This window comes from Dactylosporangium sp. NPDC005555 (genome assembly GCF_040605635.1).
Classification (GTDB): domain Bacteria; phylum Actinomycetota; class Actinomycetes; order Mycobacteriales; family Micromonosporaceae; genus Dactylosporangium.
This window is the reverse complement of record NZ_JBEXDG010000041.1, coordinates 56,260-97,109: the sequence shown is the minus strand read 5'-3', so window position 1 is coordinate 97,109 and position 40,850 is coordinate 56,260. Positions and strand designations below refer to the sequence as shown.

Annotated in this window: 43 protein-coding genes and 4 tRNA genes (1 of these 47 running past the window's edge); 30 read left to right on the top strand and 17 right to left on the bottom strand. The window is 71.6% G+C overall.

Annotation, left to right across the window (positions count from 1 at the left end; translation table 11 throughout):
- Positions 1 to 142: 142 nt before the first annotated feature.
- Positions 143 to 751, bottom strand: a complete 609-nt coding sequence (locus ABZS58_RS34995; protein WP_354787539.1) for a (2Fe-2S)-binding protein — start codon at positions 749 to 751, stop codon at positions 143 to 145.
- Positions 752 to 821: 70 nt separating this feature from the next.
- On the opposite strand from ABZS58_RS34995, the gene ABZS58_RS34990 reads away from it, so the two are divergent.
- Positions 822 to 1,418 (top strand): TetR/AcrR family transcriptional regulator, encoded by a 597-nt coding sequence (locus ABZS58_RS34990; RefSeq protein ID WP_354787538.1) that lies wholly within the window; start codon positions 822 to 824, stop codon positions 1,416 to 1,418.
- A gap of 40 nt (positions 1,419 to 1,458) precedes the next feature.
- Positions 1,459 to 1,872: a GntR family transcriptional regulator gene (locus ABZS58_RS34985; protein ID WP_354787537.1), complete on the top strand. Its 414-nt coding sequence runs from the start codon at positions 1,459 to 1,461 to the stop codon at positions 1,870 to 1,872.
- A gap of 7 nt (positions 1,873 to 1,879) precedes the next feature.
- Here the strand turns inward: ABZS58_RS34985 and ABZS58_RS34980 are convergent, their stop codons facing one another.
- Genes ABZS58_RS34980 through ABZS58_RS34970 form a run of 3 tightly spaced genes read right to left on the bottom strand, consistent with a single transcriptional unit; the run spans position 1,880 to position 5,245 of the window.
- Positions 1,880 to 3,787, bottom strand: a complete 1,908-nt coding sequence (locus ABZS58_RS34980) for an Hsp70 family protein (RefSeq protein ID WP_354787536.1) — start codon at positions 3,785 to 3,787, stop codon at positions 1,880 to 1,882.
- Between the two features lie 52 nt (positions 3,788 to 3,839).
- The gene (locus ABZS58_RS34975) at positions 3,840 to 4,637 is read right to left on the bottom strand and encodes a protein phosphatase 2C domain-containing protein (RefSeq protein WP_354787545.1); all 798 of its coding nucleotides are present in this window, start codon (positions 4,635 to 4,637) and stop codon (positions 3,840 to 3,842) included.
- On the bottom strand, positions 4,637 to 5,245 hold the full coding sequence (locus tag ABZS58_RS34970) for a hypothetical protein (RefSeq protein WP_354787535.1): 609 nt from the start codon (positions 5,243 to 5,245) through the stop codon (positions 4,637 to 4,639). The genes ABZS58_RS34975 and ABZS58_RS34970 overlap by 1 nt, the downstream gene beginning before the upstream one ends.
- 288 nt (positions 5,246 to 5,533) lie before the next feature.
- Between ABZS58_RS34970 and ABZS58_RS34965 the strand changes: the two genes are divergently transcribed.
- Both ABZS58_RS34965 and ABZS58_RS34960 read left to right on the top strand, forming a co-directional pair.
- Positions 5,534 to 7,126: a sensor domain-containing diguanylate cyclase gene (locus tag ABZS58_RS34965; RefSeq protein ID WP_354787534.1), complete on the top strand. Its 1,593-nt coding sequence runs from the start codon at positions 5,534 to 5,536 to the stop codon at positions 7,124 to 7,126.
- A 54-nt stretch (positions 7,127 to 7,180) separates the two neighbouring features.
- On the top strand, positions 7,181 to 8,878 hold the full coding sequence (locus ABZS58_RS34960) for a hypothetical protein (RefSeq protein WP_354787533.1): 1,698 nt from the start codon (positions 7,181 to 7,183) through the stop codon (positions 8,876 to 8,878).
- A 16-nt stretch (positions 8,879 to 8,894) separates the two neighbouring features.
- On the opposite strand, the gene ABZS58_RS34955 is transcribed toward ABZS58_RS34960, so the two are convergent.
- Complete coding sequence (locus ABZS58_RS34955) at positions 8,895 to 9,245, bottom strand: hypothetical protein (RefSeq protein ID WP_354787532.1); 351 nt, start codon at positions 9,243 to 9,245, stop codon at positions 8,895 to 8,897.
- 196 nt (positions 9,246 to 9,441) lie between these two features.
- Here ABZS58_RS34955 and ABZS58_RS34950 point away from each other — a divergent pair, with 196 nt between their 5' ends.
- From ABZS58_RS34950 to ABZS58_RS34940, 3 genes are all read left to right on the top strand, one after another.
- Positions 9,442 to 9,612: a hypothetical protein gene (locus ABZS58_RS34950; RefSeq protein WP_354787531.1), complete on the top strand. Its 171-nt coding sequence runs from the start codon at positions 9,442 to 9,444 to the stop codon at positions 9,610 to 9,612.
- A gap of 1,403 nt (positions 9,613 to 11,015) precedes the next feature.
- On the top strand, positions 11,016 to 11,324 hold the full coding sequence (locus ABZS58_RS34945) for a hypothetical protein (RefSeq protein ID WP_354787530.1): 309 nt from the start codon (positions 11,016 to 11,018) through the stop codon (positions 11,322 to 11,324).
- Between the two features lie 489 nt (positions 11,325 to 11,813).
- Entirely contained in the window at positions 11,814 to 13,073 is a 1,260-nt protein-coding gene (locus tag ABZS58_RS34940; protein ID WP_354787529.1) for a hypothetical protein, read from the top strand.
- 332 nt (positions 13,074 to 13,405) lie between these two features.
- Here the strand turns inward: ABZS58_RS34940 and ABZS58_RS34935 are convergent, their stop codons facing one another.
- Entirely contained in the window at positions 13,406 to 13,930 is a 525-nt protein-coding gene (locus tag ABZS58_RS34935) for an NUDIX hydrolase (RefSeq protein ID WP_354787528.1), read from the bottom strand.
- Complete coding sequence (locus tag ABZS58_RS34930; RefSeq protein ID WP_354787527.1) at positions 13,930 to 15,267, bottom strand: hypothetical protein; 1,338 nt, start codon at positions 15,265 to 15,267, stop codon at positions 13,930 to 13,932. Before ABZS58_RS34930 ends, ABZS58_RS34935 begins: the two co-directional genes overlap by 1 nt.
- Before the next feature lie 293 nt (positions 15,268 to 15,560).
- Between ABZS58_RS34930 and ABZS58_RS34925 the strand changes: the two genes are divergently transcribed.
- From ABZS58_RS34925 to ABZS58_RS34875, 11 genes are all read left to right on the top strand, one after another.
- Positions 15,561 to 15,995 carry a hypothetical protein gene (locus ABZS58_RS34925; RefSeq protein ID WP_354787526.1) on the top strand — a complete coding sequence of 145 codons (435 nt, stop codon included), beginning with the start codon at positions 15,561 to 15,563 and terminating at the stop codon, positions 15,993 to 15,995.
- Positions 15,992 to 16,720: a hypothetical protein gene (locus ABZS58_RS34920; protein ID WP_354787525.1), complete on the top strand. Its 729-nt coding sequence runs from the start codon at positions 15,992 to 15,994 to the stop codon at positions 16,718 to 16,720. Before ABZS58_RS34925 ends, ABZS58_RS34920 begins: the two co-directional genes overlap by 4 nt.
- Before the next feature lie 13 nt (positions 16,721 to 16,733).
- The gene (locus ABZS58_RS34915) at positions 16,734 to 17,540 is read left to right on the top strand and encodes an ABC transporter permease (protein ID WP_354787524.1); all 807 of its coding nucleotides are present in this window, start codon (positions 16,734 to 16,736) and stop codon (positions 17,538 to 17,540) included.
- Positions 17,541 to 17,629: 89 nt separating this feature from the next.
- Positions 17,630 to 18,052: a DUF3307 domain-containing protein gene (locus ABZS58_RS34910; RefSeq protein ID WP_354787523.1), complete on the top strand. Its 423-nt coding sequence runs from the start codon at positions 17,630 to 17,632 to the stop codon at positions 18,050 to 18,052.
- A gap of 99 nt (positions 18,053 to 18,151) precedes the next feature.
- Positions 18,152 to 20,314, top strand: a complete 2,163-nt coding sequence (locus ABZS58_RS34905; protein WP_354787522.1) for a cell division protein FtsK — start codon at positions 18,152 to 18,154, stop codon at positions 20,312 to 20,314.
- 137 nt (positions 20,315 to 20,451) lie between these two features.
- Positions 20,452 to 20,745: a hypothetical protein gene (locus ABZS58_RS34900; RefSeq protein ID WP_354787521.1), complete on the top strand. Its 294-nt coding sequence runs from the start codon at positions 20,452 to 20,454 to the stop codon at positions 20,743 to 20,745.
- The gene (locus tag ABZS58_RS34895) at positions 20,742 to 21,077 is read left to right on the top strand and encodes a hypothetical protein (protein ID WP_354787520.1); all 336 of its coding nucleotides are present in this window, start codon (positions 20,742 to 20,744) and stop codon (positions 21,075 to 21,077) included. The genes ABZS58_RS34900 and ABZS58_RS34895 overlap by 4 nt, the downstream gene beginning before the upstream one ends.
- On the top strand, positions 21,061 to 21,936 hold the full coding sequence (locus tag ABZS58_RS34890; protein ID WP_354787519.1) for a bifunctional DNA primase/polymerase: 876 nt from the start codon (positions 21,061 to 21,063) through the stop codon (positions 21,934 to 21,936). Before ABZS58_RS34895 ends, ABZS58_RS34890 begins: the two co-directional genes overlap by 17 nt.
- Positions 21,933 to 23,186, top strand: coding sequence for a DUF3631 domain-containing protein (locus ABZS58_RS34885; protein ID WP_354787518.1), 1,254 nt, complete (start codon positions 21,933 to 21,935; stop codon positions 23,184 to 23,186). Before ABZS58_RS34890 ends, ABZS58_RS34885 begins: the two co-directional genes overlap by 4 nt.
- A gap of 44 nt (positions 23,187 to 23,230) precedes the next feature.
- Positions 23,231 to 23,377, top strand: coding sequence for a DNA-binding protein (locus ABZS58_RS34880; protein WP_354787544.1), 147 nt, complete (start codon positions 23,231 to 23,233; stop codon positions 23,375 to 23,377).
- On the top strand, positions 23,374 to 24,525 hold the full coding sequence (locus tag ABZS58_RS34875; protein ID WP_354787517.1) for a site-specific integrase: 1,152 nt from the start codon (positions 23,374 to 23,376) through the stop codon (positions 24,523 to 24,525). The genes ABZS58_RS34880 and ABZS58_RS34875 overlap by 4 nt, the downstream gene beginning before the upstream one ends.
- 69 nt (positions 24,526 to 24,594) lie before the next feature.
- Here ABZS58_RS34875 and ABZS58_RS34870 read toward each other — a convergent pair.
- The 4 genes from ABZS58_RS34870 to ABZS58_RS34855 all read right to left on the bottom strand — a co-directional run bounded on the left by ABZS58_RS34870 (position 24,595) and on the right by ABZS58_RS34855 (position 25,997).
- A tRNA-Val gene (locus ABZS58_RS34870) sits at positions 24,595 to 24,666 on the bottom strand.
- Between the two features lie 34 nt (positions 24,667 to 24,700).
- Positions 24,701 to 24,771, bottom strand: a tRNA-Cys gene (locus ABZS58_RS34865).
- 17 nt (positions 24,772 to 24,788) lie between these two features.
- A tRNA-Gly gene (locus ABZS58_RS34860) sits at positions 24,789 to 24,861 on the bottom strand.
- Between the two features lie 89 nt (positions 24,862 to 24,950).
- Positions 24,951 to 25,997 (bottom strand): CapA family protein, encoded by a 1,047-nt coding sequence (locus tag ABZS58_RS34855; protein WP_354787516.1) that lies wholly within the window; start codon positions 25,995 to 25,997, stop codon positions 24,951 to 24,953.
- A 73-nt stretch (positions 25,998 to 26,070) separates the two neighbouring features.
- On the opposite strand from ABZS58_RS34855, the gene ABZS58_RS34850 reads away from it, so the two are divergent.
- The 4 genes from ABZS58_RS34850 to ABZS58_RS34835 all read left to right on the top strand — a co-directional run bounded on the left by ABZS58_RS34850 (position 26,071) and on the right by ABZS58_RS34835 (position 30,563).
- Positions 26,071 to 26,146, top strand: a tRNA-Gly gene (locus ABZS58_RS34850).
- 303 nt (positions 26,147 to 26,449) lie between these two features.
- A complete protein-coding gene (locus ABZS58_RS34845; protein ID WP_354787515.1) occupies positions 26,450 to 28,468 on the top strand; it encodes a DUF1996 domain-containing protein in 2,019 nt (672 codons plus the stop codon).
- A gap of 119 nt (positions 28,469 to 28,587) precedes the next feature.
- A complete protein-coding gene (locus tag ABZS58_RS34840; protein ID WP_354787514.1) occupies positions 28,588 to 29,796 on the top strand; it encodes an ATP-binding protein in 1,209 nt (402 codons plus the stop codon).
- Positions 29,793 to 30,563, top strand: coding sequence for a response regulator transcription factor (locus tag ABZS58_RS34835; RefSeq protein ID WP_354787513.1), 771 nt, complete (start codon positions 29,793 to 29,795; stop codon positions 30,561 to 30,563). The genes ABZS58_RS34840 and ABZS58_RS34835 overlap by 4 nt, the downstream gene beginning before the upstream one ends.
- 4 nt (positions 30,564 to 30,567) lie before the next feature.
- Here the strand turns inward: ABZS58_RS34835 and ABZS58_RS34830 are convergent, their stop codons facing one another.
- A complete protein-coding gene (locus tag ABZS58_RS34830; protein WP_354787512.1) occupies positions 30,568 to 31,020 on the bottom strand; it encodes a DUF1707 and DUF4190 domain-containing protein in 453 nt (150 codons plus the stop codon).
- 53 nt (positions 31,021 to 31,073) lie between these two features.
- Between ABZS58_RS34830 and ABZS58_RS34825 the strand changes: the two genes are divergently transcribed.
- Entirely contained in the window at positions 31,074 to 31,625 is a 552-nt protein-coding gene (locus ABZS58_RS34825; protein ID WP_354787511.1) for an HD domain-containing protein, read from the top strand.
- On the opposite strand, the gene ABZS58_RS34820 is transcribed toward ABZS58_RS34825, so the two are convergent.
- Positions 31,606 to 32,334, bottom strand: a complete 729-nt coding sequence (locus tag ABZS58_RS34820; protein WP_354787510.1) for a peroxide stress protein YaaA — start codon at positions 32,332 to 32,334, stop codon at positions 31,606 to 31,608. The genes ABZS58_RS34825 and ABZS58_RS34820 overlap by 20 nt on opposite strands.
- Before the next feature lie 21 nt (positions 32,335 to 32,355).
- On the bottom strand, positions 32,356 to 33,243 hold the full coding sequence (locus tag ABZS58_RS34815; RefSeq protein ID WP_354787509.1) for a sigma-70 family RNA polymerase sigma factor: 888 nt from the start codon (positions 33,241 to 33,243) through the stop codon (positions 32,356 to 32,358).
- Positions 33,244 to 33,443: 200 nt separating this feature from the next.
- Between ABZS58_RS34815 and ABZS58_RS34810 the strand changes: the two genes are divergently transcribed.
- Positions 33,444 to 35,171, top strand: a complete 1,728-nt coding sequence (locus tag ABZS58_RS34810; protein ID WP_354787508.1) for a RecQ family ATP-dependent DNA helicase — start codon at positions 33,444 to 33,446, stop codon at positions 35,169 to 35,171.
- A 39-nt stretch (positions 35,172 to 35,210) separates the two neighbouring features.
- Positions 35,211 to 35,624 carry a nitroreductase family deazaflavin-dependent oxidoreductase gene (locus ABZS58_RS34805; protein WP_354787507.1) on the top strand — a complete coding sequence of 138 codons (414 nt, stop codon included), beginning with the start codon at positions 35,211 to 35,213 and terminating at the stop codon, positions 35,622 to 35,624.
- Positions 35,625 to 35,633: 9 nt separating this feature from the next.
- Here ABZS58_RS34805 and ABZS58_RS34800 read toward each other — a convergent pair whose 3' ends face one another.
- Positions 35,634 to 35,969: a hypothetical protein gene (locus tag ABZS58_RS34800; RefSeq protein WP_354787506.1), complete on the bottom strand. Its 336-nt coding sequence runs from the start codon at positions 35,967 to 35,969 to the stop codon at positions 35,634 to 35,636.
- A gap of 234 nt (positions 35,970 to 36,203) precedes the next feature.
- Between ABZS58_RS34800 and ABZS58_RS34795 the strand changes: the two genes are divergently transcribed.
- Positions 36,204 to 36,614, top strand: coding sequence for a hypothetical protein (locus ABZS58_RS34795; RefSeq protein WP_354787505.1), 411 nt, complete (start codon positions 36,204 to 36,206; stop codon positions 36,612 to 36,614).
- Between the two features lie 46 nt (positions 36,615 to 36,660).
- On the opposite strand, the gene ABZS58_RS34790 is transcribed toward ABZS58_RS34795, so the two are convergent.
- Entirely contained in the window at positions 36,661 to 37,590 is a 930-nt protein-coding gene (locus tag ABZS58_RS34790) for a winged helix-turn-helix domain-containing protein (protein WP_354787504.1), read from the bottom strand.
- A 55-nt stretch (positions 37,591 to 37,645) separates the two neighbouring features.
- Here ABZS58_RS34790 and ABZS58_RS34785 point away from each other — a divergent pair, with 55 nt between their 5' ends.
- The gene (locus ABZS58_RS34785) at positions 37,646 to 38,434 is read left to right on the top strand and encodes an isocitrate lyase/phosphoenolpyruvate mutase family protein (protein ID WP_354787503.1); all 789 of its coding nucleotides are present in this window, start codon (positions 37,646 to 37,648) and stop codon (positions 38,432 to 38,434) included.
- 100 nt (positions 38,435 to 38,534) lie between these two features.
- Here the strand turns inward: ABZS58_RS34785 and ABZS58_RS34780 are convergent, their stop codons facing one another.
- Positions 38,535 to 39,683, bottom strand: a complete 1,149-nt coding sequence (locus tag ABZS58_RS34780; RefSeq protein ID WP_354787502.1) for a geranylgeranyl reductase family protein — start codon at positions 39,681 to 39,683, stop codon at positions 38,535 to 38,537.
- 94 nt (positions 39,684 to 39,777) lie between these two features.
- On the opposite strand from ABZS58_RS34780, the gene ABZS58_RS34775 reads away from it, so the two are divergent.
- The 3 genes from ABZS58_RS34775 to ABZS58_RS34765 form a co-directional block, all read left to right on the top strand.
- Positions 39,778 to 40,266 carry a carbonic anhydrase gene (locus ABZS58_RS34775; RefSeq protein ID WP_354787501.1) on the top strand — a complete coding sequence of 163 codons (489 nt, stop codon included), beginning with the start codon at positions 39,778 to 39,780 and terminating at the stop codon, positions 40,264 to 40,266.
- A gap of 5 nt (positions 40,267 to 40,271) precedes the next feature.
- Positions 40,272 to 40,712 carry an SDR family oxidoreductase gene (locus ABZS58_RS34770; RefSeq protein WP_354787500.1) on the top strand — a complete coding sequence of 147 codons (441 nt, stop codon included), beginning with the start codon at positions 40,272 to 40,274 and terminating at the stop codon, positions 40,710 to 40,712.
- Positions 40,713 to 40,780: 68 nt separating this feature from the next.
- A protein-coding gene (locus ABZS58_RS34765; protein WP_354787499.1) for a hypothetical protein crosses the window boundary here: on the top strand, positions 40,781 to 40,850 show its start. The gene runs 530 nt beyond the window's last position; only the first 70 of its 600 coding nucleotides appear in the window; the start codon lies at positions 40,781 to 40,783; its stop codon lies off the right edge, out of view.

Genomic DNA, 40,850 nt, shown 5'->3' with positions numbered 1-40,850 from the left:
CAGCAACCTTCACAGTCACCATCCAGCCCCATCCATCACCCTGAACGCTTAACTCACCGGCATTGTGCTATGACGACACAAAGTCTTCCGGATCACGAGAAAGAGGCGGCGCTCCGCGACGGGCCGCGCCCGGCTTCCGGGGCTAGGTCGTCCTGAGGACGCAGTCGCCGCAGGTGCCGCCGCCGGGGATCCGGTAGTACAGGCAGCAGTTGCGGCGGCGCAGCACCCTGCCGGTCAGGTCGGCGGTGCCGGCGAGCGGCGCGACGTCGAGCAGCCCGGCGACCGTCGCCCAGGCCGCCGGGTCGCCGAGCTGGCCGGCCGCGCCGGCCAGGGCCGAGCTGACGTTGCCCCACAGCACCTTCGGCGACAGCCGGAACTCGGCCCGGAACACCGCCAGGAGCGGCGCGACCAGCCCCAGCAGGATGTCGTCGCGGAGCGATCCCTCGCCCCGCGGCGCGTCGCAGGCCATCGGCCAGGGGCCGCCGGGGACCGGCTTCCAGTACAGCTGCGAAGGCCGCGGGAAGCGGGGAGTGACCAGCGGCGGGGCCACCAGCCGGGACACGACGCCGAGGAACGTCACCGATGCCACAACCCGCACCGGCACCACCGCCGGGTCGAGCCCGAACATCGTCACGAGCGTCTCCCGCGCCACCCCGACCCGCTCCGCGGCGACGGCCGGGTCGAGCAGATCGGTGAACGGCCGCCAGCCGTCCCCGGGCGTGAAGTCCTCCCAGACGAAGTACGGGTTCACCCGCGCAGCCTAGTTCACCGTGCCGCGTCGTCGAGCGCGTCGGCGGTGGGGCCCGCGATAGCATGGGCTGATGTCCGTGACCGCAGACACCGGCGAGCGTTCGCGGATCATCGAGGCCGCCTACCGTTGCCTGGTCGACGCCGGCGGCGGCGGCCTATCCGTCACGGGGGTCCTCACCGCCGCGGGCCTGTCCACGCGGGCGTTCTACCGGCACTTCGGCTCCAAGGACGCGCTGCTGCTGGCGATGTTCCGCCGCGACAGCGACCGGGTGCACGCCGAGCTGACCGCTGCCGCGGACGCCGCCGCGACCCCGCCCGAGGCGCTGCGGGCCTGGATCTCCGGGATGCTGTCGCTGACCGCCGACAGCCGGCGCAGGCGCCGGGTCCTGGTGATGTCGTGCGGCGAGCTGATGGGCACCGCCGGCTATGCCGCGGAGCGGGCCCGGATGACGGCCGCGCACCGCACGGCGGTCGCGGCGATCCTGGAGCGGGGACGCGCCGACGGTTCGCTGCCGTGGGCCGATCCCGACGCGGACGCGCGGACGATCACCGCGGCGCTGTATGCGGCGTTCCAGGAGCGCATGGCCGCCGACCCCGCACCGGAGGGCGCGGAGGCGGCGTCCCGTCAGGTCACCGACTTCGCGTTGCGGGCACTCGGCGCCGCCTGAGGGCTTTTGCCACCTGTGGCCTATTGGCTACAGTCACCCCATGCCGCCACGGTACGAGCGGGTCGCCGACGCCCTCAGGGACCAGATCATGGCCGGGACGTTGCGTCCTGGAGCCCTGATCCCGAGCGCCGCGATGCTCGCCCATGAGCACGACGTCGGCCGCGACACCGCGCTCAAGGGCATCGCCGTGCTCAGGCGGGAAGGCCTGCTGTTCCTCGCCCCCGACAAGTCGATCCGGGTCGGCCCGGCGGCGGCCAGACCGACCCGCGGCCCGCTGAGCGCCCCCGACGAGGTCCTCTTCGTCCCCGCCGACGCTGTCGTCCGGGCCAGGATGCCGACCCGCAAGGAGCGGGAACGCTTCAACCTGTCCGAGGGCATCCCGGTCCTCGTCGTGCGCACTCCGACCGGCGAGGAGCTCCACCCCGCCGACCGGGTCGGCCTGCGCCTGAAGTGACCGCCGGTCAGTCCGCCCAGGCGGCGATGCTGTCGAGGCGGGCGACGATCGTGTGCCAGGTCCAGCGGACCGGGCCGGGGTCGAGGGCGTCGAGGCCGCGGCGGGCGGACCGGCCGGCGAGGGTCCGGTCGGCGTGCCGCAGCAGTTCGTCGACGACGTCGAGCAGGCCGCCCGGGGCGAGGTGGGCGGCGAGGTCGGTGAGCTCGTACGCGTCAGCGAGCTCGACGACCAGGTCTCGGGCGGCGACCAGCAGGTCCGGCTTCCACTGCCGCGGCCGGAACTCCAGGTTGTACAGGACCAGGTCCAGGTCGACCTCCTCCTCGTCGTCGAGAGGGTCGTCGAGAGGGCCGCCGAGCGGGTCGCCGAGCGGGTCGCCGAGACAGCTGACGAGGCCGACGAACTGCGCACGGACCCTCGGCCACCCGTCGAGGCCGGCGAGCTCGTGGCCGCCGTCGTCCATGAGGTACTCGCACAGCCCCTCCACGCTGCGGAACAGCAGCGGGCCGCCACCGCGGCTGAGGAAGACGGTTTCGTCGGGCTCGACGAACCGGGCGCGGACCGTCCATCCGCTGCCGGACGGCAGGCCGATGAGCACGGGCTGGAACGGCGCGTCCCGCCACACGCTGCCCGGCACCAGCGTGCCCGGCGCCGGCATCCAGTCCCACAGGTGCGCGCCGTCCCCGCCGGCCGGCTCCTGCACCATCACCGGCACCGCGGCCACCTGACCGGCGTGGACCGCGACGGGCCGCGCCGCCACCGCCTGCGGGTGCGGCGCCGCGGCACCGTCCTGCGGTCCGGCGGCGAGCTGCGCACCGAGATCGGCGGCGGAGTCCGGCCCGGGCCCGGATCCGGCGGGATCCGGACCGGGGCCGGCAGCGGCGGCAACTCCCGGGCCGGCGTGGGTGGCGGTCAGGATCGTGAGGGCGCCCTCGGCGGCCGCGAGCTTCGGGTGGGCGGCGGCGACCGGCACGATCCCCGCGACCCGGTGCAGCAGCGTCCCGACGAGCGGCATCAGCGAAGCGCCGCCCGCGAGGTACACCCCGGCGACCTCCACATCGGCGGCCCGGATCATCCGCAGCGCCAGCTCGGCCGTGGGACGCAGCACCGGCGTCGCGATCCGCTCCAGGTCAGCGGGGGTCAGGTGCACGTCGCCCCGGCCCGCGACGCGGATGACGGCGGGCGTACCGGCGGACAGGATCTCCTTGGCGTGCCTGGCCTGGTCGAGGACCCGCCGCCGGTCGGCGACGGAGAGGTGCTCGCCGCCGGGGGTCGCCGCGATGAGATGCCCGGCGATCGCCGTGTCGACGGCGAGCCCGCCGGCCCCGGCCAGGCCCGCGGCGGCGACGATCCGCGGCACGCCCGTCCCGGGCAGGACGACGGCGACCTCGCAGGTGGCGGCGCCCAGCTCGTACACGACGAGACACCGCTCGGAAGAGGTCCGCACCTGACCGGTCAGCGCCGCCGCGACCGCGACCGGTGACGGCACGAGCCGGGCCGCCGGCAGGCCCGCCATCGACGCCGCGGTCAGCAGGGCGCCACGCTGGTGGGTGCCCCAGGACGCGGGGTGGGTGAGGGCGACCTCGAGCAGCGGCGTGCCGCCCGTGAGCTTCAGGGCCTCCGCGTGCACCGCCCACAGCACCGCGGCGAGCAGGTGCTCGACCGGGACGTCGGTGCCGCCGAGGACGACGGACTTCTCGGCGGCGCGCAGCTTCGGGTGGGGTTCGAGCCGGTCGGGGTCGGTCGTCCCGCCGCGGACCGCGTCGCCGCCGACGGCGAGGACCCCCGCGGCGACGTCGAGGTGCACCGCCGACGGCAGCAGCGGCGAGCCGTCGAACAGCAGCGGCACGGTCCGCCCGCCGGCGTCGCCGAGGACCGCGACGGTGCAGGCCGTGCCGAGGTCGATCGCGAGATGCATCGCACGATGGTGTCAGCCGGGCCGCTCCGGCGACACCCCGGACCCGCGAAACTCAGTGGCCGGTGTGGATGCCGAGCGGGTCGGTGAGCACGACGCCGGGGTCGGTGTCCTCGTCCTCGGGGGCCGCGTGCGCGCCGCGGGTGAACGACCCGGTGTCCTCGCCCGCGGTGGTGAGGTGGTCGACGACGACGGCGGTGACGTTGTCCCGGCCGCCGGCGAGGACGGCCCGGTGCACGAGGAGTTCCGCGGCGGCCTGCGCGACCGGCTCGGCCCGCAGGACGGCGGCGATCTCGTCGTCGGTGAGCTCCAGGGACAGCCCGTCGGAGCAGACGACGAAGCGCTCCCCCGGCACCGGCGGCAGCACCCACAGGTCGGCGGGCGGGGAGGGCCTGGTGCCGAGCGCCCTGGTGATCACGCCGCGCCGCCGGGTGACGCTCTCCGGGGCGGTGTGGTCGACGGTGAGCTGGGTGAGGACGTCGCCGGCGAAGCGGTACACCCGGGAGTCGCCGACGTTGAAGACCGCCCACCGCTCCACGTCGCCGTCGAGGACGAGGCCGATGCCGGTGAGCGTGGTGCCCATGCCGGTGCGGACCGGATGCTCGACCGCGGACGCGAGGATGTCGGCGTTGGCGCGGGCGACCGCGTCGTGGACGTCCTGCGGGGTCCGCTCGGCGCGGTCGGCGAGCCGGCGCAGCGCCTCGACGGCGAGCGCGCTGGCGATGTCGCCGGCGGCGTGGCCGCCCATGCCGTCGGCGACGGCGAACACACCGTCGGCGACGAGCGCGCTGTCCTCGTTGCGCCGGCGGACCCGGCCGACGTCGCTGGCGGCGCCCGCCCGCACCGTCGCCATCACGTGCTCACCGTGGCATCGGCGCCGAAGCGCTCGACCAGGGCGGCGACGACGTCCTCGCGGCTGACCGGGACGACCGGCGAGCCCTCGGCGGCGAGCAGCCACGTGCCGTCGGCGGCGCGGGCGACGGAGAATCCGGGCCTGATCACGACCGCGGCCTCGCCGTCGCCGGCGGTGCACCGGTCGACGAACCGGGCCAGCGGCGAGGCGAGGGGCTCGGCCGGGTCGAGGGCCTCGATGCCGAAGAGCCCGAACGGGCCGGGATAGACGGCGAGCCGCGCGGCGGTGCCGCTGAACAGGTGCAGCTGGAGGGTGCGGTCGCCGGCGGAGCCGGCCGCCTCGGTCGTGGTGTGCAGCGTCGACAGGGCGGCGACGGCGCCGAGCACGAGCGGGCCGGGCACGACGTTGCCGCCCTCGTCGGTGCACAGGCCGCGGGCGAGCAGCGACGCGACCCCGGCGGCGGTGACGATGTCGGTGGCCGCCTCCGGCTGCAGGGCGAGCCCGCGCCGGACGTCGTCCATGTCGGCGGCGCGCTCGCCGCCGGGCCCGGCCGCGGAGCGGAGCAGGAACTCGAGCTCCGCGAACGTGCACAAGGTGGTGTCGGCCATGCTCCTCCTTCAGGTGCTCGTGTCCCGTGCACTTGCATGATCGCCCGGCCCGGACGCGAAAGTCATGCGCTTCGCGAGACGTCGGCACCTTTGGATGCGTCGGCCCGGTCTGCCAGGTGCGCCGGATGGCGGCTCGATCCCGTCGAGGATGCGGGCGGCGCCGGCCGGCACCGGAACGCACCGGAAGAACGGCCCGATGAGACTACCACCGCCGGCCCTTCCCGCTCGTAGACTGCCGGACCCGCCGAAAGCCCGCAGGTTCGCACCCGCCCGGTCGATCTTGCGGGTGTGACGCCGGAACCTGGTCGTGACGCCCGCCGGCGGCGCTGGGCAGGGTTCGCGCTGGTCGCCGCCGTCTTCGTGGCAGGCCTCGCGATCGCCGCCGGCGGCGCGCTCACGGTCTCCCGGGTGGAGCAGCGGCACGCCGCCCGGCTGATGGACCGCTACACCGACGACATCGGCGGCGCGGTCACCGACCAGGTCGAGAACTACCGGGACCTGGCCACGGACCTCGCCGTGTCCCTCGGCGCCCAGTCCGACCTGACCGCCGACGACTTCGCCGCGATCACCTCCGGGCTGACCCGGGACCGCCTGCCGGGGCTGAGCGGTCTCGGTTTCGCGGTCCCGGCGGCGGACGCCGAGGTGCCGGTGGTCCAGGCGTACTGGCGGGGACAGGGCGCGACCGGTCTCACCCTGGTGCCCGTCGGCTCCGGCACCGAGCACGTCCTCGTGGTGCTCAACCGCAGCCTCGACGGGCAGTCGGCCGCCGGCCGGGACCTCAGCCAGGCGCCGGCCCTCAACGAGGTCCTCGGCATCGCCCGCCGGACCGGCGGCTTCGCGCTCAGCGAGCCGTACGTGCTGATCAAGGACCAGAACCTGCCGGTGGAGCGCCGGCAGACGTCGTTCTCGCTCGCGGTGCCGGTCTTCGCGCAGCACGGCACCCCCGACGCCGGCGGGTTCCGCGGCTGGCTCGTCCTCGGTGTCCGCGGCGGCGACTTCCTGGAGGAGACCCTGCGGACCCATGCGCGGGGTGCCGTCGGTGTACAACTGAGCGAAGGCAAGGTGATCGCGGTCCTTCCGGCCGCCGGCAACGGTGACGGTTCGCTGCGCCGGGACCGGGTCCTGCGCGTCGGGCAGCGTTCCTGGCGGCTGCTGGTGACACCGGCGTACGAGCTGCTGACCCCCACCGACCGGCGGATGCCGGAGCTGACCTTCGCGGCCGGCGCGGTGATCACGCTGCTCCTCGCCGGGCTCGTCGGCATCCTCGCCAACGCCCGCAACCGCGCGATGGGCCAGGTCGACGCGGCCACGGCGGCGCTGCGGCTGGACATCGAGCGCCGCCGGGAGACCGAGGCCCGCCTCCGGGAACGTGAGAGCGAGCTGCGGCACCTCGCCTTCCACGACCCGCTGACCGGCCTGGCGAACAGGGTCCTGTTCTACGAGCGGGTCGACCACGCGCTACGGACCCACGCCCGGTCCGGCCGCCCCCTGGCGGTGCTGTTCATCGACCTCGACGGCTTCAAGGAGGTCAACGACACCCTCGGTCACACCGCCGGCGACGCCGTCCTCCAGGAGGTCGCCCGCCGCCTGACGGCCTGCCTGCGGACCGGCGACACGGTCGCCCGCTTCGGCGGCGACGAGTTCGCGGTCGTCGCCGAGGACCTCGCCACCCGCGCCGACGTGCAGGTCGCCGCCGACCGGATCGTCGCCGCGGTCGAACGCCCCATCGACGCCGGCGGCACCCTCGTCACGGTCACCGCGAGCGTCGGGGTCGCCCTCAACGACCCGGGCGCCGAGGTCGACGACATCGTGCGGGCCGCCGACGCCGCCATGTACCGGGCGAAGACCACCGGCAAGGGCCGCGCCGTGCTGTCGCAGTGAGCGGTTTCCCGGTTCACCTGCGGGTGGGCACGGCCGAGGGGCACCGTCGGAGGGGTGGATCACACAACCGGGGTGCGTCGGCGCGGCGTCCTGCTGGCGGCCGCCGCTCTTGGGTTGTCCGCCGCTTCCAAGGCATCCGCCGCCCCGTCGCCGCTGTCACCCGTGAGCATGGCGACGCACATCCACGGGCCGTTCAGCGAGGGCCTCGCCAGCTACTCCGCGCACGTGGAGCAGGCCCGCAGGCACAAGGTCGACGTCGTCTGGTGGACCGACCACGACTTCCGCATCGCCGCGTCCGGGCACCGGCAGGCCGTGCACTTCGACGGCACCTCCGAGCCCGAGCACGGCACGGCGTGGACGTGGAAGGAACACGTCGTCGGCAAGCCGAGCACCCACGCCGCCGGCTTCGTCTCCTCGCCCCGCTCCCCCGGCGACGGCACCACCGGCAAGGCACTGCGCCTGGCCGCCTCCGGCGACGGCTCGCTGCGCTTCGAGGGCGTCGCCTGGAACGCGATGGCGAACGCCTGCGTCGCCGACACCACGCTCACCCTGGACGTCCTGCCCGAGCAGCTCGGCGGCGGCGCCCTGACCCTCGACGTCCAGCTGTCCAACCACCCGGGCAAAGGGATCCTGCACGTCCGGTACGACATCGGCGGCGTCGACACCATCACGCACAAGGCCGGCAAGGCGGTCGGCACGGTCCGTCTCCCCGCGAAACCCGGCGTGTGGCAGCGCCTGACATTCCGGCTGCGCGACGACATCGCCGAGCTGTGGCCGGACATCATCGCCGCCGACAACGCCCTCACCGGTCTGGCCCTGGAGGTCCGCAAGGCCCGCTTCGTCGTCGACCGCCTCGTGTTCGTCCGCAGCCGCCGCGCCGGCCAGGCCGGCGAACACCTGCGCGCCGAGGTCCTGGCCGCGGTCGCGGACCGCTACCCGGACGTGACACAGTTCCGCGCCCTCGAAGTCTCGATGGTCCGCCACCTCAACTGGTTCGGCGGCGACCTGACCCTCCCGTCCTTCCCCAGCCCCCCGCTGCGCGACAACGACCCCGACCTGCTGGCCTCCATGGTCACCTGGCTGCACGCCCACGGCGGCCTCGTCTGCTGGAACCATCCCCTCGACGTGGGGAAGCGCGACGAACTCGCGAAGCTCCTCGTGACGCGCCACGCCCTGGGCGTCGACCTCGTCGAGATCGGCCGTGACCCTTTCGAGGACCTGCTGTGGGTGTACGACGTCGCCGCCCGCAACGGCGTGTTCTGCACCGCCCTGGGTTCGAGTGACGACCACGACGCGACCGACTGGGCCGCCAACGAGGAGCACTTCGTCAGCCACGTCTGGTCCCCCTCGAAGCACCGCGCTGATCTGTTGCGCGCCCTGTCCGCCGGCGCCGCCTGGTTCACCGACCTCGTCTCGTACCGCGGCGCCATGGACCTCCGCGTCGGAGGCATCTCCTACATGGGCGCCGTCCTGGTCGGCACGTCCCCGGTCCAGGTCGACGCGTCGGCGACCGAGCTGCCGAAGGGCGCCCGCCTGGAAACCGTCGTCGGCGAGCTGGGCACCGGCCTCACCCCTTCGACGAAGGTCACGGCAGGCCTCACGTCGGTCACGGTGCAACCCGGCTCCTACGTCCGCACCCAGGTCCGCCTGAAGGACGACACGATCGCCGGCGTCTCGAACCCCTTGTGGCTCCTGCCGGAAGCCCCGAAGACCCCGATCCCCCCGGCCCGCCGCCGCGCCCTCCCCTACTGAGCGACGCCGCGGGGCGTCAGACCTGGCGCCACCCCACCCCGAACGCCTGGTCCGGCTCCGGCAGCCACCCGTCATACGTACACGGCACCGCGGCGTCCATGGCGTCGGCGACGGACTCGAGCAGGTGTGCGGTGCTGCCCCACACCGGTTCGTCGTGGTTCTCCTCGCCGGAGCAGTAGCTGTCCCACACCGGTTCGTCGTGGTTCTCCTCGCCGGAGCAGTAGCCGACGCCGCCTCTGCGCAGGCCGTCGCGGAGGTCTACGTAGAGGTAGCCGCCGCAGTGGTCCTCGGCGATCGTGAGGAACAGGTCGAGGTAGGCCGACGACTGCTCCCCGGCGACCTCGTCGGAGGCCGTGCTTTCGCCCACCGCACGCCAACCGTCCCGGCGCATCTGCCTGTCGCTCAGGGCGTCGGAGGTCGAACATGGCGTACACCCCGGAGGCAGGCACAGGAGCATGCCGCTGATGCCGTCGGCCTGCAGCCACCACCGCCTGAGATCGTCCGACGATCCTGCGCCTAGAGTCCCCGGCCTGAGGAAAGGGTGATCCGTGAGAGTTCGAATCGTGGCCGAGCGCATGATCCTGCTGAACAGGGTGCACCGCTGGTTCGTGCTTGAGCGGCCGGTCTTCGTCGCGGCCGGCCAGAGCTACTGGATCGATCATGAAACCAGCGAGCTGTGCATCGACCGGGGCGACGGCCGGGTTGAGCAGGTGCCTGGCTTCATCTGCCGCTGACTCCGGAGGCTAACGGTCGTGTCCACGTCGGTGGTGTGCAAATGGTCCCCACGACGCCCCGAAGATCACCGTCTGAACCGTGGTACTCCCCGGTCCATCCATCGATACTGGCCAATATCTTATGATCCGGAAGACTTTGTGTCGTCATAGCAGCACAAACTCTTCCGGATCATCGAGAACCCGCCGAGGCCGCGCAGACGACACAAAGCACTCGCTCGCCCGACCGAGGGGTCTGCGCACACTGATCACCGACCAGAGACGCAGAGCGACGACAACCTCGAGGCCGACGGACCGCATGGCAGTTATGGTGCCCCCGCATATGGACCTTGCCCGCAGATCGGGAGATCACAGGTATCAAATAGCGCCGCAACCTCGCCGGCGACACAACCGCCCTCGAAACAAGATCGACAGACGTACCCAGATACCCGTGACGAAGGCGGGCGAACCCCGGACTCAAGCAACCGGCAAGCCGACCGAGCAACTGGCGATCGGTTTTGAGGGGTGTGGGTGGAGCGAAGCTCCCCCACTGGGGAGCACCGGCGCAGCCGGTGCGCGGGGAATCCGAACCGGAACGGTGAACGCCCCCTGCGTGAGCAGGAGGCGTTCACCGGTTTGGTGGGCGATACTGGGTTTGAACCAGTGACCTCTTCCGTGTCAAAGACTTCCCTGAGCCCATCCAGCCTGCACAGACAAACCTCCGGCTTGGCCTGAGTGACTGTCGGCGTCCGCCAGCGTCCGGCCTCGTGCGCGGCAATCGGCACTCAGTTGGGCACTCATCGAACCCTCACCAGACCTAAGAAAGCTTGGGGCTCTGAGAGCACCAACGTCCCTGCGTCACCTGCGCAGTATGGTCGCCGCGCCAGTTACGACCTCTTCGGTGTGAACGCCATAATGCGGCGCCCGGACCTGCCCAATTCCGTTGTGGTGTAAGGGTTTCAGGTCCGTATGCGTTCGCCGTTGTACGTGGCTGTACGCACCGGTGACCCCTGTTTGACCCCCGAAGAGAAGCGGCTGGAACAAAGGGGGTTGGCCGTGGCTCCGCGTGCCCGCCGCCCCCCTTTGTTCCAGCCGCTCTCAAGCAGTTCGGGGACAGCTCAGGGACAGTGTCCCCGTCGCCGCGGGCGACGGTGGCGGCGAAGTGCGGCACTCGCCGCCCCGCGGATAGCGACCGCCTGATGGCCCGGTCGAGCCCGGCAGTCACACGACTGCCGGGCTTCGTGCTGCTCGCCGCCGTGCCGAGGTGGGAAAGCCCGTTTGGGCGGGCACTGCTGTCCGATCATCCGCTCGCATCCCCGCCACGTTCGCACCGTCACGCCGATCGAGCGGCTCAGACGCCACATCGCCGTGCACCGTGACCCTTCCGGCGGAGCCTCCTGCCCGCGCTGGCGCGTCACCATCACCGGGTGCAGTACATATTCGACATCTCCAACCTGTTGTCTGAGGACACGCCAAGCGACCGCGCGGGGAACGTATTGAAGGTTCTGCTCGTGATCGTTGCTGTCATTGCAGCGATCGGGGCGGTGATATTTGCCCAGTGGATGGCCGAGGATCTCGTTTCAAAGGCCTGGGGCTGGCCGCTGTGGCTCATGGGGGGTGTAGGCCTGATTGCCGCGATCTTCGGATACGTCTCTGGGTCCGAATTGGCGTTGTATGGTGGCGGCACCATGATCGTTGTGGCGGTTGGTATGGCGTGGGTAGGAGGAGGCCTTTGAGCAGTTCGGGGCCACTGAGGGACAGGTCCCCGAACGGTGTCCCTGAGTTGATGTTGCGTTTCGGCAGCTCAAGATAGATTCGTGGACGCGAGGGACACGAGGGACACCTCAGATGCACTGCCCCCGCGCCGCCCTCAGGGCTGCGCATCGGCGCGCTCGGCGAGCGCCCTCTTCGGTGTGAACCCATGATCGACCGCCGATGATCTGACTGCTGTACGCGTCGGCGCATCCGCAGAATCCGCTGGCGTCCAGCGTCGTCGGTAGCGTCTGCACCGGTTGCCACTCAGTTCGTCACTCGGCATGCGGCCGGCACTCGGCTCGTCCGCGAACCGTGATCCCAACTCGTCGTGTCGGCCAGCTTCCAGAGCCATGATCATTTGACGTCTGAGTGATCCTAAATTTTAAGCTGATCAAGGGGAATACGTTGCAAGCGCAGAGCGTTCGATCGAACGCCGAAAGGCAATCTGGCCACGAAGCAACAGGAGTTTGATGAGTCTGGAAGATCGCTGGCGCACTATCGACGCCACCCAGTTCAGCGACGGGGTTCTCTACCTCTCCGCAATGGTGGAGATTCAGCCACGAATGCCCGACTGGGGCCTTCCTAACATGCCAGACATTATGGGCAGACTCGACGAGGATCGTCCGCACGGTGGGGATGAGGCCAGCGGCAAGCTCCTCTGTCTTAGGTGCATGGCGATTCGGGCACGGAGAGGAGAGGCCCCCGCTCCAATCTGGATGTACTTCCAGCGCCGAGGCGCACTTCGCCTGTTCTGCCACATCGGTAGCAATCAGGTCCATGCCGAGCACATGCCAGAGAGCGCAGAGCATAAGGCACTAGTTGAGCGAGAAGTTCAGACCTGCGTGCGTGTAGGGGCATCAGTAGACACTGAAGTGCGTGCCGCAAACGGTCGCCGTCGTGCCGATTTTGTCGCAGTCGGACCCGACGTTGTCTTGGCCGGAGAAATCCAACGCAGCACCGAACCGGCGCGGCGCATCGGGCAACGTCAACGCGATCTGAGCCGAGACGGCAAGCGGGTACTGTGGACGACCGACAATGTCGAGCCAGGGTTTTTGAAGAATGTGCCACGATTGGTCATTCCGAACCTTACTGGATGGCAGCAGGCACTCCGAGATCCAGAACTTGCGATTGTTGCCGGCATGACTCTTGTCGAGTACCAGCGGTGCGGCTGGTCCGACCAGTGGAGCGGTACGACTCGTTGCCCGCACACGAATTCCCTACGCCCCTGTGGGAAGATTCACGCATATCCGACCCTCGAAGCAAATACGCATACCTACCGTCCGACCAGCGGCCCGGTCATGCAATTCGGTATGGGAAATCGTCCCCACCTCGACGTCCTAGTGGCCGGGATCGTCCTGGGCGATTGGCTGCCATATCAACGCAAGGCACGCACGGGCTACCAGTTCGTGTGGATGCCAACTGAAGACTATAAGCGATTCGTCGAGGATCGTGGCGGGACGGATACTGAGTCCGCAGAACGCAACGCTGGCCTGATTCGTCAGCGAACTGGCACAGCGGAGCGCAACTGTGAGACCGATCGGAATCCACCGTCTGTCGTAATTGACCTAAAGCCGGCCTGGTCGGACCGCCATAAAAATACGCTGAATTGGACGAGCCACCAGGGCGGCGATCCGGCTCCATGTCGGCATTGCGGGCGACCCGCGATTGCCCGCGATGAACATGGTTTGCCGATGCACAAGACGTGCGCAGAAAAGCTTCTAGCCCGGTAAGCCTGCCAGCCCTGCTGGGCAACCCGGCAAACAGCGTTTTGCGCGGTGACGCCGAGAGGTCCGCCGCCCCAGGCGGACCTCAGGCCGTTGCCCTTGCCGTACGGTGGTTCGGATGAGCGGCCCTGTTGGACATGCTGACCTGCCGACCGACTGGTGGACGGCCGACGACTGTGCACAGTTTCTGGGCATTACGAGAAGCACATGGGCTGCTTACGTTGCGCGTCAACAGGCTCCTCTGCCCGAACGGAAGTTCGGGCGGTCGCCGGTTTGGCGTCCGGACACCGTCAAGGCATGGGCGGAGACCCGACCCCGTCGTCCGACCAGTTAGCGCGTTAGCGTCCAGCATCGGCGAGGGTGTACAGCAAGGCCACCAGCGTCGTGCCGGTCACGATGTCGCGCTTGTCGATCAGACGGCGGATGTCGTTCAGCGGCACCCACTCGACGCGCTCGGACTCGAAGCCGTCGACCGGCGGCCCCACGTACTCGGCCGAGTCGGCCCGGAAGACGTGGTGCTCAGAATTCATGAGTCCCGGTGTCGGTTGCGTGTAAATCAATGGGCGGAGCGGCCCCGGCCGCCAGCCGGTCTCTTCCTCAACCTCGCGCGCCGCTGCGACGGTCGGCTCGTCGTCGCCGATGGCGCCGACCGGGATCTCGTAGGTCCACGTGTCGGTGATGAACCGATGGCGCCACAGCAGCAGTACCTTCCCGTCGACCACGACCACGGCGCCAGCGCCGGGAGCGCTACGGATGAGCCGGTGGTCGAGGTGCCTGCCGTCGGGCAGTTCGACGTCGGCGGAGAGCACGTGCACCCACTGGTCTTGGTAGAGCGTGCGTTCGGAGTTGACCTGCCAGCGCATCAGAACCCCCTCAGATGGGCGTCGGTGTCGGCCCGGTCGAGAAACTCCGCCACCGCTGGCACCCTAGCGTGTGGCCTGAGGACGGTTGTCACCTGCGCGACGCGGTCGCGGATGCGGCCGGACTCCATGCCTTCGGCGTAGTCGAGCATCTGGCTGCCGACATGCACGGCCTGGTCGACGTCGCCGCGCTGGGCGACGATGAGCGCGAGTCCGGCGAACCGGTGGACCCGGCCGCGCAGGTGGGTTCCGCCGGCGGTCCGCACGGACTCTTCGGCGTATGCCTGGGCGGCGCTGAGGTCACCCAAGCGCCGGAGCGCTTCGGCGACCTGAGTCTCGATGAGGCCCGGCTGGACGTAGGACGCTTCGGCGGGTTCGTCGGTCTGGTTGATGCGGCCCGCTGTCCACTCGGACTCAGCCATGTGCCGCTGGCAGTCGGCGCTCTGCCCCATCCGGGCGTACGCCTTCCCCGCAAGCGAGTGCAGATCGGCGGCGAGGGCGTGGCTGAGATGCCCCCGCGCCGCGCGCAGTGCTGATTCCGCGTACTGCACGACGAGCCGCGGTTGGTTGTTGTGCAACGCGTGGGTGCTCATCAGCGCCACAACGTACGCGCCGAATCCCTTGTCGCCGCTGGCTTTCGCCATGCGCAGGGCGCCGAAGAGGTACCGCTGGGCGAGGCCCTGTTGGTCGGCGTCGTACGCGCAGACCCCGGCGAGAGCGGCGAGGCCGCCGGCCGCGCGGAGCAGCTCCCGGCCGGTGCGGTTGTCATAGGCGTTGCGCAACAGTGGCGCCGCGTGTTCGTTGAGGGCCGCCACGAGGCGCGGCCGGACCGGTACGCCGCCGACCCGCCGGTACATCTCCTGATAGCGGGCGCGAAGCTGGCGCAGGCGCTGCACGTCGGCCGCGCCGACCTGGGCGTGGCCGACGCGCGAGACGTCGAGGTCGTCGGGCGGGTTCTCCCACTCCCAGACCGGCGCGATCGCATCCGTGCCTGTGGCCGGTGGTCCGCCTGCCTTGTCCCGCTGGTCGCCGCGCCACAGTGCGGTCGTGCGCTCGACCGCCTGTGCGAGGGGCATCCCAACCGGAGTGGGCTTCCGCCGCTCCATGCCGATGTCAGCCGGTGTGACGGGCACGTTCAGTGCTTGGCCGATGACGCGGCAGATCAGCTCTGGGCCGGGGTCGCGGGGCACGGCGCCGTCGCGGATCCAGCGGGCGACGGACGCGTGGTCGTACCGGAGCCCTTGCGCGGCGCCGAGCAGGTTGACGCGGCGCGCGAGGCCCGCGTTCGAGAGACCGGCGCGCTCGATGAGCGCTGCGAGCAGGAGATTCGCTTCGGCCATGCTCCGGAGCGTAGGGAATCCGTGACACTCAGGGAACCCCGTCGATCAATTCACACAGGGTGTGAGACGAGTGCCACGTCGCGCGCGGCTCACACCCTGTCGACCAGGTCGCCACTGCGGTTCTCTTGTGACAGGCGCTGATCGACCGGGCGCCAATCGATCAAGTCCCAGCTCAATGGCACGCCACGCGGTTGCGAATACAGCACTGGCGCTGTACGGTCGCAATCACTAATACAGCACTGGTGCTGTATTCGACCGACCGGCAGACGCCGGCACGATCTGGAGGTTTCGGAGTGATCACACAGACAGAGCGGGGCGCCGACGTCCTGCCGCTGACCACGATCCCGGGCATCGCCGGCTACTTCGGCCCCGGGCACGTCCTGGCCGACGTCGCGGCGCGGCACTGCGAGGCGCACCGCTCGCCGTTCACGCGGGGCGTGGCGTGCGGCGCGTGCTGGGAACTGGCGATCCGCGACGACGAGCGGTTCGCCGTCGAGTGCGACCTGCCCCGCGAGCTGGACACGGACCCGAACTACATCGATGAGATCGCCGTCGACCTCGCGTGCAGCGGCGAGCGGGTCTCGCTGACGCCGGCCGAGCTGGTCGTCGCGGTCAACCGCCTGCGGCGCCGCTCGGTGAGCCTCTCCCGCATCGCCCTTCGCCTCCACGTCGCCTACGGCGCGGTCGCCCGGATCGTCCGCGAGACGAGCAACGAGGTGGCGGCATGAACGCCCCGAAGGTGACCACGTACACCGCCAGGGAGTACGGCGCGGTGACGCTGGACGTCCGCGTGAACGTCGGCAGCGTCCGCGTGATCGTAGAGGACCGCGAGTACGCCGAAGTGACCCTGACCAGCGCCGACGGCAACGACGCGGGCGCCCGCGCGGTCGAGCGCACCACGATCGATGACCACGGCGACCACCTCGCCGTCCGGGTGCCGAACCTGGAAGCGAGCACGGCCCGGCAGCACTTCGGCGGCGTCACCCAGGTCGTCGGGCACAACGCAGGCATCGTCGTCGGCGTCGTCTACGGCGACATGGTGTCGTTCGGCAGCATGTCCGGCGGCACGGTCGTCGGTGCTGTCGTGACGGGCGGCGTCGGCCCGCTGGTGGACATCGTGGCGCGGCTGCCGCTGGGTAGCTCGCTGCTCGCCGAGACGGTCAGCGCGTCCGTGGGCACCGGTGGCGCCCTGCTCCGCGCGGTCGTGGAGACCGTGTCCGGCGCGGTCCACCTCGACACGGTCGCCGCGCCGGACCTGTCCACCGTCTCCGGACGCATCACGATCGACCGCCTGATCGGCGACGGGTTCGCCAAGACGATCTCCGGCGGCATCACGGTCGCCGCGACCGACCGGTGCCACCTGCACGCCGAGTCCGTGTCCGGCTCCATCCGCGTCACCGGCCCGATCGCGCTCAGCGCCCACACCGTGTCCGGCCGCGTCCTCAACTACTGAAGGAGCAGCACCAATGACCACCGCCACCGCCCCCAGCGCCTACCCGGCGCCGATCGAGGCGCTCATGCCGCAGGCGCGCACCCTCGCCGACTCGCTCGGCGAGATCCCGTCGCGGAACGCGCTGATGAAGGAGTTCAAGATCGGCGCACCGAAGGCCAACGCTATCCGCGAGGCGCTCACCGACGAGCGCGCCGAGCCTGCCGAGATGCCCCCGCCGCGCACGCTGCACGTCGTGCCGGACCTGGAGCCGGACACCGACACCCTCGACCCCGAGCCGCCCGCCGAGGCGCCGCCGGTCGCCGAGGTGATCGAGACGCCGCCGCAGGCCACGGGTGACGGACACCCGGACACCAACATCACCGCGCCACCCACCCCGGCCGCGCCGCCCACCCGGCGCAAGCCGCCGTCCTGGCCGGTCTGGGTCCTGGCCCTGCCCGCGTTCGTGGCGATCTGGTCCGGGTGGGTCGGCCTCGGCGAACTCACCGGGTTCGGCGTGATCCACCCGCTGCCCGGCATCGCCGACGGGTTCAGCATCAACACCGCGATCACGCTCCCGATCGGCGTGGAGGCGTACGCCGCGTACGCCCTGGCCGTGTGGCTGTCCGACGCCTACGGCGCGTCGGTGCGCCGGTTCGCCCGCTGGTCCGCGATCGGCTCCCTGGTCTTCGGTTGCGCCGGACAGGTCGCGTACCACCTGCTCAGCGCCGCCGGTGTCACCTCCGCGCCCTGGTGGATCACCACGGCGGTTGCCTGCCTGCCCGTCGCCGTGCTCGGCATGGGCGCCGCGCTGGCCCACCTGATCCACGCCAACCGCGGCTAGCTCCGCCCGGTGCGCGGCCTCCGTGGCCTAGGAACCCTCGGCCGCGCACCGGTCCCCATCCCTCCATCAGGAGTCAGGAGACCCTCATCATGGCAACCCCGACCGACGTCGGCACCCTCGCCGCTGTCTTCGTCGCCCTGTACGCCGCTCACCAGGTCGCCGACCACTGGATCCAGACGCAGCACCAGGCCGACCACAAGGCCGACACCGGGTGGCGGGGGCATCTCGCCTGCGCCGCGCACGTCGCCACCTACACGCTGACCGCCGTTGTCGCCCTGGTCGCGGTGCTCGCCGTCACCGGCGCGACGCTGCACCTCGGCTGGACCGCCGCCGGCCTCACCGTCTCGGCCGTCAGCCACCACATCGCCGACCGGCGGGCGCCGCTGCGGCGCATGGCCGACGCGCTCAAGAAGTCCCCGGCGTGGCTGGAGCGCGGAGGCGGCCTGTACGCCCTCGACCAGTCCTGGCACGTCGGCTGGCTGTTCATCGCCGCGCTGCTCATCAGCGCCTGAGGCACCACCAGTTCGCCCGGCGCGCGGCCTCCGTGGCCTAGGAACCCTCGGCCGCGCACCGGTCCCCATCCCTCCATCAGGAGTCAGGAGATCTCCAGCATGACGAGCAACGAACCGGACCGCGAGCACCCGAACGGGTTCGACTGGTCCAAGTACGAGTCCGAGGTGGCCGACGTCGCCGACGTGGTCGACCTTGGGGCCGCTCGCGCCCGCCGCGACGGCACCGGCGCCGAGAGCCACTTCGACATCCCGCTCGACGAGGAGCCGGAGCGCGGTGGCGTGCTGGTCGACGCGCCGCCGGCCGATCCGAAGGGCCGCCGCCCGATCATCCCAGGCAGGCTGCTGGGCTGGCAGAACTTCAAAGCGACCGTCCGTGACATCGCCGAGGACGCGTTGCACCGCGCCGGGTACCACGCGGTCCGGGCGCCCTGGTACGCGGTGCAGGCCGCGTTCTGGGCCACGGTGGGCCTGTTCAAGCTCGTCGGTCGCCAGTTGCGGTGGTGGTGGCTGTCGGAGCAGTACGGGCTCCGGCAGGCCGCTGCCGACGCGAACGACCCGGCGACCTGGTACAAGCTGCACCGCGAGGTCAAGGCCACCCGTGCGTGGCGCGGCATCGTCCTAGCCGCCGAGACGGCCGCGCTCGCCATCGGCGGACCGGTCGCCTACGCCATGGCCCCGTGGTGGGTCGTCGGGCTGGCCGCCGCCGGGCTGGTGTGCGGGCTGGCCCGTCTCGGACGGCCCGAGGACAAGCCGATCCTCCGGCCCGCCGTGATCGCTGGACGGTACCGGCGGGTCAACCCCGACATCATCCTGCGCGCCTACTACGCCGCCGCGCTCGGCCACCCGGACAAGCCCAACCAGCAGATCGGGTTCGGTTCAACGATGTCCCGTGACGCCTCCGGTTCCGGGTCGCAGGTGGTCATCGACCTGCCGTACGGCAAGACGTGGGAGCACGTCCTCAACGCCAAGGGCGCCATCGCGTCCGGCCTCGACGTGTCCGTCAACCAGGTGTTCCTCACCCGCGACCCGTCCAGCCACCGGCGGCACGTGCTGTTCGTCGCCGACCGCGACCCCCTCGCCATCCCCGCCGGCAAGACACCGCTGCTGGACTGCAAGCCCCGCGACATCTGGCAGGAGGCGCCGTTCGGCCTGGACGAGCGCGGCCGGAAGGTGTCGCTGCTGCTGATGTGGATCAGCGTGCTGGTCGGCGCGCAGCCCCGCAAGGGCAAGACGTTCGCCACCCGGCTCCTGGCGCTGTTCGCCGCGCTCGACCCGTACGTGCGGCTCATCGTCGTGGACGGCAAGATGTCCCCGGACTGGGACAAGTTCCGCCTCGTGGCGCACCGGATGGTGTTCGGTCCGGTGCCGAACCTGCGCGACGACAACCCCGTTGAGCACCTCCTGGAGGTGCTCCGCGAGGTTAAGGCGCACATCCTGGAGGTCAACGACTTCCTGTCCACGCTGTCCACCGCCGAGTGCCCGGAAGGGAAGATCACCCGGGAGCTGTCGCGGAAGTACCCGCAGCTCGCCGTGTGGATGCTCGTCATGGAAGAGTTCCAGGTCTACTACGAGCTGGACAGCCAGGAGCAGAACAAGGAGATCGCCGCGCTCCTGTCCTACATCATGGCCGTCGGCCCCTCCGCCGGGGTGATCCTGCTGTCCAGCAGCCAGAAGCCGTCCGGCGTGGGCTCCGGTGACGTCGGGCGCCTGTTCAACCGGTACCGCGACAACCACGCCGTACGGTTCGCGCTCAAGTGCGGCAACCGCATCGTCTCCGAAGCGATCCTCGGCGGTGAGGCGTACAGCGAGGGCTACGACGCGTCCGCGCTGCCCAACGGGCCGCAGTACCGGGGCGTCGGCTACATGTACGGCGCGTCGGACGACACCCCGACGGTGCGCACCTACCTCGCCGACCACGGCGACGCGGAGAAGATCCTCGCCGCCGCCCGCAAGCACCGGCAGGCCGCCGGGACGCTGTCCGGCGCCGCGATCGGCGAGAGCATCACCCGCGACATGCGCGACACCCTCGCCGACGTCCGCAGTGTGTTCCTCGCCGGGGAGAACGGCCTGCACTGGGCCACCATCGCCGCCCGGCTCGCCGAGACGCTGCCGGAGCACTACGCCGACATCACCCCCGACGCGATCTCCGCGCAACTCCGCGATCGTGTACCGAGCGTGAACGTCAAAGCTCGCGGCGAGGTCCTCAAGGGTGCCCGCGTGTCCGATGTGGACAGCGCGATCGACCGCCGCAAGAGCGCCTGAGAAGTAGCGGCGGCGCCGCTACCCGGTAGCGCCGCCGCTACCCACCCCGCTACCAACCTGGCCAGCCGCTACCCACCGAGGTAGCGGGTAGCGCCAGCAGCCCTCTGCACCCAAAAACAGCCTCTGGAGGCCGTTCCGTGCACACCATCGCCGCTACCGCTACCAGCAACGCCGCCGCAAGCGGCCTGCTCATCCTCGTCCTGACCGTCGTGACGCTTGGTTACCTCGCCGCGTGCTGGCTCTGGCCGTTCGTCGCCTGCCGCCGCTGCTCCGGCACGGGCAAACGCCGCGCCCTGATCGGCCGCGCGTTCGGCATCTGCCGCCGCTGCGACGGCACCGGCCGCCAGCTCCGCCCCGGCCGCCGCGCCATCAACTACCTGCGCACCGTCCGCGCCAACGACCGCAGCAACCGCCGCGGCGGCACCCGATGAACCGCCTCGCCCGACGCGGACACAGCGGCATCGACGCGCTGCGGCACACCGACTGGTGTGCCGGAGGGCACCGCTGCAACCTCGGTGAGCACCGCGCCGACCCCCTCGTGGTCGACGTCGAGGGCCTCGGCCGCGCCCTGCTGACCCGCGTACGCGCCGCCGATGGCCGGGAGCACGCGGAAGTGACCCTCACCGTCGCGCTCGCCGCCGCTGAGCCGTACGCGCGCCGCCAACTGCTCGACCTGACCACCGACCTGACGCGCGTGCTGGAACAGGCGACCCGCGCCAGCGCCCGACCCGGAGGAGGCACCCACTATGGACCTTCGGCCTGACTCACAAGCGTTGCTGCGCAACGCGATCGACTACATCGAGCGCGGCTGGCCGGTGTTCATGCTCGGCCGCAGCAAGCGCCCGCTCGCCAACTGCGACGGCTGCCGGACCGCTGGACCGGACCACGACCGCGACGCCTGCCCCTGCATGTTCTGCCACGGCCTCTACGCCGCGACGCTCGACCCGCAGCGCGTCACCGCGATGGTCGCCGCGCAACCTGACGGGCTGCTCGCGGTCCGGACCGGCGCGGTCGCTGGTCTGGTCGTCATCGACATCGACCCGGGCCACGGTGGCGCCCTCGACCCGGCGCTCATGCCGGAAACGGCCTGTGTGGTCACGGGAAGCGGCGGGTGGCACCTGTACTACCGCCACCCGGGAACGCCCGTCCTGAACAGTCAGGGACGTCTCGGCGAGGGCATCGACGTGCGGGGCGACGGCGGGTACGTCGTGGCGCCGCCGTCGATCCACCCGCGCACCGGCCGCCCGTACCGCTGGATCGGCGACCGGCCGGTGGTCGAGATGCCCCCGGCCCTCGTCACGGCCTGCCGAACCGCGCCGGCCGCCGTGGCGTCGGCGAGCACGACCAGGGCGCCGAGCTCGACGCCGGGCGGGGGCATCTCATCACCCGACGCGCTGCTGCGCTCCCTCCTCGACGCCATCCGCCGCGCGCCGAAGGGCCGCCGCCGCGCCACCCTCTACGGCTCCGCCCGGGGCGTCGCCCGGATGGTTTCGGCCAACGCCATCAGCACCCGCGACGCGCTGAACGCCTTGTACGACGCCGGAATCAGCGCCGGACAGACCGACCGCGAGACCCGCGCCGCCATCACCGGCGGATTCCGAGACGAAGGAGTAGCAGCGTGACCACCGAACCCGTTGACGGCGCCGCGATCCTCGATCGCCTGCACGCCGTCATCACCCGCTACGTCGTGCTCCCGTCCCCCGAGGCCATCGACGCGGTCGTGCTGTGGATCGCCGCGACCCACGCCATGCCAGCGTGGGCGCACGCGCCCCGGCTGGTCATCCGCGCGCCGGAGAAGCGCTGCGGCAAGTCCCGGCTCCTCGACGTGGTCGAGGGCATGTGCTGCAACCCGCTCATGACCGTGAACGCCTCATCGGCCGCCGTGTATCGCGCCATCGGCACCGACGAGCCGCCCACGCTCCTGGTGGACGAGGCGGACACCATCTTCGGCGGGAAGAACGCCGAGGCCAACGAGGACCTCCGCGGGCTGCTCAACGCCGGTCACCAGCGCAACCGGCCCGCGATCCGTTGGGACAACAACCTCCACCGGCTGGAGAAGATCCCCACGTTCGCGATGGCCGCGCTCGCCGGGATCGGCGCCATGCCCGACACCATCGAGGACCGCGCCGTCGTCGTGCGGATGCGCCGCCGGATGGCAGGCGAGACGGTAGCGCCGTACCGCCATCGCCGCGACGGGCCGGTGTTGCGGAAAGTGGCCGGCGAACTGTTCCAGTGGCTTCGGGGGCATCTCGCCGATCTGGAGCGCGCGGAGCCTGCGATGCCCTTGGAGGATCGCGCCGCCGACACGTGGGAGCCGTTGATCGCCGTCGCCGACCTCGCAGGCGGGAACTGGCCGACGCGAGGCCGGACCGCCGCAACCGTCCTCACCGCCGAGGCTGAGGACACCGGTCACGTCTCGACCCGCGTACGGCTCCTGGCCGACATCCGGACCGCGTTTACGACGCTCGGCGACCCGGGCGCCGCGACCACGGCCGAGCTGCTCGCCGCGCTCAACGACGACCCGGAAGGCCCGTGGCAGGGGTTCGGTCCGGCCGGGATGACCGGCAAGCGTCTCGGTGACCTGCTGCGGGAGTTCGGCATCAGCTCGGCGACCATCCGCTTCCCCGTAGGGCAGGCCAAGGGCTACCACCGCGAGGCGTTCACCGACGCGTGGAAGCGCTACTGCCCAGACCGAACCGTCCCATCGGTACCAGCATCGTCTTCCCAGCTCAGCGACGGTACGGATGCCGACCCCGGTACGGGTCAAGCCGTACCGGCGAAACCATCCGTACCGGCCGTGAGCAGCGAAAACGAGCCTGGGACGGATGGGACGGGTACCCCCGCCATCCGACGCATCGGAGGTGTCGCGTGACCACCGTCGCCACCCGCAAAGTGCTCTGGAAGATCCCCGAGGCGATGGCGCTGCTCAGCATGAGCCGCACGGTCATCTACGAGCAGATCCGCGCCGGTCGCCTCCGCACCGTCACCCAGGGCCGTGCCCGGCTCGTGCCGGACAGCGCGATCTCCGAGTACGTCGCACTGCTCGAACGGGAGGCCGCGTGACCGCGCGTCGAGGCCGTGGCGAGGGCAGCCTCTACTGGGACGAAGACCGGCAACGGTTCATCGCCGCCGTTGTCGTCGGCTACACGCCGGCAGGGAAGCGCATCATGCGCCGGGGGAGCGGAAAGACCAAGACGGAAGCGCGCGCCAAGCTGAAGGAGGTGCTCCGCGACCACGAAGACGGCCTCGCCATCGCGCCGCAGAACTACACCGTTGCCGACGCGGTCCGGGACTGGCTGACCTACGGCCTCAACGGGCGGTCAGAGGCGACCGTGACGAAGTGCACGGGCATGTGCAACACCCACATCATCCCCGACCTGGGCGCCCGGAAGCTGCGCGTCCTGAGTGCCAGCGACGTCGACAAGTGGCTCGCCGCCAAGGCCAAGACGCTCAGCACCGCGACGCTGCAGAACCTGCACAACTACCTCAACCGGGCGATCACCAGGGCCATGGCCCGGGACAAGGTGAAGCGCAATGTCGTGGCGCTGTGTGGCGTTCCGACCGGGCAACCGGGCCGCCCGTCGAAATCGCTCACGCTTGTGCAGGCGAGCGCGCTGCTCGACGCGGCCAAGGGCGCACCGGCAGAGGCGTACATCGTGGTTTCGCTGCTCACCGGTGCGAGGACTGAGGAGCTGCGGGCACTCACGTGGGCACACGTCGACCTCGTCGGCCTGGTCGACGCCGACCCGCCCGTGCCGCCATCCATCCAGGTATGGCGGTCGGTCCGGGCAGGCGGAGACACCAAGACCAAGAAGTCCCGGCGCACCCTCGCGATACCGGCCCGATGCGTCGTGGCGCTGAGCGCGCATCAGGCCAAGCAGCGCAAGGACCGCGCGGACTGGCAGGAGACCGACCTGGTGTTCGCGACGTCGAGCGGCGCGGCGCTCGACGCGGCCAACGTGCGGCGCGCCTTCCGGAGCGTGGCGCGGAAGGCCAAGCTGACGGAGCACAACTGGACGCCGCGCGAGCTACGGCACAGCTTCGTGTCGCTGCTGTCCAGCGGGGGAATGCGGATCGAGGAGATCGCCGATCTCATGGGTCACGCCGGCACGCGGGTGACGGAGGCGGTCTACCGCCACGAGCTCCGGCCGGTGCTGCTCAACGGAGCGGTCGCTATGGACAAGATCTTCGGGGGCATCCCGGAGGCTTAGGCACTCAGTTGGGCACTCACCGATAAGCAGAGGCCCGGTCGACTGTGTCGACCGGGCCTCTGACCTGTGTGGGCGATACTGGGTTTGAACCAGTGACCTCTTCCGTGTCAAGGAAGCGCGCTCCCACTGCGCCAATCGCCCTAGCTTTGGTGCCTCACCGAGGTGGGGCCTTTCGAGGTGGGAACGGGATTTGAACCCGTGTACACGGCTTTGCAGGCCGTTGCCTCGCCTCTCGGCCACCCCACCGTGGTCACCTATTCCCGAGCGGACGACGAGATTCGAACTCGCGACCCTCACCTTGGCAAGGTGATGCGCTACCAGCTGCGCTACGTCCGCACCGCCTGGCCAATCCCGCACCCGGCGACGGATGCAAACTCTAGCCGACCTCCAACCGTCATGCCAAACCGGTATCCAGATCCGGCGCGTCAGGGTGGGCCCGCGGTGAGGCCGGCGCAGGTCCGGAGGCCGTCGTACCGCTGGCTGAGCTTGGTCGCGGCGGCGCCGGTGAGCAGGGTGGGCCGGCCCGTGTCGGAGACGACGGCCGGGAGGAACTCCCGTTTGGTGACGGCGCGGTCCCGGACCGTGAGCCGCAGGACGCCGGTCTCGGTGCTCTTGGAGGTGCCGTACCAGAGGAAGTTGCCCATCCCGTAGGCGACGAAGGTGGGGCCGAGCCAGCCGGAGCCCTGCAGCGTGTGGGCGTGCGCGCCGATGATGAGGTCGGCCCCGGCGGCGGAGAGTCTGCCGGCGAAGGCCTTCTGGGCCGGGTTGGCGCAACTATTACCTTCGTCACCCCAGTGGTTGAAGACGATGACGAGGTCGGCCTGGGAGCGGGCGGCGGCGACCGCCGCGGTGGCGCGGGCGGTGTCGAAGGCCATGGCGATGCCGGGCTTGGCGGGGCCGGGCGCCCAGCTGGAGGCGAGCTCGCCGACCTGGCTGAAGCCGAGCACCGCGATCCTCACGCCGCGGACGGTGGTCAGCCAGGGGCGGTACGCCGCGTCGGCGTCGGCGCCGGCCCCGAACGCCGGGAATGACGCCGCACGGAGGGCGTCGAGGGTGTCGAGCAGCCCGACGCGGCCGTAGTCGAGGGTGTGGTTGTTGGCGATGCTGACCGCGTCGATCCCGGCCGCCTTCAGGGCGTCGATCGCGACGGGCGTGGTGCGGAAGTGGTACGTCTTCGGCTCCTCGGTGCCCCTGGACGTGATCGCGGTCTCCAGGTTGACGATCGTGAGGTCGGCCGCGGACAGCTGCGAGGCGATCGGGCCGAACGCGGTCGCCGGGTCCTTCAGCAGCTTCGCGGTGCGGTCCATGAAGTGCACGTCGCCGGCGAACACCAGCGTCAGGTCGACCGGCGTGGGCGACGGGGACGGCGGGGCCGAGGGCGGGGCTGAGAGAGAGGCCGACGGCGACGGCGCCGCGGTGGCGGTGCAGCCTGCGAGGACGAGCAGCGGCACCACGAACGTCAGGCGTCTCACGACATCACGCTATCGGGTGACCGGCCCCCTCGGTGAACACCACGCGACGATGCGCTAGAGTCTCAACAGCAACGCGGACGTAGCGCAGCTGGTAGCGCATCACCTTGCCAAGGTGAGGGTCGCGAGTTCGAATCTCGTCGTCCGCTCCAAGAGACAAACGCCAATGGGACCCGCCGCAGCGGGTCCCATTTTCGTGTCACAGCAGGCGTTTGCGCAGCGCCCGGCCGCCGATGGCGAGCAGTGCGCCGGCAGCTGGCGAGCGCCCGCACGGATGTGCCGGGACCCGGCCGCGGCTCGGCCGACCCTCCGCGCCCGAGCCCCCGGTAGAGCGCGAGCCCCCGGTAGAGCGCGGGCGTCAGGCCGGTCTGGGTCTTTGGGCTCAGGCGCGGGGCGGGGAGCGCCGCTAGCTTCGCAGGCGGCGGTTCCAGCAACGCTATCCACAGGAGACGTGCATGAGATCCCTTCGAGGCGCGCCGCGGTCGCGGCTGTTCATCCTGGCCGGTATCGCGGTCGCCCTGGCCGGCTTCCTCGGCTGGTTCGCGACCGGGCCGCTGCGCCTGGCCAGCGCCGACGACCGGCCGTTGTCGCAGGGGAAGCCGGCGACGGCGTCGTCGCTGGAGGGCCAGGGCTACCAGGCGAAGGCCGCGGTCGACGGCGACCCGAAGACCCGGTGGTCGAGCGCGTTCAGCGACCCGCAGTGGATCCAGGTCGACCTCGGCGCGTCCGTCGCGGTCGGCAAGGTCGTCCTCAACTGGGAGCGCGCCTACGCCACCGCGTTCGAGCTGCAGGTGTCCGTCGACGGGTCGAGCTGGCGGACGCTGTACACGACGACGAGCGGCAACGGCGGGGTGCAGACGCTCCCCGTGAGCGGCTTCGGCCGCTACGTGCGCATGTTCGGGACCAAACGGTCCAGCGGATATGGCTTCTCGTTGTGGGAGTTCCAGGTGTACGGGTCGGGCACGGGATCCGGGACGGGCACCGCTCCGGCGAGCGGGACACCGACGCAACCGACGCAGCAGCCTCCGAGCCCGACGGGCACCAGCGGGGCGGCCGGCTGGATCAAGGCGCCGAACCCGGTGACGAACGTCAAGGCGTCGCACGAGGTCCCGCCGAACAAGGGCGGGTTCCACGAGTTCCAGGCGAACTGCTCGGTCAGCCGGACCAACCTCGCCGACGACCCGATCGTCTTCCCCGGCCTGCCCGGGGCGTCGCACCTGCACACGTTCATGGGCAACACCACCACGAACGCGAACACGACGATCGAGTCGCTGTCGAAGGGGCAGACGACCTGCAAGGCGAAGGGCGACCTGTCCGCGTACTGGATGCCGACGCTGCTCAACGGCGACACCGCGGTCAACCCGGAGGGCCTGCAGGTCATCTACTACAAGGCCGGCGTGACCGACTACCGCAGCGTCCGCGCGTTCCCGAAGGGGCTGCGCTTCGTCGTCGGCAACGCGAAGAACACCGACGCCGACAAGTTCCTCGCCGCGACCGAGGAAGGCTTCGAGTGCGGCAACAGCTACAAGAACAAGAACATCCCGCAGACCTGCTCCGCGGCGCGGGACGTGAACCTCAACATCCGCTACCAGGCGCCGAGCTGCTGGGACGGGCTGCACCTGGACTCCCCCGACCACCAGAGCCACATCGTGTACCCGGTGGACACGCACACCGCGTCGGGCTGGGTCTGCCCAGACAGCCACCCGGTCGCCGTGCCGAAGCTGGAGTTCAAGATGGCGTGGCCGGTGAACGGTGACATGTCGAAGGTGCGCTTCACCAGCGGCGCCGGTCCCACGTTCCACTACGACTTCATGAACGCGTGGGACGAGCGGACCCTCGCCGCGATGGTCGACGGGTGCATCGTCGCGGCCCGGCAGTGCGACCCGGACGAGGAGCACCAGGTGACCGAAGGGACCGGCCGCCGGCACCGGCAGTGGCTGGGCGTGTCGGTCGTGGCGGCCGGGATGGCGGCGGCGACGGTGCTGGTGCCGCCGCTGATCGCCCCGGACAAGGACACCGCCGCCGGCCCGTCGCCGACGCCGACGCCGCCGGTCGTGCGGGGCTCGGCGAGCGTTCCCGGCAGCAGCGCGCCGGCGAGCTTCACCCCGATCGTGGTGGAGGCCGAGGACCCGGGCAACCGGCTGACCGGCGGCGCCGGCGTCACCGCGTGCGCGACCTGCCACGGCGGCGCCCGGGTCCGCTACCTGTGCTTCACCTGCGCCCTGGAGGTGCGGGCGGTCCTGCCGGTGGCGGGATCGCGGACGGTGACCGTCGGGTACGAGGTCGACGGCCGGCGCTCGGTGAAGGTCAAGATCAACGGCGGGGCGCCCCGCACGTTCCAGGTGACCGGCCCGGCGTGGAACGTGCCGCGGTCGTTCCAGTTCACGGCCGAGCTGCCGGCCGGTGAGCTGCGGCTGACGTTCTACAACGACGACACCCCGGCGCCCGACCTGGACGTGGTCACGATCACGTAGCGCAGTGCCGCCTTAGCGGGGGCTGAAATCCGTCTGAAGCGCGCGGCCTGGGTTCGGCGGCGGGGCCGGCGGCAAGTAGCGTTCGGGTCAGGGACGGGCACGGCACAGGCGGGTGATGGATGCGATCGGCGAGCCGGGACGTCGCCGCGGCGGCGTTGACCCGTGCGGCGCTCATCGCGCGCGCCGCGGCCACCATGAGCGCGGCCGCCGCCGGGCTGCTGCTGGTCGACGACCCGGGCCCGGTGCTCGCGGCGCTCGCCCTCGTCGCCGTCGCCACCGCCGCCCAGCTCGGCGCGCTGGCCCGGTGGCCGGGACTGGTCGCCCGGCCGGCCGCGGTCGTCGCCGCCGACTTCGCCCTGGTGTTCGCGGTCCTCGCGGTGAGCCGCGGCGGCATCGCGTATTTCTGCTTCGCCGCCGGCTCGGGCGGGCTCGCCGGGGTGGTGCTCGGCATGCGGGCGCTGCCGGTGTGGGTCGCGCACGCCGCGGTCAGCTTCGCGGTGACCGCCGAGGTGCTGCGCCGCTCCGGCCCGCCGGCCGAGATCGCCGCGTTCGTCGTGGCGTTCCCGATGGCCGGCGCGCTGGCGGGACTCGGCGCGGTCGTCGCGACCACGGCCCTGACCCGGCACCTGGAGCTGTCCACGAGGCTCCTCGTCGCCGCGCAGCGCTCGGCGGCCGCGGACGAACGCGCCCGGCTGGCCCGGGAGCTGCACGACTCGGTGAGCAAGACGCTGCGCGGCGTGTCCCTGGCCGCCCTGGCGCTGCCGTCGTCGCTGCGCCGCCAGCCGGCGCTCGCCGAGCATCTGGCCACGACGGTCGCCGCCGGCGCGTCCGCGGCCGCCCGGCAGGCGCGGGAGCTGCTGGAGGAGATGCGCCTCGACGTGCCGGACCGCGACTTCGCCACGAGCGTCGAGGAGCTCTGCGAGGCGTGGGCGGCGGCGTCGGGTGTCGCCGTGCGGACCGAGGTCAGCGACGTCCAGCCGCCGGTCATGGTGTGTTACGAGCTGACCCGGATCCTGCGGGAGGCCCTCGCCAACGTGGCCCGGCACGCGGGCGCGCGGCGGGTCGTCGTGCGGCTGGCGCGCACCCGGCGCGGAGTGCTGCTGGAGGTCACCGACGACGGCGCGGGCTTCACGGTGCCGGCGGACCTGTCACGCCTGCAGTCGGCGAGCCACTTCGGCATCGTCGGCATGGCGGAGCGGGCCCGGATGGTGGGCGGCCGGCTGCACCTGGACTCGGTCCCGGGCGGCGGCAGCACCGTCGCGGTCCACGTCCCGCTCGACCCCCACGGCACCGCACCCCGCCACCCCAGCGCCGCGGCGGCGTCATGATCGGCGCCCACAGAAGCACCGCGCCCGACACCCGGCACGGCACCGCGCCCGACACCCGGCACAGCACCGTGGACAGCGCCCGGCACAGCGGCGTGGACAGCGCCCGGCGGGGCGGCGTCAACGGGGCGATCGGGGTGCTCGTCGTCGACGACAACCCGATCGTGCGGGCGGCCGTCGGCGGCATCATCGCCGGCGACGACGCGCTGACGGTCGTCGCCGAGGCCACCAACGGCCGGGAGGCCCTGGAAGCGGCCCGGCGGCTCCGGCCGGCCGTCACGCTCCTCGACCACCGGATGCCGATCGCCGACGGGCTGTCCGTGATCGGCGGCCTTTCGCAGTACACCACCGTGCTCGTGCTGACCAGCGACGACCATCCGGACCTGATCCGCGGGATGCTGCACCACGGCGCCCGCGGCTACCTCGTGCACGGCGAGTTCGACCCCGCGGAGCTGCTGCGCGCCGTCCACGAGGTCGTGCGGGGCCGTGGCTGGCTGTCGCCGGTCGCCGCGTCGGTCGCCGCGTCCGTGGTCCGCGACCAGGTCACCCGGGAGCGGGTCCAGGACAGGGCCAGGTCCCGGTTCGGCCTCACCGACCGGGAGGAGGACGTGATGGGCCTGCTGTGCCGGGGGCTGTCCAACGCGGCGATCGCCCGGCAGCTGCTGCTCACCGAGAAGACCGTGAAGAACCACCTCAACCACGTGTTCGCGAAGCTGCACGTCCGCAGCCGCACCGAGGCCGTGGTGCGCTGGACCGACCCCGGCGCCTGAAGGCTCAGTCGAGGGCGGCGACGTAGATCGTGAACGCGATCGTCAGCAGCAGGCCGGCGGAGCCGCAGATGAGGCCCGCCAGGGCCATACCGGCCCGGCGGCCGGCCCCGCGGGTCGCCTTGTGCAGGCCGAGGCTGCCGAACACGATCCCGCCGAGCCCCAGCACGACGCTGACCGGGAGGCAGAAGGCCAACAGCACGGACAGGACGCCGAAGACCAGCGCCAGGGCCGGCCACACCGGGTCCTGTCGCGGCGTCTCGGCGGCGGCGACCGGCAGCGGCGGCAGGTCGCGGACGATGTGCGTCAGCTCGCCCCAGGTGCGGGCCGCGTAGACGTGCCGGGCCCGCGCGTCGAACTCGGCCAGGCTCAGCCGGCCCTCGCCGAGGGCGGTGCTGAGGTGCGCGACGACGGCCTCGCGGTCGGCGTCGGAGGCCCTGAAGGAGGGCGACGGGTACATGTGTCGACCGTAGCGCCACTGGTCGACGACAGGGGGTGACAGCATGGGGCGGCATGTGGGTGCCTTCGGAGGATGAGATCCGCGCGCTGCACGAGCGGCACGCGCCGGACCGGGCCATGTTCGACCTGGTGTGGACGCACTGCACGATCGTGTGGCAGGTCGCCCGGCAGCTCCTGGAGCGGACGGACGCACAACCGGACCTGGTCAGGGCCGGCTGCCTGGTGCACGACATCGGCGTGTACCGGCTGCGCGAGGGCGAGCACTACATCCGGCACGGGCTGCTGGGCCACGAGCTGCTGCGCGAGGAGGGCCTGCCGGAGGTCCTGTGCCGGTTCTGCTCCTGCCACACCGGCGTCGGGATCACCCTCGACGACGTGGCCCGGCAGGGACTGCCGATCCCGCCCGGCGACTACGTGGCGGTGAGCGAGGAGGAGCGCCTCGTCATGTACGCGGACAAGTTCCACAGCAAGAGCAGCCCGCCGAGGTTCGTGACCGCCGAGGAGTACCGCGGCGGTGTCGCCCGGTTCGGTGCGGACAAGGTGGCGCTGTTCGACGCGATGCTCGCCCGGTACGGCGAGCCCGACCTCACAGCGATCCGACCGTGACGTCCAGCTCGTGCGGGGTGCGGGCCTCGACGGCGAACCCCAGGTCGCGCAGCGCGCCGGCGAGCGCGGAAGGGGTCCGCGGCCGGGCGCCGGCGAGCAGCAGCGCGCGGACGAGCCGGCCCTTGGTGGCCTTGTTGAAGTGGCTGACGACCTTGCCACCGTGCAGGACCCGGACGGTGACCGCGTTGCGCGGCGTCCACATCGACGTGTACGCCGAGGATCGCAGGTCCAGCACCAGTTTGTCGCCGGCGACCTCGTCGAGGACCGGCGGCAGCGCGGCTCGCCAGTGCGCGGTCAGGGCGCCGGTGGTCGGCAGCCGGACCCCGATCGAGCAGCGGTAGGGCGGGATCCGGTCGCCGGGGCGGACCGCGCCCCACAGCCCGGAGAAGATCAGCAGGGAGGAGCGGGTGCGCGCGGGCAGCGACGCCAGGTCGAGGGCCTCGTAGAGGACACCGGTGTACAGCGTCGCCGCCGGTCGCACCGGAGCGGACCACAGCGCGGCGTTGCGGGCCGCCTCCCCGGCGAGCCCCGGCGTCAGACCTAGGACCGCCAGGGCCCCGTCCGGGTCGGTGCTCAGCTTCACCAGGTCGTCGACGACGGTCGTGCGCGCCTCGGACAGCGCCGGGAACGACAGCTTGTCCAAGGCAAGTGGAGCGCCGCGGCGCGGGGCGGCGGCCTTCCCCTCGGACGGTGGCAGCAGGATCAGCACCGCCCGAGGGTACAAGCCGCGTTATGCGTGCCGTCCCGCTTGGACGAACGGCATGCCGTGGTGGTTGGTCTGCGCCAGCCGGCTGTTGAGGTTGCCCGCGTTGGCGATCTTGTCGTGGTACGCCTCGCGGCGGCGGGCGACGCAGCCCGTCGGTTTGTCGCTGATCGAGACGAGATCCGGGTCGAGGTGCGTGTTGAGCCCGTCGCGCAGCAGCATGAGCGCCTCGGCGCGCAGCTGGGACACCCGCGACTCGGTGACACCGAGGTCATGGGCGATCTCCATCATGGGGCGCTCCTGGAAGAAGTACCCCTTGACGACCTTGCCGAGCCGCTCGGGCAGCGCCTCGACGGCGTTGTGCAGGTAGCCGATCCGCTCCCGGTGCAGGATCAGGTCCTCCGGGCCGGCGGCCCTTTCCGGCACCATGTCCTCGGCGCTGCCGGCCGCGAACCCCTGCAACGACAGCACCGCGGCCCGTTGCACGTCGTCGTCGATCGACTGGAGCTCGTCGACGCTGACGCCCAGCGCCTCGGCGAGCTCATGGTTGGTCGGGGTGCGTCCGAGCGCCGCGGTCAGCTCCTGTTGCATCGCGTCCGCCTGCCTGGCCCTGGCCCGCACGGATCGGCTCGCCCAGTCCAGTCCCCGCAGCTCGTCGAGGATCGCGCCGCGGATGCGGGTCGTGGCGAAGCTCCCGAACGGGATGCCCCGGCTCGGGTCGAACGCCTTCGCGGCGCCGGCCAGCGCCGCCATGCCCGCGGACACCAGGTCCTCGCGGCTGACGTGGGCGGGCAGTCGGCCGAGCGTCTGGCGCACCAGATGCCCGACGAGTGGCAGGTGCTCGCGGATCAGGTCCTCGAGCTCGCGGCCTTCCAACCGGACCTTGAGCGTGGCACCCTCAAGGGTCGCTGTCATCGGTTCCCCCTCGTGTCTGTGGTGAACCCCGTGCAGGCGGTCCACCTGCTGACACGAAGAACTTTCGACTACGAAGGGTGCTGGCACCGTCACTTTCGGGTGCCTTTTGGTTGCGAGGCGGTGAGAGTGCTCAGATTCGGCGTGTCGCGGAAACTCGCTCAGCGCGCCGAGTCATTCGAACACCGGTACAGTCGCCCGCGATGAATCTTGTACCGCTCGCACCCCGCCTCCGCCGCGCCGCCCGCCAGCACTTCGGCTGGGAACAGTTGCGCGCAGGACAGCTTCCGCCGATGCGCGCCCTGCTGAAGCGACGTGACGCCCTCGTGGTGTTGCCCACCGGCGGGGGGAAGTCCGCCATCTACCAGGTCCCGGCGATGCTGCTCGCCGGACCCACTGTCGTCATCTCACCACTCCTCGCGCTGCAGCAGGACCAGATCGCCGGACTGAACCGCCGCCAGGCCGGTCAGGCGGTGCGGATCAGCTCGGCCGAGACGCCCAACCAGCAGAAGGCGGCCCTGGAGGCGCTGCGGGCCGGGACCGCGAGGTTCCTGTTCATCACGCCCGAGCAGCTCGGCAACCCCGACCGGCTCGCCGAGGTCCGCGCGTTGCGGCCCGCCATGGTCGCCGTCGACGAGGCGCACTGCGTCTCCGCGTGGGGCTACGACTTCCGCCCCGACTACCTGCAGCTCGGCCACCTCATCCGGGAGCTCGGCGACGGCACCCGGCGGCCGGTGATCGTGGCCCTCACCGCGACGGCGTCGCCGCCGGTCCGGGCGGACATCACCGGGACGCTCGGGCTGCGGGACCCGTTCACGCACGTCGCCGGGCTGGACCGGGCCAACCTGGAGCTGTCCGCGGTGCACTGCACCAGCGACGAGCAGCGCTGGCAGCGGCTGCTCGCCCAGGTCCGGCAGGAGCCGTCGCCCGGGATCGTGTACGCGCCGACCCGGGCGATCGCCGAGCAGTACGCGACCCGGCTCACCGAGAACGGCGTCGAGGCCGTCGCGTTCCACGCCGGTCTCGCGGCCGGCGAGCGGAACCGCCGGTACACCGACTTCATGGCCGACAAGGTCCCCGTCATGGTCGCGACCAGCGCCTTCGGCATGGGCGTCGACAAGCCCAACATCCGCTGGGTGCACCACGTGGCGCTGCCCGACTCCCCCGACAGCTACCTGCAGGAGATCGGCCGCGCCGGCCGGGACGGCAACCCGTCGCGCACCGTGCTGTTCTTCCGGCCCGAGGACGTGTCGCTGCAACGGTTCTTCGCCTCCGGCGCGCCCGACGGCCACGAGCTCACCCAGCTCGCCGCCGCGCTGCGGGAGGGCCCGGTGAGCCGGACCGCCCTCGCGACCCGAAGCGGCCTGCCCGCCCGGAAGGTGACATCGCTGCTGAGCCTCCTGGAGCAGGTCGGCGCCGTCGAGGTCCTCCCCGGCAACAAGATCGGCATGCCCCGCTACGCGCCCGCCCCGGCGGAGGCGTCCCGGCTCGCGCTCGCCCAGTTCGAGCGGCACCAGACGCTGCGGCGCTCCCGGATCGACATGATGCGTGGGTACGCCGAAAGCGCCGGCTGCCGCGGCAAGGCGCTGCTGGCCTACTTCGGCGAGCAGGCGGAGCGGGCCTGCGAACACTGCGACAACTGCGCCAACGGCACCGTCGTCGTCGACCCCGTGGTGCCGCACGTCCCCTGGTACCGGAAGCTGTTGCGCCGAGCGGCGTCCTCCGGCACCGCGCCCGGCTCGGCGGTCACCGTGACCGCCGACTCGGCCCGGCCCTTCCCCGTGTCGAGCGAGGTGCGGCACACCGCCTGGGGCACCGGCACCGTCATGGCCTACGAGCAGGACCGGGTCGTCGTGCTGTTCGAGGAGGTCGGCTACAAGACGCTGTCCGTGCCGATCGTGCAGAAGTCGAAGCTCCTCGAACCGGTGTGACGCCGGGCGCGGTCGTGGGCCGGCGCTAGGCTTTGGCCCATGACTGAGCTTCCCATCGATCAGCGGGCGTACAACCAGAAGCTGATCGAGGAGTTCCGCGCCGGCGGGCGGCGGATCGCGGACCGGCCACTGCTGCTGCTCACCACGACCGGCCGCAAGAGCGGCACGCCGCGCACGAGCCCGATGATGTACATCCGGATCGACGACAGCATGTATGTCATCGCCTCGAACGCGGGCGCCGTCTTCGACCCCGACTGGTATCGCAACCTGGTCGCCGAGCCGGCCGTCACCGTCGAGGCGGAGGGCGAGGAGTATGCCGCGACCGCCCGCCCCGTCGCCGATGAGGACCGGCCCGTGCTGTGGACCAGGATCGTGGAGCGCTACCCGTTCTTCATCGAGCACCAGGGCGGCGTGGAGCGCAAGATCCCGGTGGTCGAGCTGATCCGCGCCTGAGGCGCTCCGTCAGGCCGGGCTGATCACCTTCTCCGGCTCCACGTAGTCCCGGGACGTGGTCTCCTCGACCAGGTCCCGGGCCCACCAGCCGTCGCCGCGGAACTCCCCGGGCACCTCGTCCTCCCACGCGTCGAGCCCGAGCCCCTCGACCGCGTCGAACCACGCGTCCCGCCGCGACGCCGGCAGCCGGCCGCCGCACCAGGGGCAGTAGCCGATCACGACCATCGACGCACCACCGTCCCTGACGGGCAGACCGTATTCGTCGAACTTCGCGTCGTACACGACGACCACGTCCGGGTCGTCCTCCCCCGCGTCCGACTCGGACCGGGCCAGCTGATCGCGCATACCGTCGCAGCAGTGTTTCCGCACGGCAGGCAGTATGGCGGGCGCACACTGTCGGGTGTCCGGCAGGCCCACAACTGTCGTTTCGGGGATAGTCCAGGCCGCTGACCACGGTATACGCTCGCCGCCACTGGCACATTTCAGGGATTCGACGCCACGGCGAGCGCCCTAGTGTCATGACCAGCACCTGAATCGCAGATCCCCGAACGCCCCTGCAGATACCGAGAGGACCTCACCATGAGCGAGTACGACGGCGGCGACACCGGCGTGGACTACGGCCACGTCGAGACCGGCCAGGAGCACGAGTCCCTGGACCAGCTCAACCAGGTCAACGCCAGCGAGTCCGACTACAACAACCAGTTCAACGTGTACGAGCAGGACCACGCCGCCGCCGAGTCGACCTCGTTCGACCAGGGCCACAGCGTCGAGTACACCAACCCGGACGGCGCGCATTACGCGGAGTCGAGCTTCACGTCCTACGACCACTCGGCCGCCGAGTCGGACCACGTCTTCGCCGCCGAGGGCAGCGAGTCGTCGCACCAGGCCGAGTTCTCGCAGCTCGAAGCCCTGCAGGCGCGGCTGGACTCCGCCTTCTCGGAGGCCACGGTCATCGACACCGACACCCCGCCGTCGATCTCCGCCGGCTGATCCTCCGCGCTTCCGCACTTCCGTACTTCTCCGGGCGCCGACCTCATTACGCAGGTCGGCGCCCGGCTGTTTGGAGCAGCGCGTCGGCGACGCCGGTGCGGATGTTGAGGACGGTGCGGCCGTCGCGGTGGGCCGTGACCAGACCGGCCGCGCGCAGCGCCGCCAGGTGCTGGGAGACGCCGCCGGCGGTCAGCCCGACGCGGGCGGCCAGGGCCGTCGTCGACGCGGGCGCGGACAGCTCGACGAGGAGCCGGGCGCGGGTCCGGCCGAGGACCGCGGCGAGCCCGTCCGGGGCCGGCGCCGGCCGCTCCCACAGCGCGCCCGTCCCCCGTGGCGGGTACGCCAACTGGGCGGACCGGCCCGTCGAAACGGTCAGGATCGACGGCCACACGAACACCGACGGGATCAGGACGAGGCCGCCGCCGGCCGGGACGTCGTCCGCCGTGCACCACCGCTGCGCCACCGACAGCGTGTCGTCGGCCCACCGCACCTGATCGTGCAGGTCGTTGAGCAGGCCGCCGACCCCGCCGGCGGCGAGCGCCCGGGCGCGGGTGAACACCTCCGCCTCCAGCAGCCGCCGGACGCGCGGCCAGTCGGGGGCGATCGCCGCGTCGAAGTAGTCGGTGATCTGCGCCGCCAGGCGTTCCAGGAGCCCGTCCGGCGGCGGCCCGCCGAGCTGGCGTCCGACCTCCTCGGGCGGGGTCGCCAGCATCGCGTCGAGCTCCGCGGGCAGGTCGGCGAACAGTCCGGCGGGCGCCGGGGTGAGGAAGTCCGGCACGTACGCCGGCCCCGCCCGCACCAGCCGCCACAGCTCACCGCCGATCTTCTTCTGCCGCGTCCGGGTGACCCACGGCAGGTGCACGGCGTGCGCGCCAGGGTCGCGCAGGACGCGGATGCTGGCGATCGTCTCCCACAACGGCGAGATCGCGAACCGCACCCGCGCGACGGCGTCCGCGGACAGTCCGATGGCGACCATGTAGCCCAGGCTAAAACGTTGGAGCGCCGCCCGGTGCCACGCGAGGATGACCGGCATGACCAACTTCCACTCCCTGCACAACCCCGCCGACCCGCTCGTCCTCGTCAACGCGTGGGACGCCGCCTCCGCGAGGGTCGTCGCGGCCGCCGGGGCCCGCGCGGTCGCCACCACGTCCGCGGGGGTGGCCTGGTCGCTCGGCGTGCCCGACGGTGACGCGCTGACCCGCGACGCGATGCTCGCGCACCTGACCCGGGTCGTCGCGGCCGTCGACGTGCCGGTGACCGCGGACATCGAGTCCGGCTTCGGCGAGCGCCCAGAGGACGTCGCGGAGACGCTGCGCGGGGTCGTCGCGGCTGGCGCCGTCGGGGTGAACCTGGAGGACACCGTCCGGGATGCCGCGCAGGGCGCCGTCCTGCGGCCGGTGCCGGAGCAGGTCGCGCGGATCCGTGCCGCCCGGGCCGCCGCACCGGACGTCTACATCAACGCCCGCGTCGACACGTACCTCCGCGGCACCGGCAACCTGGAGGACACCGCGGCGCGGGCGGCCGCCTACCTGGACGCGGGGGCGAGCGGCATCTTCGTGCCGGGGGTCGCCGACGCGGACACCATCGGGGCGCTCGCCGAGGCGATCCCCGCGCCGCTGAACATCCTCGTCGGGCCGGACACGCCGAGCGTGGGCGAGCTCGGGAAGCTGGGCGTGGCGCGGGTCAGCCTCGGCTCGTGGGTGGCGGAGGCGGCGTACGCGGTGGCCAGGCACGCCGCCGTGGAGGCGTTCACCACCGGCACGTACACCAGCCTCGGCAACGCCCTGGACTATTCGGAGCTGAACCGTCTGATGGGCTGACGCCCATCGCGGCCGAGGTCTGCTCCGGGCGGCGCGGGCGGGTGGTCTCCGCCCCGCACGCCCGTGGCGGTCTTCCCGCGTCGCGCGGAACCTCATGCCCTCATCGGAGCATTTTCAGCGCCGTCCTGACCGGCAGGCGTTCGACGGTGTGTTCGAACGACGTCTCGCCGAGGCAGAAGCGCTCGAACATGCGCCATCCCGGCGGGGTCCGCAGCATCGCGTGGAAGAGCCCGGGCCTGCGGCTGAACGTGTCGAGGAGCCGCCGGCCCGCGGTCATCGCCGGGGCGAGGCGCCGCTCGACGGCGGTGACGTAGCCGTCGAGGTCACCGGACGCGGCGGCCGCGCCGGCGAGGGCCCCGGAGCGCACGGCGAAGCTGATCCCCTCCCGGGTCCACGGCTCGAGCAGGCCCGCCGCGTCACCGGCGACCAGGACGCGGCCGGTCCGCAGCGGGGACGTGGCGGTGCGGCACCGGGTGAGGTGGCCGGAGTCGTGGGCGGGCTCGATGCCGTCGAGGCCGAGCCTGGTCACGAAGTCGCGCAGGTACTGCTTGGTCCGCTCGCCCTGGCCACGCGACGCGATGACACCGACGGTGAGTAGGTCGTCCTTCGGGAACACCCACGCGTAGGAGCCGGGCAGCGGGCCCCAGTCGATCAGCAGCCGCCCCTTCCACCTGGCGGCCTCGTCGGCGCCGACCGGGAGCTCGACCTCCAGGCCGAGGTCGACCTGGCCGTACTCGACGCCGGCGTGCCGTGCCGTGATCCCCGACGACCCGTCGGCGCCGATGACGGTGCGCCCGGTGACGGTGCCGCCGCCGGCGAGCCGGACGGTGACCGCGTCGCCGGTCTGCTCCAGGGACCGGGCGGTCACCGACTGCCGCACGACGGCGCCGGCCTTCTCCGCGGCGACCCGAAGCGCGTCGTCGAACCGGGGCCGGCGCACCATCTGCAGCAACGGCCTCTTCTGGCTGCCGCGGCTTCTCCTGGTGAACCCCTTCCGTCCGTCGTGGGTGAACTCGACCCGCGTGATGTGGTCGTCGGCGGGGATGTCGATCAGGTCGCCGACCGCCTGCACGGTGCAGCCGATCAGTCCTCCGCCGCAGGTCTTGTACCGCGGGTGCACGGCCTTCTCCAGGACGAGGGTGCGCGCGCCGCCGGTGGCCGCCGCGTGCGCCGCGGACAGGCCGGCGGGCCCGCCGCCGACGACGACCACGTCCCAGTCCTGCCGGTCCGCTGTGTTGGGTTCACTCACCCGAGCAGCGTAGAGGTCCGCTTTCACAGGTGAGATTGGCCTCGTGTGACGCGGACGTCATCCGAATGAGTGACCGATCTGTTTCACTGGCGGGATGTCGGCGATCGACCATCTCATCCACGCCAATGAGCAGTACGCGAGCACGTTCCCCGGCCCGCGCCCGCTGCGTCCGCGTCTGCGCCTGACCGTCATCACGTGCATGGACTCGCGCCTGGACCTCTTCGGGGCGCTCGGCCTGGACATCGGCGACGCGCACCTCATCCGCAACGCCGGCGGCCTGCCGACCGAGGAGGTGCTGCGGTCCCTCGCGATCAGCCAGCGCCGCCTCGGCACCCGCGAGGTCGTCCTGATCCACCACACCGAGTGCGGCATGCAGGGCTTCGACGACGACGAGTTCCGCGCGACGCTCACCGCCGAGACCGGCCACGCGCCGACGTGGGACGTGCCCGGCTTCACCGACCTGCACGACACGATGCGCTCGTCGATCGAGACGGTCCGGCGGTGCGAGTGGCTGCCGCACCGCGAGGACGTGCGCGGCTTCATCTTCGACGTCGGCACCGCCAAGATCGAAGAGGTGCACTGACCGCGGTGCGGTCGTTCGTGGTCACCGGCGGCGGGCGCGGAGCCGGCGGCGCCATCGTCAACGTCTCCTCCCACCAGGCGCGGCGTCCGGTGCGGGGCGCGCTGCCGTACTCGACCGCCAAGGCCGCCGTCGAGGGCCTGACCCGCGCCCTCGCCGTCGACCACGGCCCGCACGGCATCCGCGTCAACGCCGTCGCGCTCGGCTCGATCGTGACGGCACGCTCGGAGGAGCTCCTGTCCGCCCGTACACCGGAAGACGCCGCCCACATCGTGGACCAGCTCGCGCGGCTGCACCCCCTCGGCCGCCCGGGCGACGCGTCCGAGGTCGCCGACGCGGTCGCGTTCCTGCTCTCCCCCGCGGCGTCGTTCATCTCCGGCGCCGTCATCCCCGTCGACGGCGGCCGCGCCGCCAGGGGCGCCGACCCTGAGTCCCGCGCTCCTTCGTAAACAGCGGGGGTCCGCGCGAGGGGTCATGGGATGCCACAAAAGGCGGACAATGCTGCACGATCGATCCCATGCGATACGGGGGGCGGCTGAACCGCATCGAGTTCACAGCGCTGATCGACCAGCAGGCGAACCGGATCC

What these genes read in the sequence shown, in the direction of transcription:
- ABZS58_RS34930 (WP_354787527.1), bottom strand. Translation starts at nt 15,267, where the DNA reads ATGGCCGAAGCGAATCTCCTGCTCGCAGCGCTCATCGAGCGCGCCGGT.
- ABZS58_RS34805 (WP_354787507.1), top strand. Translation starts at nt 35,211, where the DNA reads ATGACTGAGCTTCCCATCGATCAGCGGGCGTACAACCAGAAGCTGATC.
- ABZS58_RS34800 (WP_354787506.1), bottom strand. Translation starts at nt 35,969, where the DNA reads ATGCGCGATCAGCTGGCCCGGTCCGAGTCGGACGCGGGGGAGGACGAC.
- ABZS58_RS34935 (WP_354787528.1), bottom strand. Translation starts at nt 13,930, where the DNA reads ATGCGCTGGCAGGTCAACTCCGAACGCACGCTCTACCAAGACCAGTGG.
- ABZS58_RS34985 (WP_354787537.1), top strand. Translation starts at nt 1,459, where the DNA reads ATGCCGCCACGGTACGAGCGGGTCGCCGACGCCCTCAGGGACCAGATC.
- ABZS58_RS34815 (WP_354787509.1), bottom strand. Translation starts at nt 33,243, where the DNA reads ATGACAGCGACCCTTGAGGGTGCCACGCTCAAGGTCCGGTTGGAAGGC.
- ABZS58_RS34795 (WP_354787505.1), top strand. Translation starts at nt 36,204, where the DNA reads ATGAGCGAGTACGACGGCGGCGACACCGGCGTGGACTACGGCCACGTC.
- ABZS58_RS34830 (WP_354787512.1), bottom strand. Translation starts at nt 31,020, where the DNA reads ATGTACCCGTCGCCCTCCTTCAGGGCCTCCGACGCCGACCGCGAGGCC.
- ABZS58_RS34845 (WP_354787515.1), top strand. Translation starts at nt 26,450, where the DNA reads ATGAGATCCCTTCGAGGCGCGCCGCGGTCGCGGCTGTTCATCCTGGCC.
- ABZS58_RS34970 (WP_354787535.1), bottom strand. Translation starts at nt 5,245, where the DNA reads ATGGCCGACACCACCTTGTGCACGTTCGCGGAGCTCGAGTTCCTGCTC.
- ABZS58_RS34980 (WP_354787536.1), bottom strand. Translation starts at nt 3,787, where the DNA reads ATGCATCTCGCGATCGACCTCGGCACGGCCTGCACCGTCGCGGTCCTC.
- ABZS58_RS34990 (WP_354787538.1), top strand. Translation starts at nt 822, where the DNA reads ATGTCCGTGACCGCAGACACCGGCGAGCGTTCGCGGATCATCGAGGCC.
- ABZS58_RS34840 (WP_354787514.1), top strand. Translation starts at nt 28,588, where the DNA reads ATGCGATCGGCGAGCCGGGACGTCGCCGCGGCGGCGTTGACCCGTGCG.
- ABZS58_RS34790 (WP_354787504.1), bottom strand. Translation starts at nt 37,590, where the DNA reads ATGGTCGCCATCGGACTGTCCGCGGACGCCGTCGCGCGGGTGCGGTTC.
- ABZS58_RS34775 (WP_354787501.1), top strand. Translation starts at nt 39,778, where the DNA reads ATGTCGGCGATCGACCATCTCATCCACGCCAATGAGCAGTACGCGAGC.
- ABZS58_RS34940 (WP_354787529.1), top strand. Translation starts at nt 11,814, where the DNA reads ATGAGTCTGGAAGATCGCTGGCGCACTATCGACGCCACCCAGTTCAGC.
- ABZS58_RS34785 (WP_354787503.1), top strand. Translation starts at nt 37,646, where the DNA reads ATGACCAACTTCCACTCCCTGCACAACCCCGCCGACCCGCTCGTCCTC.
- ABZS58_RS34835 (WP_354787513.1), top strand. Translation starts at nt 29,793, where the DNA reads ATGATCGGCGCCCACAGAAGCACCGCGCCCGACACCCGGCACGGCACC.
- ABZS58_RS34920 (WP_354787525.1), top strand. Translation starts at nt 15,992, where the DNA reads ATGAACGCCCCGAAGGTGACCACGTACACCGCCAGGGAGTACGGCGCG.
- ABZS58_RS34905 (WP_354787522.1), top strand. Translation starts at nt 18,152, where the DNA reads ATGACGAGCAACGAACCGGACCGCGAGCACCCGAACGGGTTCGACTGG.
- ABZS58_RS34890 (WP_354787519.1), top strand. Translation starts at nt 21,061, where the DNA reads ATGGACCTTCGGCCTGACTCACAAGCGTTGCTGCGCAACGCGATCGAC.
- ABZS58_RS34975 (WP_354787545.1), bottom strand. Translation starts at nt 4,637, where the DNA reads ATGGCGACGGTGCGGGCGGGCGCCGCCAGCGACGTCGGCCGGGTCCGC.
- ABZS58_RS34915 (WP_354787524.1), top strand. Translation starts at nt 16,734, where the DNA reads ATGACCACCGCCACCGCCCCCAGCGCCTACCCGGCGCCGATCGAGGCG.
- ABZS58_RS34825 (WP_354787511.1), top strand. Translation starts at nt 31,074, where the DNA reads ATGTGGGTGCCTTCGGAGGATGAGATCCGCGCGCTGCACGAGCGGCAC.
- ABZS58_RS34880 (WP_354787544.1), top strand. Translation starts at nt 23,231, where the DNA reads ATGGCGCTGCTCAGCATGAGCCGCACGGTCATCTACGAGCAGATCCGC.
- ABZS58_RS34910 (WP_354787523.1), top strand. Translation starts at nt 17,630, where the DNA reads ATGGCAACCCCGACCGACGTCGGCACCCTCGCCGCTGTCTTCGTCGCC.
- ABZS58_RS34810 (WP_354787508.1), top strand. Translation starts at nt 33,444, where the DNA reads ATGAATCTTGTACCGCTCGCACCCCGCCTCCGCCGCGCCGCCCGCCAG.
- ABZS58_RS34895 (WP_354787520.1), top strand. Translation starts at nt 20,742, where the DNA reads ATGAACCGCCTCGCCCGACGCGGACACAGCGGCATCGACGCGCTGCGG.